This is a genomic window from Kineococcus sp. R86509, assembly GCF_042466365.1.
GTDB lineage: Bacteria > Actinomycetota > Actinomycetes > Actinomycetales > Kineococcaceae > Kineococcus.
The window spans coordinates 2685654-2741680 of sequence record NZ_JAXHCE010000001.1 but is presented as its reverse complement, the minus strand read 5'-3'; the positions used below and the strand labels follow the sequence as shown (position 1 = coordinate 2741680).

General features: G+C 70.1%; 66 protein-coding genes and 1 pseudogene (2 of these 67 cut by a window edge). 30 read left to right on the top strand and 37 right to left on the bottom strand.

Going from position 1 to position 56027, the window contains the following annotated elements:
• Positions 1–123: the beginning of a hypothetical protein gene (locus tag SJY07_RS13520; RefSeq protein ID WP_380159802.1), read on the bottom strand. 786 nt of this gene lie to the left of the window's left edge; only the first 123 of its 909 coding nucleotides appear in the window; the start codon lies at positions 121–123; its stop codon lies off the left edge, out of view.
• 98 nt (positions 124–221) lie between these two features.
• Positions 222–575, bottom strand: a complete 354-nt coding sequence (locus SJY07_RS13515; RefSeq protein WP_328293721.1) for a cell division protein CrgA — start codon at positions 573–575, stop codon at positions 222–224.
• A gap of 69 nt (positions 576–644) precedes the next feature.
• Between SJY07_RS13515 and SJY07_RS13510 the strand changes: the two genes are divergently transcribed.
• The 5 genes from SJY07_RS13510 to SJY07_RS13490 all read left to right on the top strand — a co-directional run bounded on the left by SJY07_RS13510 (position 645) and on the right by SJY07_RS13490 (position 4341).
• The gene (locus SJY07_RS13510; protein WP_380159800.1) at positions 645–1394 is read left to right on the top strand and encodes a DUF881 domain-containing protein; all 750 of its coding nucleotides are present in this window, start codon (positions 645–647) and stop codon (positions 1392–1394) included.
• The gene (locus tag SJY07_RS13505) at positions 1391–2095 is read left to right on the top strand and encodes a class E sortase (RefSeq protein ID WP_380159798.1); all 705 of its coding nucleotides are present in this window, start codon (positions 1391–1393) and stop codon (positions 2093–2095) included. The genes SJY07_RS13510 and SJY07_RS13505 overlap by 4 nt, the downstream gene beginning before the upstream one ends.
• Before the next feature lie 3 nt (positions 2096–2098).
• Positions 2099–2260: a hypothetical protein gene (locus SJY07_RS13500; protein WP_380159796.1), complete on the top strand. Its 162-nt coding sequence runs from the start codon at positions 2099–2101 to the stop codon at positions 2258–2260.
• A 44-nt stretch (positions 2261–2304) separates the two neighbouring features.
• Entirely contained in the window at positions 2305–2715 is a 411-nt protein-coding gene (locus SJY07_RS13495; protein WP_380159794.1) for a DUF4190 domain-containing protein, read from the top strand.
• Between the two features lie 96 nt (positions 2716–2811).
• Positions 2812–4341 carry an LCP family protein gene (locus tag SJY07_RS13490; protein ID WP_380159792.1) on the top strand — a complete coding sequence of 510 codons (1530 nt, stop codon included), beginning with the start codon at positions 2812–2814 and terminating at the stop codon, positions 4339–4341.
• Between the two features lie 61 nt (positions 4342–4402).
• Here the strand turns inward: SJY07_RS13490 and SJY07_RS13485 are convergent, their stop codons facing one another.
• Positions 4403–5398, bottom strand: a complete 996-nt coding sequence (locus SJY07_RS13485; protein WP_380159790.1) for an LD-carboxypeptidase — start codon at positions 5396–5398, stop codon at positions 4403–4405.
• Positions 5399–5497: 99 nt separating this feature from the next.
• On the opposite strand from SJY07_RS13485, the gene SJY07_RS13480 reads away from it, so the two are divergent.
• Both SJY07_RS13480 and SJY07_RS13475 read left to right on the top strand, forming a co-directional pair.
• The gene (locus SJY07_RS13480; RefSeq protein ID WP_380159788.1) at positions 5498–6142 is read left to right on the top strand and encodes a GNAT family N-acetyltransferase; all 645 of its coding nucleotides are present in this window, start codon (positions 5498–5500) and stop codon (positions 6140–6142) included.
• A gap of 241 nt (positions 6143–6383) precedes the next feature.
• Positions 6384–8300, top strand: a complete 1917-nt coding sequence (locus SJY07_RS13475; protein WP_380159786.1) for a SpoIIE family protein phosphatase — start codon at positions 6384–6386, stop codon at positions 8298–8300.
• A gap of 152 nt (positions 8301–8452) precedes the next feature.
• Here the strand turns inward: SJY07_RS13475 and SJY07_RS13470 are convergent, their stop codons facing one another.
• From SJY07_RS13470 to SJY07_RS13455, 4 genes are all read right to left on the bottom strand, one after another.
• Positions 8453–8674: a hypothetical protein gene (locus tag SJY07_RS13470; protein WP_328293730.1), complete on the bottom strand. Its 222-nt coding sequence runs from the start codon at positions 8672–8674 to the stop codon at positions 8453–8455.
• 88 nt (positions 8675–8762) lie between these two features.
• On the bottom strand, positions 8763–9008 hold the full coding sequence (locus tag SJY07_RS13465) for a hypothetical protein (protein ID WP_380159783.1): 246 nt from the start codon (positions 9006–9008) through the stop codon (positions 8763–8765).
• An 86-nt stretch (positions 9009–9094) separates the two neighbouring features.
• Entirely contained in the window at positions 9095–10012 is a 918-nt protein-coding gene (locus SJY07_RS13460) for a carbohydrate ABC transporter permease (protein WP_380162311.1), read from the bottom strand.
• A 17-nt stretch (positions 10013–10029) separates the two neighbouring features.
• The gene (locus SJY07_RS13455) at positions 10030–10266 is read right to left on the bottom strand and encodes a hypothetical protein (RefSeq protein WP_380159782.1); all 237 of its coding nucleotides are present in this window, start codon (positions 10264–10266) and stop codon (positions 10030–10032) included.
• Between the two features lie 93 nt (positions 10267–10359).
• Between SJY07_RS13455 and SJY07_RS13450 the strand changes: the two genes are divergently transcribed.
• Positions 10360–11040, top strand: a complete 681-nt coding sequence (locus tag SJY07_RS13450) for a family 43 glycosylhydrolase (protein ID WP_380159780.1) — start codon at positions 10360–10362, stop codon at positions 11038–11040.
• 165 nt (positions 11041–11205) lie between these two features.
• Here the strand turns inward: SJY07_RS13450 and SJY07_RS13445 are convergent, their stop codons facing one another.
• The 3 genes from SJY07_RS13445 to SJY07_RS13435 are packed head-to-tail and all read right to left on the bottom strand — an operon-like array spanning position 11206 to position 13041.
• On the bottom strand, positions 11206–11571 hold the full coding sequence (locus tag SJY07_RS13445) for a hypothetical protein (RefSeq protein ID WP_328293738.1): 366 nt from the start codon (positions 11569–11571) through the stop codon (positions 11206–11208).
• 53 nt (positions 11572–11624) lie between these two features.
• Positions 11625–11897, bottom strand: a complete 273-nt coding sequence (locus SJY07_RS13440) for a hypothetical protein (RefSeq protein ID WP_328293739.1) — start codon at positions 11895–11897, stop codon at positions 11625–11627.
• Entirely contained in the window at positions 11866–13041 is a 1176-nt protein-coding gene (locus SJY07_RS13435; RefSeq protein WP_380159777.1) for a hypothetical protein, read from the bottom strand. Before SJY07_RS13435 ends, SJY07_RS13440 begins: the two co-directional genes overlap by 32 nt.
• A gap of 69 nt (positions 13042–13110) precedes the next feature.
• On the opposite strand from SJY07_RS13435, the gene SJY07_RS13430 reads away from it, so the two are divergent.
• Positions 13111–13734: a hypothetical protein gene (locus SJY07_RS13430; RefSeq protein WP_328293741.1), complete on the top strand. Its 624-nt coding sequence runs from the start codon at positions 13111–13113 to the stop codon at positions 13732–13734.
• A 74-nt stretch (positions 13735–13808) separates the two neighbouring features.
• Here SJY07_RS13430 and SJY07_RS13425 read toward each other — a convergent pair whose 3' ends face one another.
• Positions 13809–14483: an SDR family NAD(P)-dependent oxidoreductase gene (locus SJY07_RS13425; RefSeq protein WP_328293742.1), complete on the bottom strand. Its 675-nt coding sequence runs from the start codon at positions 14481–14483 to the stop codon at positions 13809–13811.
• 174 nt (positions 14484–14657) lie between these two features.
• On the opposite strand from SJY07_RS13425, the gene SJY07_RS13420 reads away from it, so the two are divergent.
• Both SJY07_RS13420 and SJY07_RS13415 read left to right on the top strand, forming a co-directional pair.
• Positions 14658–15164 (top strand): helix-turn-helix domain-containing protein, encoded by a 507-nt coding sequence (locus SJY07_RS13420; RefSeq protein ID WP_328293743.1) that lies wholly within the window; start codon positions 14658–14660, stop codon positions 15162–15164.
• Between the two features lie 333 nt (positions 15165–15497).
• Positions 15498–15710 carry a hypothetical protein gene (locus SJY07_RS13415; RefSeq protein ID WP_328293744.1) on the top strand — a complete coding sequence of 71 codons (213 nt, stop codon included), beginning with the start codon at positions 15498–15500 and terminating at the stop codon, positions 15708–15710.
• 250 nt (positions 15711–15960) lie between these two features.
• On the opposite strand, the gene SJY07_RS13410 is transcribed toward SJY07_RS13415, so the two are convergent.
• From SJY07_RS13410 to SJY07_RS13395, 4 genes are all read right to left on the bottom strand, one after another.
• A complete protein-coding gene (locus SJY07_RS13410; protein ID WP_380162309.1) occupies positions 15961–17283 on the bottom strand; it encodes an IS110 family transposase in 1323 nt (440 codons plus the stop codon).
• A 345-nt stretch (positions 17284–17628) separates the two neighbouring features.
• Positions 17629–18513, bottom strand: coding sequence for a phosphotransferase family protein (locus tag SJY07_RS13405; protein WP_380162307.1), 885 nt, complete (start codon positions 18511–18513; stop codon positions 17629–17631).
• Positions 18514–18715: 202 nt separating this feature from the next.
• On the bottom strand, positions 18716–19402 hold the full coding sequence (locus SJY07_RS13400) for a hypothetical protein (protein ID WP_380159774.1): 687 nt from the start codon (positions 19400–19402) through the stop codon (positions 18716–18718).
• Positions 19403–19474: 72 nt separating this feature from the next.
• Complete coding sequence (locus tag SJY07_RS13395) at positions 19475–19672, bottom strand: hypothetical protein (RefSeq protein ID WP_380159772.1); 198 nt, start codon at positions 19670–19672, stop codon at positions 19475–19477.
• Between the two features lie 269 nt (positions 19673–19941).
• On the opposite strand from SJY07_RS13395, the gene SJY07_RS13390 reads away from it, so the two are divergent.
• Positions 19942–21186: a multidrug effflux MFS transporter gene (locus SJY07_RS13390; protein WP_328293748.1), complete on the top strand. Its 1245-nt coding sequence runs from the start codon at positions 19942–19944 to the stop codon at positions 21184–21186.
• Between the two features lie 38 nt (positions 21187–21224).
• Positions 21225–21845: a pyridoxamine 5'-phosphate oxidase family protein gene (locus SJY07_RS13385; RefSeq protein WP_380159769.1), complete on the top strand. Its 621-nt coding sequence runs from the start codon at positions 21225–21227 to the stop codon at positions 21843–21845.
• Positions 21846–21864: 19 nt separating this feature from the next.
• Here the strand turns inward: SJY07_RS13385 and SJY07_RS13380 are convergent, their stop codons facing one another.
• Entirely contained in the window at positions 21865–22791 is a 927-nt protein-coding gene (locus SJY07_RS13380) for an NAD(P)H-binding protein (RefSeq protein WP_380159767.1), read from the bottom strand.
• A 71-nt stretch (positions 22792–22862) separates the two neighbouring features.
• Between SJY07_RS13380 and SJY07_RS13375 the strand changes: the two genes are divergently transcribed.
• The 3 genes from SJY07_RS13375 (at position 22863) to SJY07_RS13365 (ending at position 25018) form a co-directional block, all read left to right on the top strand.
• Entirely contained in the window at positions 22863–23297 is a 435-nt protein-coding gene (locus SJY07_RS13375) for a MarR family winged helix-turn-helix transcriptional regulator (protein WP_380159765.1), read from the top strand.
• 72 nt (positions 23298–23369) lie between these two features.
• A complete protein-coding gene (locus SJY07_RS13370) occupies positions 23370–23603 on the top strand; it encodes a hypothetical protein (RefSeq protein ID WP_380159763.1) in 234 nt (77 codons plus the stop codon).
• Between the two features lie 530 nt (positions 23604–24133).
• Positions 24134–25018 carry a MerR family transcriptional regulator gene (locus SJY07_RS13365; RefSeq protein WP_328293753.1) on the top strand — a complete coding sequence of 295 codons (885 nt, stop codon included), beginning with the start codon at positions 24134–24136 and terminating at the stop codon, positions 25016–25018.
• Between the two features lie 26 nt (positions 25019–25044).
• Here the strand turns inward: SJY07_RS13365 and SJY07_RS13360 are convergent, their stop codons facing one another.
• On the bottom strand, positions 25045–26076 hold the full coding sequence (locus SJY07_RS13360) for a GGDEF domain-containing protein (protein ID WP_328293754.1): 1032 nt from the start codon (positions 26074–26076) through the stop codon (positions 25045–25047).
• Positions 26077–26334: 258 nt separating this feature from the next.
• Between SJY07_RS13360 and SJY07_RS13355 the strand changes: the two genes are divergently transcribed.
• Entirely contained in the window at positions 26335–27645 is a 1311-nt protein-coding gene (locus SJY07_RS13355) for an MFS transporter (RefSeq protein WP_380159760.1), read from the top strand.
• 265 nt (positions 27646–27910) lie between these two features.
• A complete protein-coding gene (locus SJY07_RS13350) occupies positions 27911–28330 on the top strand; it encodes a hypothetical protein (protein ID WP_380159758.1) in 420 nt (139 codons plus the stop codon).
• A 127-nt stretch (positions 28331–28457) separates the two neighbouring features.
• Here SJY07_RS13350 and SJY07_RS13345 read toward each other — a convergent pair whose 3' ends face one another.
• Together SJY07_RS13345 and SJY07_RS13340 are read right to left on the bottom strand one after the other, a co-directional pair.
• Complete coding sequence (locus SJY07_RS13345; protein ID WP_380159756.1) at positions 28458–29246, bottom strand: DUF6924 domain-containing protein; 789 nt, start codon at positions 29244–29246, stop codon at positions 28458–28460.
• 233 nt (positions 29247–29479) lie between these two features.
• Complete coding sequence (locus tag SJY07_RS13340) at positions 29480–29854, bottom strand: hypothetical protein (protein WP_380159754.1); 375 nt, start codon at positions 29852–29854, stop codon at positions 29480–29482.
• 317 nt (positions 29855–30171) lie between these two features.
• Between SJY07_RS13340 and SJY07_RS13335 the strand changes: the two genes are divergently transcribed.
• Both SJY07_RS13335 and SJY07_RS13330 read left to right on the top strand, forming a co-directional pair.
• Positions 30172–30714: a hypothetical protein gene (locus tag SJY07_RS13335; RefSeq protein WP_328293759.1), complete on the top strand. Its 543-nt coding sequence runs from the start codon at positions 30172–30174 to the stop codon at positions 30712–30714.
• The gene (locus tag SJY07_RS13330) at positions 30711–31274 is read left to right on the top strand and encodes a hypothetical protein (protein ID WP_328293760.1); all 564 of its coding nucleotides are present in this window, start codon (positions 30711–30713) and stop codon (positions 31272–31274) included. Before SJY07_RS13335 ends, SJY07_RS13330 begins: the two co-directional genes overlap by 4 nt.
• A 511-nt stretch (positions 31275–31785) precedes the next feature.
• Here SJY07_RS13330 and SJY07_RS13325 read toward each other — a convergent pair.
• The 4 genes from SJY07_RS13325 to SJY07_RS13310 all read right to left on the bottom strand — a co-directional run bounded on the left by SJY07_RS13325 (position 31786) and on the right by SJY07_RS13310 (position 36656).
• Positions 31786–33366, bottom strand: a complete 1581-nt coding sequence (locus tag SJY07_RS13325) for a methyl-accepting chemotaxis protein (protein WP_380159751.1) — start codon at positions 33364–33366, stop codon at positions 31786–31788.
• 447 nt (positions 33367–33813) lie between these two features.
• A complete protein-coding gene (locus SJY07_RS13320) occupies positions 33814–34848 on the bottom strand; it encodes a methyl-accepting chemotaxis protein (protein WP_380159749.1) in 1035 nt (344 codons plus the stop codon).
• Between the two features lie 251 nt (positions 34849–35099).
• Complete coding sequence (locus SJY07_RS13315; protein ID WP_380159748.1) at positions 35100–36434, bottom strand: MFS transporter; 1335 nt, start codon at positions 36432–36434, stop codon at positions 35100–35102.
• A gap of 42 nt (positions 36435–36476) precedes the next feature.
• On the bottom strand, positions 36477–36656 hold the full coding sequence (locus SJY07_RS13310; protein WP_380159746.1) for a hypothetical protein: 180 nt from the start codon (positions 36654–36656) through the stop codon (positions 36477–36479).
• 162 nt (positions 36657–36818) lie between these two features.
• Between SJY07_RS13310 and SJY07_RS13305 the strand changes: the two genes are divergently transcribed.
• Entirely contained in the window at positions 36819–37841 is a 1023-nt protein-coding gene (locus tag SJY07_RS13305) for a LacI family DNA-binding transcriptional regulator (protein WP_380159744.1), read from the top strand.
• A gap of 25 nt (positions 37842–37866) precedes the next feature.
• Here SJY07_RS13305 and SJY07_RS13300 read toward each other — a convergent pair whose 3' ends face one another.
• Both SJY07_RS13300 and SJY07_RS13295 read right to left on the bottom strand, forming a co-directional pair.
• Complete coding sequence (locus tag SJY07_RS13300; RefSeq protein ID WP_328293767.1) at positions 37867–39015, bottom strand: flotillin family protein; 1149 nt, start codon at positions 39013–39015, stop codon at positions 37867–37869.
• 3 nt (positions 39016–39018) lie between these two features.
• Positions 39019–39252 carry a hypothetical protein gene (locus tag SJY07_RS13295; protein WP_328293768.1) on the bottom strand — a complete coding sequence of 78 codons (234 nt, stop codon included), beginning with the start codon at positions 39250–39252 and terminating at the stop codon, positions 39019–39021.
• Positions 39253–39592: 340 nt separating this feature from the next.
• Here SJY07_RS13295 and SJY07_RS13290 point away from each other — a divergent pair, with 340 nt between their 5' ends.
• Positions 39593–39751, top strand: a complete 159-nt coding sequence (locus tag SJY07_RS13290; RefSeq protein WP_380159741.1) for a hypothetical protein — start codon at positions 39593–39595, stop codon at positions 39749–39751.
• Between the two features lie 43 nt (positions 39752–39794).
• Here SJY07_RS13290 and SJY07_RS13285 read toward each other — a convergent pair whose 3' ends face one another.
• The 5 genes from SJY07_RS13285 to SJY07_RS13265 form a co-directional block, all read right to left on the bottom strand.
• Positions 39795–39986, bottom strand: coding sequence for a hypothetical protein (locus tag SJY07_RS13285; protein WP_380159739.1), 192 nt, complete (start codon positions 39984–39986; stop codon positions 39795–39797).
• 101 nt (positions 39987–40087) lie between these two features.
• On the bottom strand, positions 40088–40495 hold the full coding sequence (locus SJY07_RS13280) for a hypothetical protein (protein WP_380159737.1): 408 nt from the start codon (positions 40493–40495) through the stop codon (positions 40088–40090).
• 89 nt (positions 40496–40584) lie between these two features.
• Positions 40585–40953: a PIN domain-containing protein gene (locus tag SJY07_RS13275; protein WP_380159735.1), complete on the bottom strand. Its 369-nt coding sequence runs from the start codon at positions 40951–40953 to the stop codon at positions 40585–40587.
• A gap of 8 nt (positions 40954–40961) precedes the next feature.
• Positions 40962–41210 (bottom strand): type II toxin-antitoxin system prevent-host-death family antitoxin, encoded by a 249-nt coding sequence (locus SJY07_RS13270; RefSeq protein ID WP_328293773.1) that lies wholly within the window; start codon positions 41208–41210, stop codon positions 40962–40964.
• 120 nt (positions 41211–41330) lie between these two features.
• Positions 41331–41552 (bottom strand): hypothetical protein, encoded by a 222-nt coding sequence (locus tag SJY07_RS13265; protein ID WP_380159733.1) that lies wholly within the window; start codon positions 41550–41552, stop codon positions 41331–41333.
• A 151-nt stretch (positions 41553–41703) separates the two neighbouring features.
• Between SJY07_RS13265 and SJY07_RS13260 the strand changes: the two genes are divergently transcribed.
• Entirely contained in the window at positions 41704–42924 is a 1221-nt protein-coding gene (locus SJY07_RS13260) for a hypothetical protein (RefSeq protein WP_380159731.1), read from the top strand.
• A 205-nt stretch (positions 42925–43129) separates the two neighbouring features.
• Positions 43130–44056, top strand: coding sequence for an alpha/beta hydrolase (locus SJY07_RS13255; RefSeq protein WP_380159729.1), 927 nt, complete (start codon positions 43130–43132; stop codon positions 44054–44056).
• A gap of 27 nt (positions 44057–44083) precedes the next feature.
• Here SJY07_RS13255 and SJY07_RS13250 read toward each other — a convergent pair whose 3' ends face one another.
• The 3 genes and pseudogenes from SJY07_RS13250 to SJY07_RS13240 all read right to left on the bottom strand — a co-directional run bounded on the left by SJY07_RS13250 (position 44084) and on the right by SJY07_RS13240 (position 46585).
• Entirely contained in the window at positions 44084–44404 is a 321-nt protein-coding gene (locus tag SJY07_RS13250; protein ID WP_380159727.1) for a hypothetical protein, read from the bottom strand.
• 245 nt (positions 44405–44649) lie between these two features.
• Positions 44650–45393, bottom strand: a complete 744-nt coding sequence (locus SJY07_RS13245) for a hypothetical protein (protein ID WP_380159725.1) — start codon at positions 45391–45393, stop codon at positions 44650–44652.
• Positions 45394–45720: 327 nt separating this feature from the next.
• Positions 45721–46585, bottom strand: a pseudogene (locus tag SJY07_RS13240) (transposase family protein).
• A gap of 775 nt (positions 46586–47360) precedes the next feature.
• Here SJY07_RS13240 and SJY07_RS13235 point away from each other — a divergent pair.
• The 3 genes from SJY07_RS13235 (at position 47361) to SJY07_RS13225 (ending at position 50312) form a co-directional block, all read left to right on the top strand.
• Positions 47361–48836 (top strand): deoxyguanosinetriphosphate triphosphohydrolase family protein, encoded by a 1476-nt coding sequence (locus SJY07_RS13235; protein WP_380159724.1) that lies wholly within the window; start codon positions 47361–47363, stop codon positions 48834–48836.
• A gap of 150 nt (positions 48837–48986) precedes the next feature.
• Entirely contained in the window at positions 48987–49310 is a 324-nt protein-coding gene (locus tag SJY07_RS13230) for a transposase family protein (protein WP_380159722.1), read from the top strand.
• 198 nt (positions 49311–49508) lie between these two features.
• Positions 49509–50312 carry a transposase family protein gene (locus SJY07_RS13225; protein ID WP_380162072.1) on the top strand — a complete coding sequence of 268 codons (804 nt, stop codon included), beginning with the start codon at positions 49509–49511 and terminating at the stop codon, positions 50310–50312.
• Between the two features lie 226 nt (positions 50313–50538).
• On the opposite strand, the gene SJY07_RS13220 is transcribed toward SJY07_RS13225, so the two are convergent.
• From SJY07_RS13220 to SJY07_RS13205, 4 genes are all read right to left on the bottom strand, one after another.
• A complete protein-coding gene (locus SJY07_RS13220) occupies positions 50539–50748 on the bottom strand; it encodes a hypothetical protein (RefSeq protein ID WP_380159720.1) in 210 nt (69 codons plus the stop codon).
• Between the two features lie 154 nt (positions 50749–50902).
• Positions 50903–51082: a hypothetical protein gene (locus SJY07_RS13215; protein WP_380159718.1), complete on the bottom strand. Its 180-nt coding sequence runs from the start codon at positions 51080–51082 to the stop codon at positions 50903–50905.
• A gap of 62 nt (positions 51083–51144) precedes the next feature.
• On the bottom strand, positions 51145–51468 hold the full coding sequence (locus SJY07_RS13210) for a DUF6924 domain-containing protein (RefSeq protein WP_380159716.1): 324 nt from the start codon (positions 51466–51468) through the stop codon (positions 51145–51147).
• A gap of 287 nt (positions 51469–51755) precedes the next feature.
• Positions 51756–52571, bottom strand: a complete 816-nt coding sequence (locus SJY07_RS13205; protein ID WP_380159714.1) for a formate/nitrite transporter family protein — start codon at positions 52569–52571, stop codon at positions 51756–51758.
• 405 nt (positions 52572–52976) lie between these two features.
• Between SJY07_RS13205 and SJY07_RS13200 the strand changes: the two genes are divergently transcribed.
• From SJY07_RS13200 to SJY07_RS13190, 3 genes are all read left to right on the top strand, one after another.
• Positions 52977–54473 carry an amidase gene (locus SJY07_RS13200; RefSeq protein WP_380159712.1) on the top strand — a complete coding sequence of 499 codons (1497 nt, stop codon included), beginning with the start codon at positions 52977–52979 and terminating at the stop codon, positions 54471–54473.
• Positions 54474–54607: 134 nt separating this feature from the next.
• Positions 54608–55288, top strand: coding sequence for a TetR/AcrR family transcriptional regulator (locus SJY07_RS13195; RefSeq protein ID WP_328293785.1), 681 nt, complete (start codon positions 54608–54610; stop codon positions 55286–55288).
• Positions 55289–55444: 156 nt separating this feature from the next.
• Positions 55445–56027 carry the 5' portion of a hypothetical protein gene (locus SJY07_RS13190; RefSeq protein WP_380159710.1) on the top strand. It continues 137 nt past the right edge of the window, so only the first 583 of its 720 coding nucleotides appear in the window; the start codon lies at positions 55445–55447; its stop codon lies off the right edge, out of view.

Genomic DNA, 56027 nt, shown 5'->3' with positions numbered 1-56027 from the left:
GTCGGCGTGCTCGGCGCCCCGGGCGGCGCGCAGGAACGACAGCAGGGCGACCTGCTTGGAGTACCAGGCCGGTCGCCCCTTGGCGTTCTCCCCGCCGTGGGATCGGTAGACGACGTGCAGCACTGGTCCCCCTGCTCGGTCACGATCGGACCGCGATCGTAACCGTCACGCGCCGTCAGGGTTCACCGCTCGTGCAGGGGGGTCACCCGATGTGACGAGTGCTATCGCCAGCGTGTCGTCATCGCGAACCCGACGAGCACGAGCCCGAAGCCCATCACCAGGTTCCAGTTGTTCCAGCCCGGCACGGGCAGCAGCGCGCCCGACAGGTAGAAGACGACGATCCAGAGCAGGCCGACGACCATCAGGCCGACCATCGTCCAGATCCACCAGCGCGGCGTGAGCTGGTTCTTGCGCTTCACGGCCCGGTCGGCGTCGGCGACCGCGTCGACCTGGCCCTTCCGGCCCTTGCGACCCTTGGCCGGCGTGTCGTTCACGGCGTCGACACTCGACTCCGTGTCGTCGGACTCCTTGCGGCGGGGCACGTCGACCTCCAGTAGTGGGTGGGGCCGGGACACGTGGTGCGCCCCTCTGGTTAGCGTAGTGCGACGATCGGTGTGCGGTCGGTTCACTGGGGGGTGCACGTGGTGGGTGGTCCACCCTGGCGACGGTCCGCTCGACGACCGACCGCCCGGCGACTGGCCGTCGCCGGCGTCTTCGCGCTGGCCGGGTTGCTCTTCGCCACCAGCGCCCAGACCTCGCGCGGGACGGACCTGCGCTCCGAGAACGCCGACCTCGGCTCCCTCGTCGCCCAGCGCTCCCGCGAGAACGAACAGCGCTCCGCCCAGGTCTCCACGCTGCGCGGCGAGGTCGACACCCTCACCCGCGACGCCGGCAGCAGCGCCGGCACCGGCGGTGACCCGCTGCAGGACACCGGGCTGGGCACCACCTCCGGGGCGCTCGCGGTCACCGGGCCGGGGGTCACGGTCACCCTCGACGACGCCCCGACGAGCGAACCGCGACCGGCCGGCGCGGCCCCCGACGACCTCGTCGTGCACCAGCAGGACGTGGAGGCCGTCGTCAACGCGCTGTGGGCCGGTGGTGCCGAGGCGATGATGATCATGGACCAGCGGATCGTGTCGACCTCGGCCGTGCGCTGCGTCGGCAACGTCCTCGTCCTGCAGGGTCGCACCTACTCCCCGCCGTACCGGATCAGCGCCATCGGCGACGTCGACGCCCTGCGCTCCGGCCTCGCGCGCTCGAGCGCGATCTCGATCTACCGGGAGTACGTCAGCGCCTACGGTCTCGGCTACCAGGTCTCCGCCGGGAAGGACCTGCAGCTGCCCGCCTTCGACGGGACCACGAGCACGACCTACGCGAAGGCCGGTGCCGGGTGATCCGCCGGATCACCTCGGTGGTCGGGGAACTGCTCGTCACGGCCGGGGTGCTCACGCTCCTCTTCGTCGTCTGGCAGCTGTACTGGACCGACCTGACCTCCGGACGCGTGCAGGCCGCGACCGTCACGTCCCTGGAGCAGCAGTGGGACGCGACCCCGGCGCCCAGTGCCTCTGCGTCCGCCCCGAGCGCCGCCCCGACGGTGGACGTCGATCAGACCCCGCCCACGGGCGACGCGTTCGCGATCGTGTACGTCCCCCGCTTCGGCAGCGACTACGCCGTCCCCGTCGTCGAGGGCACCGGCACCGCGGAGCTCCAGGAGGGCATCGGGCACTACGCCGACGCCGCGCTCCCCGGCCAGGTCGGCAACTTCGCCATCGCCGGTCACCGCGTGACCTACGGCAAGCCGTTCAACCTCATCGCCGACCTGCAGGACGGCGACGCCGTCGTCGTGGCGACCGCGACCCAGTGGTTCACCTACCGGGTCCAGTCGCACGAGATCGTCAGCCCGAAGCAGGTGTCCGTCATCGCCCCCGTCCCCGACCAGCCGGGGGCCACGCCGACCCAGGCCTGGCTGACGATGACGGCCTGCCACCCGATGCACTCGGCGAGGCAGCGCTACGTCGTGCACGCGCTGCTGGAGTCGGTGCAGGACCGCAGCGCCGGGCCGCCGGCGTCGCTCGCCGCCGTGGGACAGGGGTAGCTCGTGTACGCGTTCTGGTGGCGCATCCTGCCCGGTCCGTGGTGGCTGCGGCTGCTGATCAGCCTCGTCGTGGCGGCCGGTGTCGTCCTGGTCTGCTTCGTGTGGGTGTTCCCGGCGATCGCCGACCACCTGGCCATCAACGACGGCACGGTGGACGGGCGGTAGCGCCGGGTCTGGGAGGATCGCAGCCCACGACCAGGGAGGACACGATGTCCAGCGAGTACGCACCCGGGAGCTACGGCTCCTACGGCGAGTCCGGCACCGTCGCGAAGAACGGCGCAGGTGTCGCGGGACTCGTCCTCGGCATCGTCGCCCTGCTGCTGTCCTGGATCGTGATCGGGCTGCCCCTCGCGATCATCGGGCTCGTCCTCTCGATCATCGGCTTCCGTCGCATCGGCAAGCGGCGCGCGACCAACCGCGGGGTCGCGATCACCGGGCTGGTGATCAACGTCCTCGCCCTGCTCATCGCGGCCGTCCTGACCACCATCTACGCGGTGGCCTTCGGTGCCATCTGGTCCAACGGCGGTGGTGACGCCGTCAACTGCTTCCTGGACACCAACGGCAGCCAGGCCGCCGTCCAGGCCTGTGCGGACACCTACCGCCTCGACCTCGACCGCTGACCACCGCCGCACCACGTGTGAAGGCCTCGCGCACACGCTGCGGAACTGTGCGGATGGGGCTCAAGGAACGGGTGCGACGCGCCGTACCGTGACGACGTGCCCACCTCCACCGACCCCGGCTCGCAGCACGAGGTCCCCGGCGCCGGTCGCCGCGCGCGCGGTCAGCACTCCAGCCACGCCCACGGTGCGGCGTTCCGGGTGCTGCGCGGCCTCCTCGTCGCCGTCGTCGTCCTCGCCGTGCTCGGCGCCGGTGGCGGGGTGTACGCGTACTACAGGCTCCAGGGCAACATCAACGCCCAGGACGTGACGGGCCTGCTCAGCAACCGTCCGACCGACCAGTCCACCGTGGACCCGACGACCGGGCAGTCCGCCGTCAACATCCTCGTGATGGGCAGCGACACCCGTGATCTCTCCGACGGGACCGGCGACGAGTACGGCGGCGAGTCCGCCGACCCGGGTGCGCGCTCCGACACCACCGTCCTCGTGCACCTGGCCGCGGACCGCCAGAGCGCGACGATGGTCAGCATCCCCCGCGACTCCGTCGTCCAGATCCCGGCCTGCAAGCTCGCCGACGGCTCCACGACGAAGGCCCGGAAGGGCATCTTCAACGCCGCCTTCTCCCTGGGCGGCGCGGCCTGCACGATCAGCACCGTCGAGTCGCTGACCCACGTGAAGGTCGACCACTACGTCGTCGTCGACTTCTCCGGGTTCCAGTCGATGATCGACGCCCTGGGCGGGGTGACGATCTGCACGCCCGACGACATCGACGACAAGGCCTCCAACCTGCACCTGACCGCGGGGACCCACGACGACGTCAACGGTCAGACCGCCCTCGCCTACGCCCGTGTCCGTCACATCGGCGACGGCTCGGACCTCTCCCGCATCTCCCGCCAGCAGGCCCTCATGAGCTCGGTGGTCCAGAAGGTCACGAGCTCGCAGATCCTGCTGTCCCCGACCAAGCTCTTCTCCTTCCTCGACGCGGCGACGAAGTCGGTCACCACCGACACCGGGTTCGCCAGCCTCAGCGAGATCGCCTCGCTCGCGCAGAGCCTGCAGAAGATGCCCGCGAAGGGCGTCCAGTTCGTCACGGTGCCCACCGAGGAGTACCCCGCCGACCACAACCGCGTGCAGTGGACCGCCGCCGCCGCCGGGCTGTGGCAGCAGATCGCCACCGACACCGCCGGACCCACGTCGGCGACCCCGACCGCGACGGCCACCGGGAACCCCTCCGACAGCTCCGAACTGCTCGTCGCGCCGTCCGGCATCTCCGTCCAGGTCCTCAACGTCGGCGCCCCGGCCGGGACGGCCGCCAACGTCGCCGATCAGCTGACCGGGGTCGGGTTCGCGAGCGCCTCCACCAGCGACGGGCCCGCGACCGACCCGGGCGCCGACGTCCTCGTCCGCTACGGCACCGGCCGGGGCGACTCCGCGAACACCGTCGCGGCCGCGCTCGGCGGGGCGAAGACCCAGCTCGACGCGAGCCTCGGCAAGACCATCGTCGTCGAGGTCTCGACGGCGGCGGTGACCGTGACCGACGTCCGGGCCCGCGTCACCGGCACCGTGCCCACCGCGGCCCCGAGCCCCGCCGTCACCGGCCGCGTCGCCTCCGACGACATCTGCGCCTGAGGACCCGTCGCTCAGGCGCCCGCGGGGGAACGGCGCGGCCGGACCGGGGCGGACGCGGAGGTCAGCGGACCGCCGGCTCCAGCAGCGACAGCTCGCGGTCGCCCGCGTCGAGAGCCACCCGGATCCCCACCGGCATCGGCAGGTTGGGGCCGGCGTGGCCGAACTCCACCCCACCCAGGACGGGGACGTCCCGGTCACCGAGGACGTCCAGCACGATCTCGCGCAGGGACGGTGACGGATCGGGTCCCTCGAGCCCGTCGACGAGGTGCGGGACACCCACGACCATCCCCCCGATGCGGTCGAGGATTCCGGCGTGGCGCAGCACGTGCAGGTAGCTCCACACGTGCGAGGCGTGCCCGCCCATCTCCTCCCAGAACAGCACCGCACCGGTGAAGTGATCCACCGGCAGGGCGTACCGCGTGGCCTGGACGAGGGCGATGCGGTTGACGACCCCGCCGAGGAGGGGGCCCTCCGCCCGTCCCGGGCGCCAGCACTCCCAGGACGGGGTGGTGGGCAGGGCACCGATCGCCTCGGTCCCGGTCAGCAGCCTGAGGTAGAGGTCCTCGAGCTCGGTCCGACGTCCTGGCGGGGAGCGTCGCCACGCGCCGCCGAGTCCCGGGGTGGCCAGGTCGGCGTGGAAGCCGACCAGACCCGTCCGCTGGTGCAGGACGAGGTGCAGCAGCGAGACGTCGCTGTAGCCGAGGATCGGTTTCGGGTCGCGGAGGACCGCGTCGACGTCGAGGAGGTCGAGGTAGCCGAAGGCGGTCTGGCCGCCGTCGTGGGCGACGATCGCGCGGACCTCGGGGTCGCGCAGCAGCCCGTTGAGCTCCGCGGCGATCTCCGCCGGTGGGGCCGCGCTCCACCAGTGCTGCAGCCCGACCCGCAGCAACGGGGCACGTCGCACCCGGAACCCCATCCGCTCCAGGACCGCCTCGGCCTCCCGGAGGTCGGGCTCGTACTGCGCGTGCAGCGGTCCCGACAGCGAGGCGATGACGACGAGGTCCCCCCGCGCGAGGGCACGGGGTCGCAGGACCGTGGGCGAGCCGTCGGTGATCACCGAGGCAGTCTGGCGGGCCCCTCCGTCCGCACGCCACGCCTTTGCCGCGTCGGGGTCGGACCGGTCGCCCGACGACGCGCCGTGCCCGAGACTGCGCCCGTGTCCGGCGCTGACCCCTCCACGACCTGCGCGACCTACGAGGGGAGTGCGCCTCCCGAGACGTGGGCCGAGGTCACTGCACTGTTCGTGGCCGCGTTCGCGGCGGCCCCCTACGGGGAGGATCCGCAGGAGCTGGCACACATCCGGACCTGGGGGCCGACCCAGCTGTCCCACCCGGGCGGACGACTGACCGTGGCCCGGCAGGGTGCGCAGTGCGCCGGCTTCGCCCTGGTCCACGGTCTGGTCGAGGACCAGCCGTGGCTGGCGATCCTGGCCACCCTGGCCGCACACCCGGCCGCCGCCGACGCCCTCGACCGGCCCGAGGACGCCCTCGTCGTCCACGAGCTGGCGGTCCACGAGGGGTTCCGCGGCCGGGGAGTCGCACGCACCCTGCTGCGGGGGGTCCTGCGGGACCGCGACGAGGCGCGGGTGCTCATCGGGGTCTACGAGAGTGCCGAGGACGCGGTGGCGATGTACGAGCGGTGGGGTCTGGTCCGGATCGGTTCGTTCCGCGGTCCGGACAGCGACGTGACCCTGCTGGTGCTCACCTCGCTCACGAGCGACCTGTCGCTCCGGCTCTCGACGCCGTCGCAGCGGGTGAGCGTCCCCGGACCCGTGGGGGGTCGTCGTCCGCCGGCGCCGTGACGCGGGCGCCGGCCTCACCCACCGCCGCCCCGCGTTCCCTCACGTGGCACGGAACGTGCGCGCCCTTGTAGCGTCAGTGACGACCGTCGGAGAGACGCAACCTGGTGCGCCCCGTGCCGTGCGACGAGCTCGAGGAGGAGTGGTCCCGCGGCGACCATCCACCCCAGGTCCCGGCTGACCCGGCGCACCCGCGCACGGACCCGGGGGTCGCGGTTCGGGAACGCACGTGCGAGGGAGAGACATGGACACCGGCGGGCTGGGTCACGGTGAACCCCTGCCTGCGGGGACCCCGCTGAACGGTGAACTCCCCCGGGAGCCCGGGCCGGCACGATCGGGACAACGTGACACCCGGGTCGCCGTCGACGCCGTGCTCCTGCCGTCGATGTTCAGCGGCGCCCCGGTGGCGGTCCTCGCCCTGGACCAGGACGGCGCGGTGACCGCCGTCACCCCCACGGCCGAACGTCTCCTGGGCTACGGCGAGGCCGAACTCGTCACCCACCCGTTGCACGAGCACCTGCACCACCAGCACCTCGACGGACGGACGGTCGCGGCCGCGGAGAGCCCCATCCTGCTCGCCCTCCGGGGAGCGCGTCCCGCCGCCGGGGAGGGGGTGTTCCTCCGCCGGGACGGCTCCGCCCTGGTCCTGGCCTGGGCCTTCGCCCCCACCGTCCTGGCCCGGACCCTCGTCGGTGGTGTCCTCACCCTGTCCGACACCACCGCCCAGCACGCCGAGGCCACCCGTCAGCGACAACGGCTCGACGCGCTGGAGGAGGCCAACGTCCGCCTGGCCCTGCTGGCCGAGGCCTCCCGGGTCCTGGGCGGGGCCGACGACGTCGAGGCCGGGTTGACCGCCCTGGCCGAACTGCTCGTCCCGGCGCTCGCCGACTGGGTCAGCGTCGACGTCCTGGCCGAGGACGGGACCAGCCTGCAGCGGGTGGCCCTGGCCCACCGCGACCCCGGTCTCCACGCCACGGCCGCCGCGAACCTGGGTCCCCTGCCGTCGCTGGAACCGGGGATGACCAGCCGCTTGGCGCAGGTCCTGCACGGTGCGGGGATACAGCACCAACGCATGCCGGCGCCGGACCAGGCGTGGACGCTGGCCGTGGACGCCCTCGCCGGCAACCGTCTCGAACTGGCCCGGCAACTCGGCGCGTCGGAGTGGGTCACCGCTCCGCTGCGCGCCCGGGGGCACACCCTGGGCGCGATCACCCTGGTCCGCACCGATCCCTCCCGTCCCTACCGGCAGCAGGACTCCGACTTCGCCGCCGACCTCGCCGTCCGCGCGGGTGCGTTGCTGGACACCACCCGCGTCCTGCAGCGCCAGGCCCGGCGCGCCGAACAGATGCAGCGGGCGTTGCTGCCCGAACTCGCGCCGCGGATCGGAGCACTGGACCTGGCCGGGCTGTACCAGCCCGCCAACGACTTCGTCCAGGTCGGAGGCGACTGGTACGACGCCTTCGCCCTGCCCGACGGCAGCGTCGCCCTGGTCATCGGCGACGTCGCGGGCCACGACCTGCACGCCGCCACCCGCATGGGCGCCATCCGGCACAAGCTCCGCGCCCTGGCCGGGGACCGCATCGCACCGCCGTCCGAGGTCATCGCGCGTCTGGACCGGATCCTGCACCGTTTCGCCCCCGACGACCTCGCGACCCTCGTCTACGCGCGCCTGCACAGCGACGCAGCCGGGACGACGTTGCAGTGGGCCAACGCGGGGCACCCGCCGCCGCTCCTGCTGCGGGCCGGCGAACCCGCGCGACTGCTCGACGAGGTCGTGGACCTCCCGCTCGGCGTCGACGAGAACGAGGAGCGGACCGACGCCCACCACCTGCTCACGACGGGACGACTGCGCTTCACCCCGGAACCGCCGAACCCCGCCGGAGACGGTCCCCCCGCCCCGGGGACCGGCGGGCGCTCGCCGGGATCGAAGGCGCACACGCTGGTCCTGTACAGCGACGGTCTGGTGGAACACCCGGACGAGTCCCTGACCGTCAGCTTCCAGCGGTTGCTGGCGGCCGGCGAGGACCTCTCCGACACCCCGCTGCAGGACCTGCCCCGAGAACTGCTGCGACGGATGGGACCCACCGGCCTGGACGACATCGCCGTCCTCGCCGTGCGGATCGACGTGCCGGAGCAGTCCTTCCGCCACCCCGACGGGTGAGGCGACGTCGGAGCCGTTCCGTCCCCCCGTGCCACGACGCGAACCACCGCACGGTCCGGGTCGAGGAGCGGTCCCGACCCGACGCTGAAGGGCGGTACGCCCTGGTCCTCGCAGGCGGTGACGAGGGCAGCCATGGTCAGGCTGGCCCCGCTTCAGGGCGCGATCGGTTCCTCGCTCGCACGGTCGGTACCCAGGTCGAGGCCCGGAAACTCCGAGGCGGCTGACTTCCCCGATGAGGGGTGCTCGTCCTGCAGAGCACGGAGGCCGGCTCCCAGGACCTCATGCCCGATGCGCTCGGCGTGCTCGATCCCGTCGGCGCCGCCGTTGGTGGAGAAGACCGTCTCCAGCCCGGCCGGGGCGACCTCAGAGATCAACCGTGCGGTCTCGGGCGAGCGGCTTCGGCGTGCGGGGGTGGTGGTGCACAGTTCCTGCGCCCGCTCGACGATCCCGGCCCCCTGCGCTTCACCCCCACCTCCCCCCAGCTCGCTCGGCCTCGTCGAACGGTTGCTCGCCGACGCCGAATCCCGTGTCCTTCGCCGCGGCCAGCACGCCGACGTGATCGACCTCGAATCCGACGTCCGCGAGTGGATCGCGAACTGGAACGAGGATCCCCACCCCGACGTCTGGGGCACGACCGTCGACGAGATCCTCGACCGCCTCGCCGGGTACCTCGCAGCGCCCGACCCACGGACTGCCGACCCAGGACACCGGGGTTCGTCGGGGTGCCCTCCCGCCGGCAGGCCATCCCGACCACATCGTCCACCAGCGGGGTGCCCGGTCCGGAGGCCACGTGCTCACTCTTTGACGCTGCCGCTCGACAGGCCGCTCTGCCAGAACCGCTGCAGCACGACGAACGCCACGACCAGCGGGATGACGCTGACGGCCGAGCCGGTGATGACCGTCGAGAACAGCGCCTGCGAACCACCCCCGGCGGCGCTGGCGGCCTGCTGCTGGGCCAGCCCCACCGTCAGGGGGTAGAGCGAGGACGTGTTCAGCATGATGAGCGGCAGGAAGTAGTTGTTCCAGGAGGCCACGAGGGAGAAGAGGAACACCGTCACCATGCCGGGGGCGAGCAGACGCAGGGACACCTGCACGAAGGTGCGGAACTCACCGGCCCCGTCCACGCGGGCCGCTTCCAGGAGGGAGTCGGGGATCGCGTCGGCGGCGTAGACCCGCATGAGGTAGACGCCGAACGGGCTGACCAGGGACGGCAGGATGACCGCCCACGGGGTGTTGGTCAGTGCCAGTGAGTTGAAGAGCAGGTAGGTCGGCAGTGCGAGTGCCGTCAACGGGATCATCACCGCACCCAGAGAGATGCTGAACAACAACCTGTCCCCGGCGAACCGGTACTTCGCGAAGGCGTACCCGGCGAGGGTCGCGAGCAGGGTGGCGCCGGCTGCGCTCGTCCCGGCGTAGAGCACGGTGTTCACCGACCAGCGGAGGAAGATCCCGTCGCCCGCGCTGAACACGTCGCGCAGGTTGTCCCAGAGCGCGAAGTGGTGCCCGAACGAGAACCCGAAGGTGCTGAACAGGTCGGAGTTGTCCTTGGTCGCGGCGATCAGCAGCCAGAGCAGCGGCAGCACGAAGTAGGCCGCGACGAGCCAGAGCAGGACGCTCAGCAGTCGGTTCCCTGATCGCGTGGAGCTGCGTCGGGACCTCGCGGCTGGATCGGTCGCGGACGGGACGCCTGGGCGGGTCCGCAGGGTCTTCAGGGTGCTCACGGGGCGCCTCAGTTCGCGGTGCCGCCGCGGTTGACCCGCAACTGCACGAGGTAGGAGATGACAGCGATGACCAGACCGAGGAGGAACGCGACCGCAGCCGCGTAGTTCACGTCCTGGTTCACGAAGGCCAGGTTGTAGGCGTAGAAGTTCGGGGTGAAGCCGTTCGAGATCGCGGTGGGCGCGATGCCCTTGAGCAGCGCGGGTTCGTTGAACAGCTGGAACGTCCCGATGATGGAGAAGATCACCGTCAGGACGATCGCCGGTCCGATCGCGGGGATCTTGATGCTCCACGCCTGTCGGACCAACCAGCGGCCTGGACGAAGGCGAATGGTCCGGTCATGAGCACGAACGCCACGGCAGGGGTTTTCGCGCCCGGGCACAACTCGTTCACGACGTCCCCGGACGGCAGTGAGGACTACGTCGTCTACCACGCGAACTCTGCTGCAGGGCAGGGCTGCGGGAACCACCGCACGGCCCGCGTGCAGCGTCTGACGTGGGGAACCGACGGAGCCCCGGTGTTTCCGACCCCGGCCTCCACCGGTCTGCAGACGCCGGCCTGGGACGTCGGGGCCGATGCTCTGGTCCGCAACGCGGGATTCGAGCGCGACCGGGGAGCTCGCTCGCTCCCGAGCGGTTGGACCACGACCGACCGTGACCAGTCTACGTTCTACACCGAGCCTGGTGGGCACACGGGCGCATTCCAGGGAACCCAGTGGGCCGCACGCCCGTACCGCGTCTACACCTACCAGACCATCCCGGACCTGCCTGCCGGAAACTACACGTTGACGGCCTGGGTGAAATCCAGTGGTGGTCAGGCCGAGGCTGGTGTCGAGGTGAAGGACTACGCCGGCAACGGCAGCAAGAACTACCTCCCGATCGGCCCCGCCGGGAAGTGGACCCAGGTCACGATTCCGGGTGTGTCGGTGACGGCCGGTCAGGCGACCGTCGGGTTCTGGTCGAACGCCTCGGCAGGCCAGTGGCTGAACTTCGACGACGTGGAGCTGACGCCCAGCAGCTAGTGTCGTGAGTCGATGTCTCGTGGGCAGTGGTCACCGAGCGGTGAGTGGATCGCTGCAACTTCTTCGTCGTCAGCTCGACGAACCAGTGTTTCGAGGAGGTTCAGCCAGGAGGAGAGTCGGTGCGTCTCGCCACCACGTCGATGGCCGCAGTTGGTGGCTCCAGCGTCAGCGAGACGGCGCCCCGTCGGTCAGCAGGGCAGCGAACTCAGGCACCGCAGCCTCCGGCTCCCAGACGACGAACTCCACGACCTCGCCGTCGGTGAGGACCACACCCAGTCTCCGCTGCCAGGTGGCGATGCGGCGCCGACCCCGGACCAGCTCGGTCCCGCTGAGCTGCGCCCTGTCCCAGGACCTGGCGCGCAGTCCGATCAGCGCCTCCACGGTGTTCGGCTGGAACAGCAGCCGACGGTCGGTGAGGTTCAAGGTTCCACCCCGCGCGATGCCCCGTCGCAGCCAGTTGGCGTGCCAGGTGCGCAGCACCTGCTCACCAGCCGCCAGCTCCGGACGAGGTAGGAAGATCCGCGGACGCACCCCCACACCCTGCCACCCCGACCCGTCGGGTCGCGGTTGCGACGGCCGTGGGGTCAGCTCAGACGTCCCAGGAGTTCCTTCAGCAGGGTGAACTCGCCCGGGGTGAAGCGGTCCTGCACCTCGGGCAGGCCGGCCGCGAGGGCTACCGCCGAGCGCAGCAACGAGGAGCCGGCACTCACCTCCCCGCGGGTCGCGAAGCCCTGTCCCGCCTCCTCGAGCGGCGCCGTGATGGTGGCCACGACCATCTCGCGCACCACCTCGGCGAAGTCGGCCCTCAGCGGGCGCTCTCGCGTCTCAGCCTCCAGCAGTGCCGGTGTCGTGCCCACGTCGGGTCACTGGAACGGATGCCGAACCGGTGGTGAGTTCTGCGGGCTGCGGGCGGGAGCCCGTCGGTGCGGCGGGCGGGAAGTGGCCGAGCTCGATGCCGGCGCCTCCCCTCGGTCGAGTCGCCGCCTCACGTCGGTTCCGCAGGAGCATCGCGGCCAGCGTGAACAGGATGCCCGCCGCTGCCCAGATCCCCAGCCGGATGATGGGAGCCGAGACGGCCGCGCCGTCGAAGTACTGGACGGAGCGGAGGAGGTCCAGAGCCCCACCCTGGGGGAACACCTGGTAGAGAGCCTGGAAGAAGTCGCTGAGGACGTGGATGCCGAGCGGGCCTCCGGAAGAGGTGTTGCCGAGGATCACCAGAGCGAGCGTCATGACCAGCGCCGCGTTCATCCCTCCGAGAGCAGCGACTCCCGTCACGGCTCCTCCGATGGCCACGCTCGTCAGCCACAGGACCGCGAACACCGCCCCGGGCTCGACGGTCACCGCGCCGAGAGCGGAGTCGATCCACACGGTGATCAGTCCGGCGAGGACTCCCGTGTAGAGCACGAGGACGACGCTGCGCTCGACGAAGGTCGCCGCCGTGTCGACCGAGCCGAGGATGCGCCCGAACACCGTCGCGCCGAGCGCTGCGCCCAGGCCCACGAAGAGGATCGCGTAGAACTCCACCGACCCGACCGGGTCCTTCGCCGGCAGGGGGGCGAGGTCGGTGGTCGTGTTGGTGGCGGACAGTTTCGCTGCGATGGAGGTGCCGATGCCGGAGATCGCCTGACCGAGGCCACGACCCCCACCGCTGGCGATGTAGGTGGTCACCACGGCGTTCCCTCCCGGAGCGGGCAGGACGAGCGCGCCGTCCACGTCTCGGTCGAGCACCGCGTCGCGGGCGTTCGCAGCAGAGGCCACGATCGTGAGCTCGAGTGAGCCCTGCTGCTCGAGCGCCACGATCGCGCCGGCGTCACCGGTGACCGCGAGGTGGACGTTGTTGGGTGTCGGGTTGCCGAACGCGCTCGAGTAGCTCGTCAGCATCGCCATCGCGAGGAACAGGATCGCGACCGCGCCGAGGATCAGGTTCCGGTAGCGGTGGGCCGATCCCGGGTGCTGTGCAGACTCTGCCCGCCGAGGTGTCGACTCGATCACGTGTGTCATGATTTCCTTTACGATTGTCCAGTAGATGACAAACGTACATTAGTGGTCGGACTCTGGCAAGATGCGCCCATGTCGCAGGCCACGAACGCACTCCCGCCCGAGGCGCACCGGGTGGACCCACGCGTCACCCGGACCCGCGCCGCCCTCATCCGCGCGTTGGCGGCTCTGGTGTCCGAGTCGCCGAGAGGTGAGGCGATCTCGATGAGCGCGGTCGCGCAGCGGGCAGGCCTGAGCCGGCAGGCGCTGCACAACCACTACGCCAACGTGGGCGACCTCGCGACGGACGTGTGGATCAGTCGCCTGCTGGAGAACTGGCTGCCCCTCGACGAGAGCGCTGCGAACCTCGCTCAGGCCCTCACCGACGCCGTCGCGGAGCGCGGGATCGAACCACTGCTCACCGCAGGGCGAGCCGATCGCGAGTTCTTCGACAAGCTCCGCGCCGTCCCCCGCGGCGAGCGGGTGGGCGAGGTCATCGCAGCCGCCGTCACCACCTGGTTGACGGGGTCGGGTAGTGATCATCGTCGCTCGGACATCGCCCTCACCGGCGATGCGCGGATCTTCGCGATCGGCGGGATGGTGGCGCTCGTGTCCACGTGGCAGATGGCCGACTCCCCGCCGAGCACCGCCGCGCAGGTCGCGACGCTCCGCACGCTCGCGGCCGCGGCTGCTGCTGCCGCTGGTCCTGCCGCCTGAACCCTGCCGGCCGGGATCACGGGGTGCTGCGGCACTGTCCCGTCCGGAACCGGAGGCCCCGGACGGGAAGCGCGTCAGCCGTTGTAGCCGTCGTAGGCGACGTAGTGCAGCTCCGCGTCTTCTCGTTCCTCGTGCAGCTTCACGTACGACTGGGCGATGACCGCGGGCTCGGCGTCTGGGCGACCACCACCGATCAGAGCGGTGATGGCGACGAAGGCGACGTAGACCCCCTGCTCCGCGAGGGCGGCGTGCAGGTTGAGCGTCCAGTTCCGCAGTCCCGCTGCGGCGATGTTGACGTTGCCGCGCACGGGCGTCGGGGCGAGAGACCCGCCACCGGTGGTCACGAGGACCGTTCCGGACTTGGCCGCGATCATGTCCGGCAGGACCGCGCCGATGGCAGCGAGGGCGCCCCCCAGGTAGAAGTCGATCTGCGGCTGCAGGTTCTCCATCGTCACGTCCAGGGCGTCGACGGACTCCAGCGTCCGGTCCGCCGGGGAGAACTCCAGGACGTCGATCCGGCCCAGCGTCTCCCGGATCGACCTGATCGCACTCCGCACCGTGTCGGGCTCGCTGACGTCGGCAGCGAACCCGCGAGCCTGGATCCCCTCGCCGGCGAGGGTCTGGGCGAGGGTGTCGAGCTTGGCCTGGTCGCGAGCCACGAGGGCGACGTCGAAGCCCTTGCGCCCGAAGGCCCGGGCGATCTCCAGGCCCAGACCGGGACCGGCTCCGATGATGGTGATGAGGGGCATGGTGCGTCCTTCCGTGGCCACCGCAGGGCCGGGTGCGTTCGGGTGCGGTAAGTTGAGACCGTTCTCAACTCCGCCGAGCTTAACTTGAGACCGGCCTCACTTTCCACTGGAGTCGCCGTGCCCCCCCCGCCTGGCCTACGTCGAGACGCACAGGCGAACCTCGAGAAGCTTCGCGTGGCGGCCCTGGCGGTGTTCTCGCAGCGGGGACTGTCCGCTCCTCTGGAGGACATCGCCCGCGAAGCCGGGGTGAGCATCGGAACCCTCTACAACCGCGTCGGGTCCCGAGAGGAACTCATCGACGCCGTGGTGGACGACATCGCCGGCGAGAAGCTCCGCACGCTCAGGGAGCGGACGCTGAGCCGGGACTCGCCCCGCGCACGGCTGGAGACGTTCATCCGCGAGATGATCGACCTGCAGCTCAGCGACCCGGCCATGAACGACGCCATGCTGCGGCGCTACCCCGACGCCGTGCTCCTCATCAACGCCTGTGAGCGGTCCATGGCCCTCGGGGCAGAGCTCGTCGAGAACGCCCACTCCGCCGGCGTGCTCGCGCCGGACTTCACTCCCGACGACCTCATGGCCTTGTTGTGGATGGCAGGAATGGCGAGCCACGACCCCGCAGCTCCGGACGGCTGGCGTCGAGTCGTGGATCGCAGCATCTCCGCCGCGTGGACCGGATGACTCAGGCCGGCCGGACCCGGTGTCGCGCTCGGCGGTGGTCGCGCAGCCAGGACCGCCGGTGATGACGACAGACCCGCCGGATCGTGTCGTTCTCCACGCCACGGTGGGGCTGCTCGACACCCCGTGCGCGTCGACCCTGGCGACGGGAAGAGTTGCAGCAGCAGTGGTCGCGGTGTCTTCGCAGGACTTCACGGTCATCCCGGAGTCGTGGGCGTCGTTGTCGCCTCGGACCACCCCTGGACCCCCACCCCTGGCGAGTCGCACGAGACCAGGTCCGGTCAACGGCTGACCGAGCACCCCGCGCGGGGATCCGCCGGCGACTACGATGGAGCCGTGCTCAGCGACCAGACCCGGCAGGCGCTCCGTGTGCTGCGCTGGCGCGGTGCTGACCACCTCGAGGACGCTGCGCGGGGGCTGCTGCGCCGCCCGCGCCCGCTTCCGGCACCTCCGACGGGGCGTCCGCGGTTGGGCGAGGCCCAGCTGGACCAGCTGATCGAGCAGACCGTCCTGGCGCCGCGACGAGTCCAGCCTCAGGGCCGGTCCTGAACGACTGGGTCCCGCTGCACGACGGTTCGACCTCACGGCGAGAGCTGAAGGACTTCATCACCGCCCTCAGCCGCCGTCCACCGCTGTGGGAGCGCCACGTCATCGAAGAGCTGCAGTACCTGGCCAGCACGTTGCCTTCCCCGCCCCGCGAACCGGACTCGCCCGCCACCGCGGCGAAACCCGCTGCCACGCCGACTCCGACCTGGCTCCGGCACCTGACCCGACTTCACTCATCTGGTTCCTCTCTATGTCAAGCGGGCCTCTTGCGGCAGCTGGCCCGGGTAGAGATGCTGGTGCCGGCGGGTCCGGGAAGTGGCTCATCCGAAGAACCGACACCGGGGTCGCAGTCGGTCGCGCTGGAGTCAAGAGCCGCCCCCGCCTGCCCTCCCGGACCCGTCACCACCGCCGCGCTCACCGCCGCACCCATCGGCGGCGCCAGCGCTGGGGCTGCTAGCGGCGACGCCACCAGAGCAGGCTCTGCGGTGGTCTCCGACCTGGCGGGATCGAGCTGCGGATCCGGCTGCATCGAGCTCGCCTGGCCGTCGGCGTCGGCCGCCATCTGGCGATAGACGACGTTGGACAACCGCCGCTTCAACGCCCGCAACGCCTCCATCGACGACTTCCCTTCACTGCGTTTGCGGTCGAAGAACACCCGCCCCGCCGTGCCCGGGCGACGCAACTGGACGATCGCCATCGTGTGCAGAACCCGGTTCAACCGCCGGTTGCCCGCCCGGGAGAGGCGGTGGTGCTCGTTGTCGCCACTGGAGGCGTCGATGGGGGCGGTGCCGTTCCAGGACGCGAAGTGATCTCGGGTGGGGAACCGGGTGATGTCGCCGACGTCCCCGAGCAGGCGGGCAGCGCTCGAGGGGCCGATGCCGTAGAGATCCATCAAGTGTGAACCGGAGTCGACCACCAGTTGCTGCAGCTGCCGGTTCGCCGCCTTGATCTTGGCCTGGATCGCGGCGAACTCCTCCACCAGCTCAGCCGCCAACTGCGCCCGCATCAACGCCGCAGGACCCACCGGGACCAGCTCGTCCAGCAGCTTCTTCGCCTGCGCCGCAGTGAGGAACCGTTTCGCCCCACCCCCGATCAGCTCACCCAGCAGTCGGTGGATCCGGTTGACGATCTCGGTCTTGCGGACCCCCAACTCGTCACGGCGATCGGCCAGCAGCCGCAACGCGACCGTCTCATCGTCGACGGTCACCACTCGCAGACCCGCGCTCTGTCGATCGGTTCCCTCGCGTCGCTTGCGGCGGCGGACAGCGACCGCGGCGATGGAGTGGGCGTCGGTGGCGTCGGTCTTGCGCCCGTGACCGGTCTCGAACGCCCGGACCTGCGCGGACAGTTTCGCCGGGACATCCAGGACCGTCTCCCCGTCGGCGACCAGACGCTGAGCCAGGTGACGGCCGGCGCCGTTGGCGCCTTCGACTGCCCATGTTCGCGTCGGCCAGGCACTCACCGCGGCGAGCATGGCGCGGTAGCCGTCGGTGTCGGTGGTGAAGCGCTGTCCCAGCAGAATGTGTTCAGCCTCGTCGACCACCTCGATCGTGGCCGAGCGCTTGTGCGGGTCCATCCCGATGATCACCGCCGGGACCACTATCCGAGGCGTTGTTGATCTTCGTGTCCTCATCGCTGCTCCCCGCTCGTCCTGGTCTTCGATGGGGCGGGGTGGGCAGCACTACTTCGGGATGACCGAGCAGACCTCTCTTGAGCCACTCCCCGCCAGCGGTGCCCGACGCGACGCAGACCAGATGAGAACCACACCGGTGGAGCTGGTGGGCAGTCGAAAAGAGAACGACGCGTCGGGCACCTCGACACAGCCTGGCCGGGCTGGTGCCGTGAGACCAGTGAACAAGTAGACGATGTCCGCGAGGTGCTGTCGTCGTGATCGAGCTGACCTGCGGAGATGACCCGCGACTCACCAGGTGAGTTCGTCGAGGTGGTTGCGACCTGACAGCAGACCGGTGATGCGGTTCCGCGCCGTCTCACGGACCTCGGACCGAGGGTGATGGGCGTAGAGGGCGAGCTCCACGTACATGTCGTAGAAGTTCAGACGCTCGCGCAGGTGCTCCCGCTCGAACAGTTCCGGATACGCGCCGCGCAGCCACCGCGGGACCTCTGCCAGCGAGGTCTCCTCGAGCCCTCGCTCGTCGGGCGCGGGTGGGAACTCCCGCGACCGCGCACACCAGCGCAGGACGGTGTCGAGCTCGACGTCGACCGGCTGGGCCAACGCCTCAGCGAAGTCGATGAGGCCGGTGACGCGTCCCTGGTCGACGATCACGTTCGACCCGTGCAGATCACCGTGGACGAGGACGGGTGCGTCAGGGGCGAAGAGGGCCAGCCGCTGCTCGATCCAACCGGCGACGTCGACGAGCAGGTGCGGATCGTGACCGGGCAGCCGTCGGGCCGCCTCCACCAACGCCAGCGTGGCACCCACCACGGGCGGGTGGAACGCAGGCCACGGCTGACCATCGAGCGCTCCGACCAACCAGGGCGGCAACAGGCCGGCCGGGACGGGGATGCGGTGAAGGGCCCGCAACGCTGAGCCGAGGCTTTCGATCATCGATCGGCGGGTGGGTGGGTCCGCCGTCGGCCACGCCTCGTGGAGGGTCTGCCCGGGCAGGCGTTCGGAGACGGACCACGGCCCGTCCGGGCCGTCGCCGTGGGCGAGCAGTCGTGCGTGGGGGACGTCGCTACCGGCGAGGAGGCTGACGACTGCGGCTTCGTGGCGGTAGGCGTCGCGGTGCCGTGCGTCGGTGTTCAGACGCACGACGCATCCATCGCCGACCCAGGCGCGACTCACCCAGCCGGACTTCGGGTGGAACCGTCCCGTCGTGGGTAGACCGGCGGCCTCCAGCGTCCTCGACAGCACCGGATCGTGAGTCGGCTCGAGGGGGGTCGTCGGGTGAGTGGTCACGGTGCTCCTCCGACGGGCTGGTGAGGCGACCACCGTAGCCACGTCCGTGCCGCGAACAGGACGCGCGCTCGTGCCGCGGTGCGCACGGTCATCCCGCGTCCCGCGCCAGCTGCACCGCGTCCACCGCTGATCGCCGGGTGAGCATCGTGACGTTCCACCGACGATCCGCCCCCTCCGCGGAGCGGGGGACCGACCACCCCACGCTGACCGCTCCACTGCGGTCGGCCTGGACCCCGACCGCGGTCCCGCCGACCTCGACGACGGTGCAGTCACCCCCCGCCTGTGCAAGGACGAGCGAGCCGTCGACGTCCAGGTGCTGCCGGCGGTGGACCATCGACAGCGGCCAGGGCCGGTCGTCGGCTTCCTGGACGTAGAGCGCCGTGACGTCGGATCGCAGCACGGAGGACCTGCTGGCCTGACGCCAGTCCAGCTGCCGGGGGAGGTAGAAGGCCGCGAACAGCGCGGTGACCTCCCGCCCGTCCTGGTCGACGTCGAGGGTTGGCTCACCGTCTCGCCCCGGCACGGCCAGCACTTCCCGCTGACCGGTGGTCAGGCGGCCGGGCAGGCGCACCGGGGCAGAGCCGGTGAGCAGGCGCAGGCGGTCCGCGGTCACGGGAACCCAGGACCGGTGCAGGTGACCGGGCGCGCTGGTGAACGGCCGCAGCGCGGACGTCAGCTCCTCACCACGCCTCAACCCCTGCAGGGCCTCGACCACCTCGCTCGGCAACTGCTCCGGTCGTTCTCCGTCCGGCATCTCCAGACCTCCCGTCCTCACGGCGACGACCTCCCAGCTGGGCCGGCCCCCGACGGTGTCACCCCGCGAGACCGCAGGGGGACCGCGCCGGGATCACCAGGTCGTGTCCGAGGAGGTGGCCCGCACGACCAGCGCTCCGCGCTGACCGGGGATCGTCTGGAACCGTCCGACGAGGTGACCACCGGGCGCCGTGGCGACCAGGGCGTGCAGGTTGCCCATCTGCTCGTCGCCCCGCTCGTCGTCGTCGTGCAGCGCCGCCAGCACCCCCCGTACCGCCTCGCGGGGGGTCACCCGCCCCGGCGCCGCAGGGACCGGTGGAGCGCCAGAGGACCAGGGCGCTCACCACGACGAGCAGCACCACCAGCCCGCCGACGACGACCGGTGCGGACCGGCGCGGCGGGCGGGTGCCGTGGAGCGGTTGCGTCACGAACTCACCGTGCCGCAGCAGCGAGCGCCACCGTACGGCTTCGCTCCGGTCCGAAGGGCTGCACCTCCCGGCCGTCGGGGCTCGTAGCCGCGCCGGCGGGTGGTGCGGCCGCCGGGGTGTGAAGCTGGTCCGGATGGCTGACACCGCAGGAACCGCCGAGACGTCCTCCCCACCCGCCGGGCGGGACACCGCGGTCGGGCTGCCCCCGCTGCTGCCGCTGGCGGTGGTGGTGGGGATCGCGCCGCTGGCCACGGACATGTACATCCCGGCGCTGCCCGCGATCGCCGCGGACCTGGGCACCAGCACGTCGGCCGTCCAGCTGTCCCTGACCGCCTTCCTGGTGGCCTTCGCCGTCGGGCAGCTGCTCATCGGACCGATCTCCGACGCGGTGGGGCGCCGACCGCTGCTGCTGGCCGGGACGACGACGTTCGCGGTGGCCTCCGTCGTCTGCGCGCTGGCTCCGGACCCGGTGACCCTGGTCGTGGCGCGGTTGCTGCAGGGTCTGGCCGGCGCGGCCGGGTCCGTCGTCGGGCGGGCGGTGGTGACCGACGTCCTGCAGGGCGCGGCCCGCGCCCGGACGATCAGTTCGCTCGCCGCGATCAACGCCCTCGGTCCCGTCCTGGCCCCGCTGCTGGGGGCGGCACTGCTGCTGGTGGGGGAGTGGCGGTTGATGTTCGTCGCGCTGGCGTGCCTCGGGCTCGTCCTGGCCGCGAGCGTGAAGTTCACGTTCCACGAGACGCTCCCCCCGCACCGCCGGGCCTCCGGGGTCGGGTTGCGCGCCTCGGCGGCCCGCATGGGGACCCTGCTGCGGATCCCGCGCTTCAGCGCCTACCTGGTGACCTCGTGCTGCGCCACCGCGGGGTTCTTCGCCTACATCGCCACGAGCTCGTTCGTCTTCCAGAGCCAGTTCGGCTTCTCGGAACCGGCGTACACGCTCGTCTTCGCCACCAACGCGTCGTGCATGATCGCGAGCACGCTGGTCTTCCGTCGTCTCGTGCGCCGCCACGACGAGGACGTCCTGCTCTCGATCGGGCTGGGCGTCGCCGCCGTGGGGTCGCTGGGCGTCCTGACCGCGGCCCTGCTCGGCGCGGGACCCGGACCGGTCTGGGCCTGCCTGGCCGTGGTCACCGGAGCGTGGGGGTTCGTGATCACCGGGTCCGCGACGCGGACCCAGGCCCTCGGGCAGGCCCTCCCCGGGACGGCCGCGGCGTTGCAGGGCGGTCTGGCCTTCGGCGTCGGCGGTCTGGGGACACCGCTGGCCGGGGCCCTGGGCGGGACCGCCGTCGCCATGGGGGCGGTCATGGCGTCGGGGCTGAGCGTCGCCGTCGTCATCCAGCTCGTCGCGACCCGCCTCGCGGCCCGCGCCCACCGGGGCTGAACCACCCGCGGACGGCGGGAGTCGGCAAGACTGCGGGCATGCAGGAGATCACCGACGAAACCGAACTGCGCGAGCTCATCGGCGAACCGCTGCCGCGGGCGTGGGAGAAGGAACGCACGACGCTGCACGAGCTGGACCGGGCCTGGCTGGCGGCGTCCCCGTTCTGCCTGCTGGCCACCGCCGGCGCCGACGGCTCGTGCGACGTCTCGCCCAAGGGCGACCCGGCGGGGTACACCCTCGTCCTCGACGAGGGGACCATCGCCATCCCCGAGCGACCGGGGAACCGTCGCGTGGACAGCCTGCGCAACATCCTGACCAACCCCCACGTGGGGTCGATCCACCTGATCCCCGGGCGGGGGGACACCCTGCGCATCAACGGTCGCGCCCGCCTCGTGCGCGACGCCCCCTTCTTCGACGACATGGTGGTCAAGGGCCACCGCCCGGTCCTGGCGATCGTGGTCGAGGTCGAACAGGTCTTCCACCACTGCTCCAAGGCGTTCCTGCGCTCGCAGCTGTGGCAGCCGGAGACCTGGGCGCCGCAGGCCGTCCCCCCGCGGGCCGTCCTGGCGCAGACCCTGGAGCGACCGGACGCAACGCTGTCGGACCTCGAGGACTACTACGGTCCGAGCTACGCCGACGGGCTGTACCGCGGACAGTGACCCGTGGGCGCCCCGCGGCTCAGGCGGCGCGGAGTTCGGTGCGGTGGGCCGCGGCGAAGTCGGCGACGGTGACGGCGGGGCGTCCCAGCAGGTCGGGGACGTCGGTGGTGCACAGCCGGCCGTCGTCCGCACCGCGGCGCACCACGTCCACGAACTGGTGGACGAGGCCCCTGGCCTGCCACGCGGGGGCACCGGTGGCGCGCAGCACGCCGTAGAAGAGCGGCGCGGGAACCTGGACGTAGCGCACGCGGTGCCCGAGCGCGGCGGTCAGCACGCCGGCGACCTCCGGGTAGGACAGCGGCCGGTCGCCGGTGAGCCGGTAGACCCGTCCGTCGTCCCCGGCGCCACCCTGGACGGTGGGATCGGTGAGGACCCGGGCGCCCACGGCGGCGACGTCGAGCACGTCGATCCAGGCGGTCGCCCCGTGCCCGCTGGTCTGCGGCAGCCACCCGCGTCGGATGGCCGCCGCCTCCACGAGCAGGTTCTTCGTGAACGCACCCGGCTGCAGGCGCGTCCACGCCAGACCGCTGCGCCGCAGGTGCTCGTCGGCCAGGGCGTGGTCGCGGGCCCAGGGGATCGCCGAGCGGGGGTTGGCGTCGGAGGCGGACACCTTGACGACGTGGCGGACCCCCGCGGCGACCGCGGCGTCGATCGCGTCGCGGTTCTGCCGGAACTGCTCCAGACCCGGGGGAGTGTTCAGGAAGACCTGGTCGCACCCCCGCATCGCGGCGCGCAGGCTGCCGGTGTCCTCGAAGCTGCCGAGGACGGCGTCGAGGCCGCGCTCGGTGAAGGCGCGGACCTGTCCCGGCCGTCGGGCCAGGACCCGGAACGGGACGCCCCGGGCGGCGAGGTCGTCCACGAGGTGGGTGCCGACGTCCCCGGTGGCGCCGATGACCAGCGACCGGGCCGGGGTGTCGTCGGAACGGGGCGGGGTGGGGAGAGTCACGTCGACCTCTTCACTAGCAGGAACCTGTTGGTGAGAGACTGCACTCCTCTCGAGGAGGTGGCAAGCCGACCGTGGACGTGACCGAGGACGACATCGACGCGCTCGTGACGTGGTCGCTGATCCGCGCCGCGCACCGCGCCCAGCGCGAACTCACGGCCGTGTTCGCCCACCACGGGTTGTCGCCGGTGCAGTTCGGCGTGCTCTCGCACCTGGGCACCGGAGCCGAGTTCACCCAGGCCCAACTGGCTCGCAAGGTGCTGGTGCGACCGCAGTCGTTGAGCGGGGTCCTGGACGGGATGGTGGCCCGCGACCTCATCACCCGGGACTCCGAGCGGACCAGGGGACGGCGCAACCCGCTGACCCTCACCCCCACCGGCCGCGACCTGCTCGCCGAGGTCTGGCCGTCGGTCCAGGCCGCGAACCGGCCCGAACGGTTGGACATGAGCGCGGCCGAGGTGGCCGCCCTCAACGACGTCCTGCTGCGGATGGTCGACGGGGACGGGTGACGGCGTGGCCCGCCTCGGCCCGGAACCCGCACCCTCTCGACACCGCCGCCCGCACTGGGCACGCTGAGCGACGTGACGTCCTTCGAAGAGCCTCGCAGCGCCGGGCCCCGGACCTCTCTCCGACGCGTCGTCCTGGCGGCCCTGGGTGCCGCGGTCGTCACGTGGCTGCTGTGGCACTTCGGCTTCGGCGACAGCACCGGCGGATCCGCCGTCCAGGCCGTCCTCATCTCCGTCGTCGTGGCCGGCCCCGCAGGTTTCGAGCGGTGGAGCGGGCGGCGCGCAGGATCACCGCGGAAGACCGGCTGACCGGGCGCAGAGCAGCGCGAGAACCACCCCGCTCCGTTCGATGGTCCTCGACCTCGGTCAGCGGTGTCCGCCTCGAGTTCGGATCGGCGGCCGGTACGACTGCTCGATCGACGAGCGGCGGTTCGCGGCCGTCTCGACCATGACCGGGGGAGCGCTGTTCGCCCTGGTGACGGGTCTGTGGCCGACCGTGCGCGGCACGCCAGCGCACGTCCGAGTTCGACACCCACCGCTGATCCGGCCGGGAGCGGGAGGAGCCCCGCAGACCCCGCAGACCCCGATCCGCGACTGCGCCCCGCCCCCGTCCGTGCTCTTCCTGGGAAGCACAGAAGGATCACGAGTGGGGCGTAGGAACACGCACGCATCGACGGCGCCGGGTTCGTGGAACGAGTCGTCGCACTCCAGCGTCTCCACCCGGAGCCCGAACCTGACCGCCCGGCGACCGGACCGAGGCGTGAACTGCGGGAGTTGCACCTCCCGCAGCGTCATGTGGTGCGGTGGGCCCACGTTCCCGCACCGAGGAAGGCCCGCCCATGCTCTCGTCCTTCGTCCGGCGTCAGGTCACGATCGGTGACGCGGCCGCGTTCGTCGGCACCACGCCGCGCGCCATCCGGCACTACCACGACATCGGCCTGCTCCCCGAGCCCGAGCGGGGCAGCGACAACCGCCGCCGCTACGGCTACGACGACGTGCTGCGGCTGTTGTGGATCCGGAAGACGGCCGACGCGGGGATCGCTCTGGACGACGTCCGGGACGCCTTCACCGACGCCCCGGACCGCTCCGACGGCGACCACGCCGTCCAGAGCGTCCTGGAGCGACTGGAAGCGACCCTCGCCGCCCAGGAGGCGGAACTGCGGCGGCAGCGCACCGCCGTGCAGCGCATGCGCCGGCGCGGACCGCGGTCGGGGTTGCTCTCCGACGTCGTCGCCGCCCGCCTCGAGGGCCTGCCCGAGGGTTCCCTGCGCCGGACGGACCTGGACGCGCTGTTGATCACCGAGCGGATCTTCGGGCCGCTCGGTGCGGCCGTCCAGGCGTCCCGCTTCATCGCCCTGGCGACCCGTGACGACCTGCGGGAGCAGGAGGACCGCCTCGACGCCGCCGAGGAGGCGCTCGACGACACCGTCGCGGTCGACGACCCCCGGGTGGCCCGGGTCGCCGGTCAGCGGCACGCCTTCGAACTGGCGCTGCACGCCGTCATCGAGGAGTCCGGCCTGGCCGACGCCGAGGAAGAACTCTTCGACTCCTGGGACGCTCTGCACCCCGCCGGCGTCGACGACGGACCGGACGCGACCGGTGGCTCCCGCGGCAGGCGGAGTTCCCCGAGCGCCACCGACGCCGTCCGGAACCTGCCCCACGACTGGTCGCCGGCCCGCCGCCGCTGCATGGAACTGGTGCTGGAACTCTCCACCCGGGAGTGACGGGCCACCCGGTCCGGGGATCCGGCCTAGGCCTCCGGCCACACCTGGGTGACCACCCGGTTCCTGCCCTGCTGCTTGGCCGCGTAGAGGCAGACGTCCGCCCGTTCGATCGCGGCCTGCAGCCCGGAGCCGACCAGGCCCCGGCGTTCGGGACGCTCGACCGTCACGACACCCACGCTGACCGTCGCCGACCACGGGGCCATCCAGTGCGCCGCACGCGTGCGCAGCGTCTGGGCGAACTCCTCGGCGCGGTCGACCGGGGTCGAGGAGAGGACGAGGAACTCCTCCCCACCCATGCGGACGACCACGTCGTCGTGGCGGGTCTCCCGCGCGAGGCCGGCGCTGAAGCAGCGCAGCACCTCGTCGCCCACGGCGTGACCGTGGGTGTCGTTGATGGCCTTGAAGTGGTCGATGTCCAGCGCGAGGACCGTGCAGGTCCCCGTGCCCGCGGATCCAGCGAGGTGCTCCTGCAGTGCACGGCGGTTCGACAACCCGGTGAGGGGATCGGTGAGCGACTGCCGCCGCAGGGCGGTCGCGGCGCTCTCGAGCTCCCCGCGCAGTCGCAGGACCACCTCGCTGGTGCCGACGAAGGCCAGCAGCGGGAGGGCCACCAAGGTCGTCCACTGCAGCGGTTCCGCGGTCACCGCCCGCATGACGACCGCCAGGCACAGCGTCAGGACGAGCGAGACCACGCGGCACGCACCGCGGGAGAGGTAGACGGCCGCGAACACCGCGTTGGGCAGCAGCAGGACGACGTTGAGCATCCCGCCGGCCCGGCTCTGGTTGGCCAGCACCGACAGGACGACCAGGCCCATGAGGCCCGTGATGAGTACGACGAGCACCCTGTCCGACCAGCGACGCCCGAGGGTGAGCAGGCCCAGCGCGCTGAGTCCGCCGGTGGCCAGCGAGCAGTGGAAGGCCACCGTCCACGGTCCCGGGCGCAGGGTCGTCGAATCCAGTCCGGCCAGCAGTCCGATGAGGACCGAGACGCCCACCAGGGCCGCGAGCACCCGGGCGCGTGAGGGTGCCGGGGCCGGCGGATCGGCGGACGTGGGCACGCAGGCTCCAGGGCTCGGCGGAGGAGGCGGACACCGACGGGGCGTCGTTCCTGCATCGGCCACGAGGCGGCACGGGTTGACCCCGCGTCACGAAGTTCCCCGACGACCACTCACCCGGGGACGATGAGCAGGACGCGGCTCCTGGAGCCGGAATCGACCTGGTCGTGGGCTTCGCCACGGCCCGCTACTCTGCGATGAGGCCACGTCTCCTCTGATGCCGGTTCGCCTGACGGCGAACGATCAGATCGGACGACCTGCGTGCCTCCTCGAATCCTCGACGCCCTGCGTGCCGCGCTCTTCCCGCTCGGGCGCGTCCGGGGCCCGGTCTCGACCCTGAACACCGCCGATCTCAGAGCCTTCCGCGCCACCCTCCTCGGTACGCTCGTCACGTCGGTGGGGCTCGGACTGACGCTGCCGTTCACCTTCGTGTACTTCGACCACGTCCTCGGGCTCGCGCTGCCCATCGTGGGGTTCGTCGTGGCCGGTGCAGCCGTGCTCGCCCTGGGTGCCACCGCCGCGGGGGGCGTGATCGCCGACCGGATCGGGCTGGGACGGGTCGCGGTTCTCGGTCTGGTGCTCCAAGCCGGCGGAACCACGCTCCTGGCCCTGGCGCGTGAACCGGTGGCCGGTGCCGCAGGCCTGGCCGTGCTGTCGATGGGCAACGCGTTCGTGTGGCCCAGCCTGAACGGGCTCGTCACCCACCAGGTCCCGGCCGAGCGCAGGTCGCGCGCCTTCGCCGTGCGGTTCGGCCTCATGAACGTCGGGCTCGGTGCCGGATCCCTCACTGCGGCAACGACGGTGTCGGTCGCGCGTCCGGGCAGCTTCCACGTGGTCTACCTGCTCGATGGCGCATCGACCGCGGTCTTCGCGCTCATCCTCTTCGTCGGACTCCGGAACACGGCGGGCTGGACGGCGCACGCTCACCGCACGAGGGAGGCCGCCCCGACCGGTTACCGGACGGTGCTGCGAGACGGGCACTTCGTCGCCTACCTCGTGGTTCTGCTGGCCTTGGCGATCTTCGGGAGCTCGCAGACCGAGGGCCCGTGGGCGGCGTTCGTCGCCCTGACGCCCGGCGGGTCCACTCGGGTCATCGGTCTCGGCTTCGCGGCCAACACCGCAGCGATCGTCGTGTTCCAACTGCCGGTGGAACGCTGGACCAGGGGACTGCGACGCAGCCGGCTGCTGGCCTCGTGCGCACTCTCGGGGGCTCTGGCGTGGGTGCTGACCGGGATCGCGAGCCTGCCCGGACTTCCGGCGACGGTGGCGGGAACGCTCTTGGTGTCGGCGTTGGGGGTGTTCGGGGTGGGGGAGACCTTCCTCAGCCCGGTCATCAACGCCGTGCCGAACGCTCTGGCGCCAGATCACCTCCGCGGCCGGTACAACGCGCTGAACTCGGCCACCTACCCGGTCTCCAAGTTCATCGGTCCGCCCCTGGCCGGAGTCCTGATCGGGAGTGGAACACCGAACTCCTGGGTCGGCGTGGTCACGATCGGCATGCTCGTCGCGGCCGGTGGCGCCGTCCTGCTGGGTCGTCGTCTTCCGCTCTCCGTCGAGTTGGCAGGACGGTGAGGCTGGCTGTCGACACCGTCTGCGCCGCTCTGGCGCCGGTGGTCGCGGTTCTGGGTATCCGTCTACTCGGTTCGGAGCAGGAGACGTGACGTGGGCCGGTGCCCGCTGCACCACCGCGGACAGTTCGCCTCACACCCATGGCGCACTGCGCATGCGTCCGGTCGTGGCGCGATCCTCGGCGGCCGACGACTTCACGCTTCTGGCGATGGCCGCACGGTCAGGATCCGCAGCTAGCGTCGTCAGCCACCGACAGCGGAGGGCCTCGATGGACCACGACGACCGCACGACGATCAAGTTCCTCGAGCTGCCCGCCAACTGGCGACTGCAGTGGCGCAGCGACGGGCACTGGCGACAGGTCCACGCCCAGCACCACCGCAACGAGATGGCCGGGCTGCTCGTCCCCGGAGAAGCGGCCGACTGGACGCCGTGGAGCGGTCGCGAACCGCTGGAGGGCAGGGGCGGTGGACGCTGGGACGGCACACCCACGTGGTGGTCGCTGGTCGGTGAACTGCTCGACGGCGCAGGAGTCGAGGTGGTGCTGGCCGACAGGCACCATCCCCCGGTGCTGCAGGTGGGCCGGGTGTGGGCCTGCACGTGGGTCAGCCCCCCTCAGCCGGCGACCGTCCGTCGAGGGGCGAGCGAGGTCACCATGCCCTTCTACTGGCCGTCCTACCTCCCAACCTGACCAGGATCCACATGACCCGGCGCCGTTCACGACGTCACGGTCGTGGCGCGCTGCGGGCGCACGGTCATCCCTCGTCCTGCGTGATCGGGTCGCTGCCGCGCCTCACGCGCCCAGCACCATCCGCCGATCAGTCGAAACCGCGGAACACGCCGTCGGGATCAGCAGCACCCGCGAAGTCCTCCCAGTCCATGTTGGCGATGGACAGGTTGTTCTCCACCGACGCCAGAGCCTGCGGAGCCACACGCAACTCCCGGACCGCACCGTCGCGGACCTCAAGCACCAGCAGCGGCATCTCCGGTGAGGAAAGCGTCGTCGCGTCGGCGAGCACGAGCAGCACGTACGGCGGGGCAGCGGCAGCCAGGTCGGCGACGGACGCCCCGGCCCACCGCTGGTGCTCGACCGTGCTCAGGTAGGGCACGAACCCGTCCGGACTCGGCGTGTGCACCGCGTTCAGCAGCGCCTCCCACCGGGGCTGGTGGGTGAAGTCGGTGCGGATCAGCAGCGATCCGCGATCCGCCGGCAGATCCCCGGACGCCGCCAGCGCGTCGTCCTCGGCAGTGAGCTCGGGGTGTTCGGCCTCGTACTCGGCCATCACCTGCCGCAGCCGTTCGTCGTCGGCCCGTTGCGCGCCCTCGTCCGACCACCCTGCTGTCTCCTGCGCCAGGGCCGCAAGGCGCTCTTGCTCGGCTTGCGGGTCGGGCGTGGTCTCCTCCACGCACAACCAGGCGTCGCCCTCCGCGGCGTCCTCCGGCGGTTCGCACGCCGGACCGGGGTCGTCGACCCAGGAGGAGTCCGAGCTCACCGTCGGCGTCTCGGGCTTGCTCTGGCCTGCGGTGGAGGTTCGTACGGGGTCGGTCGGGGAGCTGCAGGCGGTGATCGCCACCAGCAGGGCGGTCAGGAGGAGGACGCGGCGCACGCTTCGAGTCTGCTCGATGACCGGCACCCGGAGGGGGCCAATCCCTGTGCCGACCCCGGTCGGAGCAGTGGGCGCCCGCACCCGGAGCACTCCGATCGAGAGCGTCGACGACTTCACGGTCATCCCGCGGTGAACGCGTTCCTGAGCTGCAGACGACGTCACTCATCTGCCTGAAGGCCGCACGATCGCTGAAAACTCCTCTACCGCGTTCAACCTGACCTGACTCGCTCGCCTCAGGAGTGCACCCACAGTGCGGCGCGATCCGCCCAGCGGGCCGCCCACAACGCCAACCCCACGACCAGCACGTACCCCACCCCGTCGACCACGCCGGCCACCACTTCGGGAGCATCTCCACGCAGCGGCAGAAGGACGACGAGCAGCACAGCCGCGACCGCGACGACGACAGCCACCGGGGCCACCCAGCGCATGACGGGCAACGCGGCCCGGTGACCAGCGATCCAGCATTCGTCGCAGTGCTGCGTCGCGGGGGTACGTAGACCGATCCCGCCCTCGAGGCTCAAGGTGCCGTTCTTCGTCATCGACACGACCACGGCCATCAGGATGGCGACGACCAGCAAGCCCCACCCCGCTGACACCGCAGTGAACATGCGCCCTCTCCTTCGTCCCAGGTCATCGTGCCCCCGCCGACGAAGACGCACTCGAGGGTCCGCTGCCATCCAGGTGCGGCACCCGGCGGTGCTCAGTGACCGCCGCGGGCTCGGGCGGCGAGGAGTTCGGGGAGTTCGAGGGTGGCCAGGTACGAGTCGAAGGCGTCACGGCGGGCCGGAGGGCTCGACGACTTCGCAACCGCACGGTCATCCCGCGGAGTGCGTGCGTCCGGCGAACTGCGCGAGACCGTTGGTCAGCAGCACGATCGTGCCGTGCCGCTGATGACCAGATCCTCGATCTACGGCACTCTGAGCAGGTGACCAGCGACGTGTCCTACCCCTTCACCGAGGGCATGGGAGCCCTCGCCCACGGCCCGTGCGTCCTCAGCGCGGGACCAGGCATCGGCATCGGCCTGCGCTGCGTCTTCGCCTACTACGAAGGCCTGCTGCTCTCCGTCGAGGTCAAGGCCATCGGCCAGGCCGCCCGGGACGCCTACGAATCCGACACCCACCCCCGCAGCGGCCGCGGTGGTCGACGGAACCTCCCCTCACGCCCGCACAGCTCACCCCGCTTGAGCGTGCCCGCCTCGGCCGCCGGAACTCGACCAGACGGCGAGCTCTGGCTGCGCCTGGAGCACCACCACAGCAGCACGTCCCACACTGCCCGCGGTCACTCCGAGCATGACCCGGGCACCCCGGCCTACGTCCACGACCTCGACGTGTGGTGGCCGGACCTACCCGCCGACGGACGTCTACCTCTGGAAGCCGGCTGGCCCGAGGTGGGAGCCCCGATGACCACGACCGTGCTGGTCATGGAGAACCTCGACCAGCTGGCTGGGCACGTGGTGAGGCTGGGATGACGAGCGAGTACCCGCAACCGTGGGAGCAGCCGTGGAAGCCGTGGCAGATCGAGGACTCCGACCAGACCTGGCGCAGCCTGGGAGCCGTCGTCCACGGGCCGGTGGTCCTGGCCCGAGTACCTGGCATCGTCATCGGGCTGCGCTGCGTCTTCGCCCACCCCGACCGCCTCACCGCCTGGTTGGTGGCCCGCGCGGACCTCGCGTTCATCCCCCAGGTCCTTCCCCCGCGCAGCGAGGCGGAGGCCAGGGTGCGAGGGGACCTGGAGGCGGTGTGGCCGGGGCAGCTCAACGACCCCCTCGTCCACGCCTTCCTCGATCACGTGCCGCAGCGACTGGCCCTGGGTGAGCGCATCGACACCTCCGACGACGGTCGCGTGCGGCGCCTGTCCTGCGCGGTCCGCATCTTCGGGTTGCCCACCGACGACGAGCTGGGGTTCGAGGTGTCCTGGGGACCGGCCTTGGCTCCGACCTCCACGACCCTGGATCTGCCCGGCGTGCGCCAGGTCGCGGCGTCGGCGGTCTCGTTCGTGAAGGACGGGCCGGCGTCTTCAGCGACCTGACGCGGGCCGGCACCCACGTCACGGTCGTCCCGCACTGCGCGCGCACGGAGGACTCCTGCGGCTCGTCTCCAGGACGCCGGCGAGCTGCCACACCCGCCGTGGCAGGCCTCGACCGGGGATCGTTCACGGGCAACTCACGTGTCCTCCGTGACAACCGCACCGGTCCGTGATCCGATCGCGAGGAGCGTGCCCCCTCACGGCGAGGGACGCACCTGCCACAACGCCACCGCGGCGGCGCCGACACCCGGCACGAGCGTCTGCACCATCGCCGCCGCCGAGGTCAGCAGGCCCACCACAGCCCCCCCACCAGCGCAGCGATCCCGCGACGTAGCCCGTCAGGAACACGCTGAACGGGTCCTCGGCAACCCTCGGCGCCGCACTCCACCCCGCGCAGCAGACCGAGCCCCACGGTCGCGTTCATCGGCCGCGTGCGGACGACTGCCTCGTGCTCCACCACCGCAGGACGACAGTCGGCACGCCGAGGCGCAGCGGTCCGCGCGTCGGCGGACCGTCAGTAGCGGAAGCGGCCGACCACGGTCTTCAGGCGCTCCGCCATCCCGGCCAGGTCCTCGGAGGCCTCGCGGGTGGAGCGCACCCCGGCGCTGGTCTCCTGCACCGCGGACGCGACCGTCTCGATGGTGACCGCGATCTGCGAGGACCCCGTGGCGGCCTCGGCGACGCTGCGCGACATCTCCCGCGTCGTCGCCGACTGCTCCTCCACCGCGGCGGCGATGGTGGTCTGGAAGGCGTTGATCCGCGAGATGATCTCGCTGATCCCGCCGATCGCCTCCACCGCCCGGTCGGTGTCCTGCTGGATGGTCGCGACGCGCCCGGTGATGTCCCCGGTGGCGCGGGCGGTCTCCTGCGCCAGTTCCTTCACCTCGCTGGCCACGACCGCGAACCCCTTGCCCATCTCACCCGCCCGCGCCGCCTCGATGGTCGCGTTCAGCGCCAGCAGGTTCGTCTGCTCCGCGATCGCGGTGATGACCTTGACGACGTCGCTGATCTGACGCGAGGACTCCCCGAGCGCGGTGACGATGCGGGTGCTCGTGTCCGCCAGGGCCACGGCCTCCCCGGCCACCCCGGCGGCCTGCGTGGTGTTCGAGGCGATCTCCTCGATGGAGACGCCCATCTCCTCCGCGCCGGCCGCCACGGACTGCACGTTCGCCGACGTCTGCCCGGCGGCGGCGGAGACGGAGGAGACCCGGCCCGTCACGACCTCCGACGCCGCCTCGATCCGCGCCGCCGTGGCCTGCAACCCGCCGGTGGCCGCGGTCAGGTCCTCCGCCGCCTGCGCGGTCTCCCGCACGGTGGCCTGCACCTTGGCGACGAAGCGGTTGAAGGCCGTGGCGGTGTCCTGGAACTCGTCGGCGCGGTCCTCGGGCAGACGCTGGGTCAGGTCCCCCTCGCCGTCGGCGATGCCCGCGAGGCGGGTGTTGACCCCCCGCAGCGGCACCACGATGCTGCGCGTCACGACGACGTTGATGACCAGGAAGGCGATGAGGCCCAGGACCGTGCCACCGATGACGGTGCGCTCGATCGTGGCGTGCGCACTGGCCGAGGCCGCGGCCCGCACGGTGAGCAGGCTGTCCTCGTCGTCGCTCATCTGGGTGGTCAGGGCGCGGATCTGGTCCATGACCGTCTTGCCCGCGTTGGTCAGGACGACCGCCTGGGCGGCGGGGAAGCCCTGCGCCCTGCGCAGGTCGATGGTCTGCTGCATCTCGGTGATCTTCGCCTGGATCAGCGGGCGCAGCGTGGCGATCCGCTGCTGCTGCGCCGGGTTGTCCTTCGTCAGCTCGGCGACGGTGTCCAGGTGCCCACCGACCGCCGCGGTGGCGGCGGTGAACGGCTGCAGGTAGTCGTCGACCCCGGTGATGACGAAGCCGCGCTGCCCCGTCTCGGCGTTCTTCAGGTCCTCACCGACCGCGTCGATCCCGGCCAGCACGGCGTAGGTGTGGTTCACCGCCGCCTCGTTCTTCGACAACTGGCCCGAGCTGCGGTAAGACACCCCGCCCACGGCCATGAGGAGGAGGGCGGCGATGACGAAACCTGCTGCCAGTCGCTTGCCGATCGTCCAACGCAGTCGCGGCATGTGCCGACCCTCCTCGCGCCGGGTCGAGCCCGGGCCGTCACGGCCTCCCCGATGCTCGAGGACGTCTGCGTGACTCGTAGGAGATCGGCGGTCGCAGGGGAGAACTGAACGGTTTCCGAGCACGCGTCGGCGGGACACAGCAGCGTTCGCGCCCCACGCCTCGAACTCGTCCTGCACCTCGTCGAAGGACGCGGTCTCGGCACGAGTGTGGTCGCCGTCGTGCGCGGCGGCCGACACCTGGTCCACCCCGAGCGATCGACGCAGTCCTCGGTCGGCAGGCCGGGGACCGACCTCGGCGTGCTCCCCGACCCAGCGCGTCGGCGTCTCGCCGTGGTCCACCGGGACACCGGGGCGCCTCTCGGCTTCTCCGATACACCGTCCGGCCCCCACGACAGCTGTCGCGTCCCGTCCCTCGTCCACGTCTCGTGCGTGACCGTGGCCCCTGGTTCAGTTGAGCAGTTCGTGGGTCAGCGCACTCTGCTGCGTCAGGACGCCGCTGATCAGGCTCTGGGTGTCGTTGATCTGCGCCACCACGGCGTCGATGCCCGACAGGGCGATCACCACTTCGCTGGCGTCCTCCTGGATCGCCCGCACCTGCTGGATCGCTTGCTCGGTGGCGCGGGCAGTCTGCTGGGCCAGCTCCTTGACCTCCCCGGCCACGACGGCGAAGCCCTTCCCCATCTCCCCGGCCCGGGCCGCCTCGATGGTCGCGTTCAGCGCCAGCAGGTTCGTCTGCTCGGCGATGGAGGTGATGGCCTTGACGACGTTGCTGATCTGCACCGACGAGGAGGAGAGCCGGTCGACGCTCCCGTTCGCCTCGGCCGACAGGCGCGCAGCATCCGCGGCGATCGCCGTGGCCTGGACGACGTTGTGCTCCACGTCGTTGATGGAAGCGATCAAGCGTGCACCGGCCGCGCTGAGCTTGCCCGACTCCAGGACGCGCTCCATCGACTTGACGACCAGGAAAGCGGTGTTCCGCAGCGCGTCACGTCGTTCCGGGGTGAGCGTCAGGGTGGAGGTGGAGAAGAAGTCCATCGTGCCCACCACGCGACCGTCCACCAGGAGTGGCAGGCAGACTCCGGACTTGACCCCCGCACGTTGGGCGGCAGGGGCGCGCACGCAGTCCGTCATGGTGCCCAGGTCGGCCACGAAGACGAGGTCACGGGTCTTCCACGCCCGTCCGGACAGTCCCACCCCCTCGGCGAAGGACGCCGCCAGGGTCACCTCGCGGAACTCCTGCCCGGCCGTGCCGGACTCCTGCACGAACCTCAGCACGCCGGCGGTGGGATCGATGGCCCAGTACGAGCCGTACTCCCACCCGAAGGCCTCCCGCACCGAGTCCAGCGCGCGCCCCACGGCCTCACCGGCGGACGAGGTCGTCGACACGGCCTTCAGCACCTGAGCCGTAGCGCTGAGGTCGGCCAGGGCTTCGTCTCGAGCCAGTTCGGCCGATTCTGCGCGAAGCCGCTGGGCAGAGAACATGGAGGGTTCCTCACGCTGGGTGCAGTTGTCCGTCGGCGCTGCATCGACACCCCCGAAGGTGATCTGGAGCTCGCAGGGCACCCTGGAGCCAGTCGTTCCGACGGTCCGGAGCCGCCCGCACCGATTCCGAGCCGTCGCCGGACCGTGGCCGACGTCCCGCGGGCGGAACCGTGACCCAGGGCCGGCCGCGTCCGGCGGCAGAGCGGCGTCCCGGGTGGCGCTCGCGACCCGCAACCCTTCGTGGCGTGGCGTCACGCGGTGCCCGCCACCACGTGCTCGTCGTCGAGTCGGGCACCGCGCAGCGCGGAGGTGGTCATCACCGCAGCCGTGCCGATGACCACCGCAGCCGCGACGACGAGCGCGACCGGGTAGCCGGCCGCGTCGCCGAGCAGACCACCCAACGGCGCCGCGACCACCACCGCGGCCCGGTTGAACGAACGCATCGTGGTGTTCATCCGACCCTGCAACCGGTCCGGGGTCACGACCTGGCGGTAGCTCATCTCGTTCGCGTTCGACGCGCCCATGCACAACCCCAGGAACAGCTGTCCGAGCGCGAACACGCCCCAGGCGATCCCGCCGGCCCACGGTCCGTCGCCGCCACCGGCGGGCGCCACCGAAGGGGCGAGCGCCATGACCGCCCACGCCAGTCCCGTCCCCGCCTGGGTCGCGATGATCACCCGCCCCGCCCCCCAGCGTCGGCCCAGGCGGACCGCGACCGTCGCCCCCGCCAGCGCCCCCAGGCCCGCGGCCGTCGTCGCCAGCCCGAGCGTGGCCGCGCTCAGGCCCAGGTCGCGCAGGGCCATCGGCGCGAGCACCGCCCCGGCCACGGCCGAGCCCGCGAACCACAGGTGCGTCGAGATCGCGAACGGCCGCAGCGTCGGGTGCCGGTAGACCCACCGCAGGCCCTCCGCGACGTCGGTCACGACACCGCGCGCCCCGCCCCGCAGGCCGTCGCCCTGCCGCGGTGTCGCTTCCGGGGCGACGGGTTCGGTGACCTGGACGGTCGCCACCAGGACCGCCGAGCCGAGGTAGCTCACCGCGTCGACGAGGACGGCCGACGCCGACCCGAGCAGGGACACCACGACGCCGGCCACGGCGGGACCGCTCCCTTGCGCGACCGCGTCGGCCTGGTCGATGCGCGCGTGGGCCGCGCCCAGCAGCGGGCGGGGGACGACCCGGGGCAGGAAGGACTGGGACGCGGCGTCGCCGACCAGGGTCGCCGTCCCGAACACGACCATCGCCGCGACGAGGCGGCCCAGGTCGAGGTGCCCGGTCACCGCGAGCACGGGGATCGACGTCAGGACCAGCGCGCAGGCCAGGTCGGTGGCGACCATCAGCGGGCGCCGCCGCACCCGGTCCACCAGGACCCCGACGAGCAGACCGACGACCAGGTAGGGCAACCACCGGGCGGCGTTGACGAGGCCGACCGCGGCGCTGCTGCCGTGGAGGGTCTCCACGACGAGGACCTGGATCGCCAGCGCCGTGATGTAGGAGCCGAACGCCGAGGTCACCCCGGCGGACCACAGCCGCCCGTACCCGCGGCACTCCCGCAACGACCGTGGCTGCGCGTCCGCCGACTCGTTCACGGGCGCCGTCCGGTGGCCTCGCCGATCAGCGCCGGTGAGGGGTCAGGAGCTGGGGAACTGCTCGTGGCGGTAGGTCGCGACCCCCTCGGAGGTGGCGCGGTCGAAGTCACCGCGCTCCGGCTGCCGGCGGGCCGAGCGGTCCCGGCCGCGATCACGCAGGACCAGCAGGACGACGAGAGCCACCAGCACGACACCGACAGCGATGACCGTAGCCAGGACCACGAGTTGCTCCTCTGCGTCGACGAACCTCCACCCTGGCACACCCGACGCCTCCCGGGGCGTGCACCTGGCACCCTGGTGCGCGCCGCCGACCTCGTCGCGTGGTGACCGTCGATCCGCCGACCCCGGCGCTCCCGTCAGCCCGGTCGGGACGATGATCGCGACGTGGACGGCGCCGGCACCTCGAGAGCACGACGACCACGCCCACGCCTGAGCGCCACGACCATCGACGACGTCGCGCGGGCGGCAGGCGTGTCCCGGCAGACGGTCACCCGCGCCGTGAACGACATGACCGGCATCAGCGCCGTCACCAAGGAGCGCGTGCTGCGCGCGGCCGCGGAGCTGGACTACCGCCCGTCCCGGTCGGGACGGGCGATGGCCCGCGGCCGTCACGACGCCCTGGGCGTCGCCGTCAGCGACCTGACCGACCCGTTCTACGCACCCCTGGCCGCGGCGACGATGCGCCGGGCCGGTCAGGCGGGTCACGACGTCGTCCTGGTCGACGTCGCGTCGTCGCAGAACCCCGTCCGGCTGCTGACCGGTCTGACCCGACAGGTCGACGCCGTCATCGCCTACCTCGGCCGCCACGAGAGCTGGACCGACGTCCTCTCCGACGTCCCCACCGTCTGGGTCGGTGCGCCCGGCGACCCTCTGCCCACCACCGGGGCGCGGATCACCCCGGACCCCACGACGGCGCTGGCCGCCGCGGCCGCGCACCTGCGCGCGAGCGGGTCGGGGCACGCGGTGGTCTTGAACGCCTGGGCCGGGCCCGACCGCCGCACCGAGATCGTCCTGGAGGCCCTGGCCCGTGCGGGCCTGCACGCCGTGACGCACCCCGCCGGTGGCCCGGGGTACCGCGACGGACACCGCGCCACCCACGAGGTCCTGCGGCGCGGCGTTCCCGACGTGGTCGTGGGCTGGAACGACCCGATCGCCATCGGCGCCCTCGCCGCCCTCGCCGAGCGGGGGATCGGCGTTCCCGACCAGACCCAGGTGCTCGGCATCGACGGGTTGTCCGTCGCGGAGTTCACCGCCCCCGCCCTGTCGACGGTGGTGCTGGACCCGGAGGTCGTCGCGCAGGTGAGCGTGGACGCGGCCCTGCGGTGGTCGACGGGTGCGGCGCTCGGTGCGGAGGATCGGCAGCAGTTCGTGCACCACACGTTCGCGCCTCGGGGGACGACCCGCTAGGACCCGGCGCGTTCCGCCCGGGTCGTCACGGCTCGAGCTGGGCCCGGGTGCGGGGTTCAGCCTCCTCGCGGGACCCGTCCTTCGCGCGGTCGCTGAACTCGAAACCCTCGAGCACCGACCGCAACACCGCGGAACCCTGGCCGGCCAGTTGCGCGACGACCTCGTTCAGCCCGGTCGCGCCGTTGAGGACGGTGACGTTCGCACCGCCCAGACCGGCGCCGGCCGCGCGGACCATCTCGGGCAGCAACTCGATGAGCCGTTGTTCCAGGGCGATCCGGTCGCTGCTGGCCGCGGCCTCGGCGCGGCGGCGGATCGCGTCGGCGTCCGCCTCCGCGGCGATCCGGACCCGGGCGGCCTCCGCCTCGGCGGGCCGGACGACCTCGGCCGTCAACTGTTCCCGCCGGAGTTCACCGTTGCGGCGGGCGACCTCCTGCTGGGCCTCGATGACCGCCTGCTGGGCCGTGGCGTCGGCGAGCGGGCCGGCGGCGGCGGCCTTGCGCTGCTCGGCGTCGACCTCGGCCTGGTACTGGGCGCGCACGATCGCGGTCTGGCGGGCGTACTCGGCCTGGTTGCGCGCGCTCTCCTGCTCCGCCGCAGCCGCCTGCTGCGCCGCCCGCGCCGCCGCGACGGCCGCGGCCTTGTTGACCTCCGCCTGGTGGGGTTTCGCCAGCGCGGCGATGTACCCGGCGTCCTTGTCGTCGATCTGGCTGATCTGCAGCGAGTCGACGATCAGGCCGATCCGGGCCAGTTCGGGTTTGGAGGCGCTCATGATGTTCTCCGCCAGCGCCTGTTGGTCGCGGATGATGCTCTCCACCGTCATGCTCCCGACGATGGAACGCAGGTGCCCGGAGAAGATCCGACCGACCAGGGCCGGCATCTGTCGCTGGTCGCGGCGGAAACGCCGCGCGGACTTGGTGATGCTCTCCGGGTCGTCGCCGACCTTGAACGCGATCACCGCGCGGACGTGGACGGCCAGACCCTGCGTCGTGTAGCAGTCCTCGTCGACCTCCGCCTCCTGCATCGCCAGGGTCAGCGTGCTGGCGCGACGCAGGACGGGGACCACGAAGACACCGTGGCCGGTGACGATCCGGAAGGGGGTTTCTCCACCGTCGCGGGCGCGGCGGCCGGAGATCAGCAGCGCCTCGTCCGGCTGCGGGATGCGGTACCCGAACATCGTTCAGATCTCCTCGGCCGGCGGGTTGCGCGGCGGCACTCGTAGGTGGTTGACGGGGTAGACCTCGACGGCGCGGTCGCCTCGGCTGGCGGCCACCAGGACGGCCTCACCGAGTTGGACCTCGCCGTCGCAGTAGGCGATGAAACTCTCACTGGCGCCGCGGACCTCGACGGTCACCTCTCCCGGCCGGCCCGCGCCGCGGATGCGGACGGTGACCCGCCCCTGTCGACCCACCACCTCGCGATCCACCGGTTCCCCCACTCCGTTCGTCCAAGCACACACTAGTGATCCGCCGGCGTTCGCGGGGTGTGGTCGGGAGTTTCGCCGCCGGTCCCGTTCGGGGCCCCCACCGGAACCGCACGCGAAGGTTCCAGGGAACCATCGGGTCCTTCCCAGCAAACTCCGGACGGTACCGGTGGTCACGACGTCACGGAGGAGTTCGGCTCCGCGGAAGTTCCCGGAACGCCACTACCACCACGGATTCCCGGACCGTTCACGGCGACGCGGATCCGCACTCGGTCACCCGGCGGCTCGACGAGTGGGCACACTTCCGTCGTGGACGTCGACACCGGTGTGGGTGGTCTACGTCGTGGTGCTGTTCACCGCGGACCTGCAGGACGTGTGGGCCCAGGGAGTCCAGTGCTTCGCGCCGGCGTCCTTCCTGGACACGGTCATCAACGTCTCGATCACCGCGGTGCGCAAGTCCAGGCACCGTCGCGTGAGCCAGGTGCGGTGAGGGCGTCGTCATCGGCGTCTACGACAGCGGCAGACCGAGCGCATCAGTCGGGGCGTGGCTCGCTCTTTCGACGGTTCTCCACAACGAGCCCCAGCGCCAAGGCCGCGAGAGGTAGCGCGGCCCCGATGAGACGTAGCGGCGTGGTGTCGTTGTAGATGCCGACGATCTGCAGGACCAGGCCCGCGAGGAAGCCGACGATCACGAACTTCTTCCACGTCTTCACGGCGTCCAGCATGCCCTGGTGGCGATCGTCGTGGGGTGTCCAGCGGCATCCGCACCTCAGCAGGACCGTCGGGTCGGTGGCCGCGAACTGCCGCGAACTGCCTCCGAGTCACCTCACCGGACGTCCGATCTCGAGGAGGCCGGACGGAGCAGGTGCAGGGCCAGGGCTGCACTGGCCAGGGCCAGGAAGCTGACGACGGCTTGGCCGATCGGTGCCAGCGACCCACCCAGGTCCAGGACGTGGATGGCGTAGCCGTTGGCCGCGACGTCGGTGAGCAGGATGGTCGGGGCCAGCAGGACGCCGGTGCGGAAGCGGAAGGCGAGCAGGACCGCGGCCAGGGGATCCAGCGCGGTCAGCGCGCTCCAGTAGGTGGCCAGCCAGGTCGGGGCGTCGGTGTAGGGGCGCGGGCCGTCGGTGGCGAAGTCGAGGAGGTGCTGCAGGCACCCCCAGGCCAGCAGGAGCACCAGAGTGGTGACGGCGAGGCGTGTCCAACGTGGTTCGTCGGCCCACCTGGACGGCACGGGCTCAGTGTGGCAGGGGTGGGGAGAGCGGTCCACGCCCGCGCACAACGCGGGATGTGCGTGACGTCGCAGCCGCAGTGACGAGCCCGTCAGACGGCGATGACCTCGACGAGTTCGTCTGCCCCTTTGAGGTCTGCTGCGTTGCGGGTGTAGAGGCGAGCGTCGTGCGCGTGGGCGGTGGCGGCGATGAGCAGGTCCATCGTGCGACCGCGTGGTTGCCGTCCTGCGGCGGCGACTGCGGCAGCCAGTTGCCCGTAGCTGGCGGCGACGGCCTCGTCCAGGGGGAGGGCGTCGAACCGTCGCTGCAGGAGGGACAGCCGGCGAAGGCGTTCGGCGCGGACTGCCGGGTCGGTCGTGACCAGGACTCCGAAGTGCAGTTCGGCCAAGGTCGCAGAGCTGATCGCCAGTTCCCCGGGGAGTGGGCCGATGTCCCCGGCGATGACGACGCTGGTGTCCATGACCGCCCTCACCGCGGTTCCCAGGGGTCGCGGACCTCGGAGTCGATGAGGTCGCGGTCCTGCTCCCAGGTCGGGTCGGCGGGGCCGGAGAACAGTTCCTCGACATCGGTCCAGGTGCGCCAGGACCTGTTGCTGGCGGGTACGAGTCGGGCGCTGGCTCGGCCGGCCACGGTGATGGTGACCTCCTCGCCTGCTTCGACGCGGCGGACGAGGTCGGAGGCTTGCTGGCGCAGTTCGCGAAGACCGACGACTGTCATGGACTGAAGGTAGCACTTGTGCTACCGGACAGGCCTCGGTCCGTCGTAGCGCGCAGCCACCGCGGGATGACCGTGAGGTCGTTCCGCTGTCGCCTTGCAGCGACAGCAGCCGGAATACGGCTAGCTCTGCACTACTTCACGACGCCAGTGCCACGCTCCTGCTGCGAAGACCGCCACGAGTACGGCGAGCCCGGCGAGGAGCCAGACCGGGGCATGTGTCCCCGGCCGGAAGAGGGAGGGGATGAGCAGGATCAAGGACGCGCCGGCTAGGGCCACGCCGACGATGCCGAGCAACCAGAAGGTCCTCGCGCTTGGTCCCTTGCGGCGCTGCTGATCAGTCACGTCCACCACGGTAGGTGCTGGGGTGTGTACAGCAACGAGGGCGTCACACCTGATCGGGGATGACCGTGCGCCCGCACCGCGGGATGACCGTGAAGTCGTCTTGGAGCTGCATGGTCTACCGATCGCGTTGCTGCCGCGTCATGATCACTGGATGCGGCGACTGAAGGCGGACCGGATCTTCGAGCTGACGTCGGGGTTGTGGGTGGTGGATGAGGTGCACCCGGTCGCCATCGTCCTGGACCCCCACGACGGGCAGGTCCGCCAGGTGGTGTCCTGGGGGCAGGAGCCGGCCCCACCGCAGCTGGGCGCCTTCCGGCGGATCCTCGCTGCCGATGACGGTCTGTGGGTGCAGGAGAACGGGTTGGGTGGTCCTCTCCTGCGCATCGGGCTGAACGGCGCGCCGGAGGCGACCTGGACCAAGACGTCGTTGCTGGCGGCGGCCGGGCCCGGTGGGGCGTGGTGCGCGCGACCGACCGGACTTCCTCAACGGGTTGGGCCGGGCGATCCCGAACCGTTGACCCCCTACGACTGGGACGAGCTGCTGCACGTAGCCCCCGGTGGCACCGTCACGCAGGTGCAGACCGACGCCAGGGTCGGGGAGGTCTACGCCACTGCGGAGGCGGTGTGGGTGCGGCTGGAACGTGCTCCCTGGACACCGGAACCCACTGATTTCCCGGACGTTTCGTGGGTGCGCTGGAGCAGTCGCTGGCTGCACCTGCCGTGGGGGCAGACCCTGCCCGCCGTGGTGTCCGCGGTCGACGGGGTCGCGGAGGCACCGGGTGTCGTGGAGGCCGCGGTCGACCTCCTCGCCGGGCCCCTCGACCCTGCCGCCGCGTCCGAGGTGGTCGAGGAGCGGGAGAACGTGGCGTTCGACGTGACGCGGGGGTACGCGCCGTTGCGCGCTGGGTTCTGGCCGTGGCGGGTCCACAAGGAGGGCGGTGTCGCCGTCCTGCGCGATCAGCGACCCGGTGGGCGGGAGGTGTCGCTGGCCGCGTTGGAGGACGTGGATGTCAGCTCGGGGTGCTGGCCGAGGGTGTCGCGGCCGGTGGACGTCGACTCCTACCTGCAGCGAGTGCTGGCCGAGTTCGGGAGCATGAGTGCGCATTGGCTGGGTTCGACCGGGGGGCACACCCTGGATGGACGTGACGTCGTGGAGGGCCGCCTGCTCGGGCAGTGGCCTGATGCCCGGCTGGAGTGGACGTTCGGGCACACATCACGCCCTGGTCTGGTGCTGCGTCGGCGGGTGGAACTCTTCGATGAAGTCGGGCGGAAGACTTACCCCGAGTACGTCGACGTGGGGCTGATGGAGGATCTCGATACCGATCGGATCCCGCCTGCGGGTCAGGCGCGTGACGGTGTTCTCGACGTGTGAGGCCACCTCGAGCTTGCTTCGCAGGCTCACCAGGGCGTGGCATGACGTGATCTTTCTGCGGGAGAACGCCTGCTGTCGACGTCTACCGATCGTCTGGTCATCGTCGTGATCGCGACCTCGCCGGCCGCCCGAGACCGCGCACAACGCGGGATGATCGTGCGTTTCGTCCGTCTCCTCCGGGTGGCCGCATCGGTAGCGTTCCCCGGTGCCTCCCTCCGCCCCCTCCGTCGTCGATGCCGTCGTGACCGGGCCACGGGGGCCGGTCACGACGCGTTGCTACGAACCACCCGCAGCCGTCTCTGACGCGCTCCCACCGACGCTGGTGTGGCTGCACGGGGGTGCGTTCTTCGCCGGCCACCTCGACCAGCCGGAATCCGACACCTTTGCCCGAGCCCTGGCCGGACGCGGCGTGCGAGTGATCACCGTCGACTACGCCCTCGCCCCGCTGCTGTCGACGCGGTGGCCGTTCCCGGCCCGCTCGGCCAGTGGTGTGCTGCGGGCTCGCTTCCCCGGGCAGGTCCACGATGTGTCCGCGGTCCTGGCGCACGTGCGGGCCAGCTGCACCAGCCCGTTGCTGCTGGGGGGAGCCAGCGCCGGTGCCTGCTTGGCAGCCGGGAACGCGGTAGCCGCCGCGGCTGCAGCAGCCGAAGACGGGAGTCCGCGCCTGGACGGTGTCGTCTTGGCCTACGGGTTCTTCCACGCCCGCTTGCCTTCGCGACCGCTGGCGCTTCGGTCTTTGGTGCGCGGTCGGCGCCGTTTCACCCACACCCGGTGGCCGATGACGGCGATGAACCTCAACTACACCGGTTCCCTGGCCCGGCTGGGCGACCCGTCGGCCTTCCCTGGCGGGCACCGGCTGGCCGGCTTCCCGTCGGTGCTGTTGCTGGACGCCGAACGTGACGGGATGCGGGCCTCCAGCACCGCGTTCGCCGCCGGCTTGGCGGCGGCGGGGGTGCCGGTAGAGCACCGCGTGCTGTCAGACGCCGTCCACGGCTTCCTGGGCCGCCCCCGGGAGGACGACTTCGCCGCCGGGGTCGAGGCCGTCGCGCGGTGGGCGCTCTCACAAGCCAGGTCGGTAGTCAGGTCGGCGACGGAGGCTCCACCGGTCGACGACGCGGACCGCAGCGCCTGAAGCTCCTCGCGTCGCACGTCCCCTGGCTCAGGTGCTCGATGGCGCGGGAGCGGCGTGGGTGCGGCGGTGGCGCGCGTTGAGGACAAGGGATACGACGCTGAGGGCGAGACTCGCCGCCAACCACCCGACGTGGGAGAAGACGTTCTCGCTGGTCCCGGTCTCGTCCGCGCGGATCCCTCCTTGGATGGTGACCGCGATCCAGACGGTTGTGAGGACGGCACTGGCCAGCGCGGACAAGACCGCCCTCGGCCGTCGAGGTGCTGTCGCCACGGCGAGCACGAAGGCGATCAGGACGACGATGCACCCGGCGGGCAGCGACGTCAGGGCGAGCAGTAGCAGGAAGTCCACGACGTCGAGCCTGCCTGCTGGGAGCCTTACCTGAGGCAGCTACTGATGATCTTCACTGGCTTTGTTCGGCAACGGCACAGGCGCAGAGTTGGAGCCGTGGGGTGGGTGCGAATGCTGCCTGTTCTTCGACGATATGTAGGTGATCGTCGTGCTCAGCGACCGTCCGCTCGTCGGCAGATGAGTGAGGTCACCGGCCGCCCGCGGCAGCGCGCACAACGCGGGATGACCGGATGTTCCGGCGCGGATCAGGTGGGCGCCGGGTAGCCGATCGAGACGATGTCCTCGCCGAGCTGCGCCAGCGTCCGTTGAGGGTTGAGCCGGCTCACCAGCTCCTCGCTCAGTGGCCGCAGCGCGAGGACGTGAGCAATGTCGTCACCCTCGAGTTCGGTCTCGTAGTAGTCCGCGGCGAAGCTGCGGTAGGCGTCGGGGTCGGCGTCGAGCTCGCTCAACAGCCACCCGCTGCCGTCGTTGAGGTCGGCGGGGACGCTGCTGCGCAGCTGCACCGGGTGCCAGCGCTGCTCGGATCCCGGGTGAGGGCCCGTCTCCTCGTCCTGTGCGAGGTGTAGCCACCAGCAGGCCAGGGTGAGCAGCGGTAGGTCCCCGTCGGTGAAGGCCACTTCAGCAGCGGTACCGCGCAGCGGCTGAGGGACGGCGGCGAGCCAGTCGAGGTCGAAGGGTTCGCCGTAAGGGCTCATCGGGCTCTCGTGATCGAAGCCGCGCAGCCACGCCCCGTCGGGGGTGAAGGTGATCGACCAGGAGTTGCCGGAGCCGTCGTCCATCGACGCCAGTTGTTCGGTGGGGCTCCAGAAGGTGTCGAAGGAGTAGTAGCGGTCGGCGGGGTCCTCGGCCTGGATCGCGTCCAGCATTGCTAGGCCCTGGCAGTGCTGGCGCAGCTCCTGCGGGTTCGGTAGCCGGCGGGCGAGGTGGACTACGCCGGCGGGCAGCGTGGTCGTCTCGAGGGGTTGGGTGTGTCGGCGTGGCCACCTCATCGCGCCAGCATGTCGCAGCCGGGCGCGAGGACCTCGCTTCGGGACTGGTTCGAACACGCGGACGGCGGGGTGACCGTGACGTCGCCCAGGGGTCCGGAACAGGGAGCTGACGAGTTGTCGTCAGGCAGAGGGGTGACAGCCGTGGACGGTGGCCCTAGCGGTGGAAGTAGTACGCGATGCTCGTTCGGTGTCCGACTCGACAGAGCGCGCCGGCTGGCGCCACCGGCGGGGACCGCGGCTGCTGCGCGTGGCGTCGGTTGTCGTTGCCCTGGCTCTGGTGGTGGTGGCGCAGAGGCAAGGCGAGCAGGGGCACGTAGTGAGCCTTTGTCAGTAGCGGTTCTCTATCCGGCTGAAGACGAGGGCCGTGGCGATGATCGCGGTGATGCGCCACGGGCAGAGGCTGACGTTGCGTAGGGCCCGCCAGCGGGTCTTGAGGTGGGCGATGCCGTGCTCGACGAAGGCGCGATCGGCGTTGACGTAAGAGTTCCAACCCCGCGTGGAGTCGTTGAGAACCTGTTGTCAACGGCAGTCCACCCCTGGGACGGCGAACAGGTACCCGGATGCCTGCTCCAGCACCGGTGTACGCCTTGTCGGCCAGAGTGGGGACACCATCACGAGCAGCGGGGTAGAGCGCCGGCAGAGCATGGATTCGTGCTGCGGTCAGGTCGTGGGTGCAGCCCGGTTCGACCGGTGAAACCCACAGTGGTCGCCCGTCGGCGTCGGTGACGACCTGGACCAGACCGCCGTGGTGGCGGTGCTTTCCGGAGTACCAGCGATCACGTCGACCCGTCCGGTCGTGGACACGATCAGTGGCGATGAGGGTGCCGTCGAGCAGTAGATGCTCAGTTCCTCGATGAACCGCCTCGGCGACAACCTCGGACACCTCGGGGGCTTGGGCGGCGAGCACATCAAGGGCCTCGTGCAGGTAGCGGTAGGCGGTCTTGAGGCTGACGGCGTTGTCGCGGGCGAGGTCAGCGACCGCGGCGCGTTGGCGCATGAACCGCAGCAACAGGACCGCCTGGGCGAAGTAGCCCAGCGCGCGGCGGCCTCGGCGGGTGCCGATCCGGGCGCGGTGAGCGGACAGCAGAACGGCGATGGTCTGGGCCAGGCTGCGGGAGACATCGAGGCTGGCGTCGCCGACGGCACCCTGTCGGCGGACCTCGACGCCCCGGCCCTGGCCGCCAGAGCACATAGGGTCCTGACGGGCATGACGGTTGAGCTTGGTCGCCACCATCGTGACTGGCCAGGCCCTACGTGCCCCAACGCTTTCGACTCCTGGCCGCGGCATCTGCTCACGAAGGCCTCACTGTAAGAGTGGCCCCGATTAATAATTCGGAAGGGATTGACGCCTAGAGAAACACAGTAGGGCGACGACGACCGGCGATTCGCTTATAACATTATCGCTGGCACTAATTTAGCGCCCTTCAAGCTACTTAGGATTTGAAACAGCGAAATCTCCAATCCATGATACGAAGCCGTTACTCAATTGGGTAAAGAAAGCCACAAATAATGCCCGCGGGCCGACCAAGCAACATAAAGGTCGGGGTGACCTACCAGTATGGACCGTCCCCAGATAAGCCGATCAACTACTGAGCGACTCGCCCACCTGTGGATGGTGCTGCGGTCAGAGCTGCAGTGTGAGATCCTGGAGCGGGACGGTGAACCATATCCAAGACGAAGGAGAAATTCCATGGTGAATTTTCGGGGTGTCTCAAAGGATAGTTTCCTGACCGGAAAGGTAGAACCGTCATTGATCGAGTATACTAAACTTGAAAAGACTCTTAAAGAAATTGTATTGACCAACAAAGAGGAATCGACCATCCCGCTGGTTATTGAAAAGTTAGCTCGCGCTGAGCACGTGAGTCGCAATGAAGCAATCTCCACAATGTGGCGCCTTGTAGATAAAGGAGATTTTCGTTATGGCCGGGGAGTCGTGTCCATAAACGCGAAGTCTGAGGACCTCTAAAATGGGTTTCTTGCGCAAGAATAGGGCAATCCCGTCAATTAAACCGAATGACAGCCAAAATGGTGCCGTTTCGTCAGCTGAGCCGATCGTAAATCCCAACCGATACATCCGGGAACACACACCAAAAAAGAGCCCAGATTCGGAAAGAGATGTCCGGCCTGAGGGTCGACGCGATCGTGACCGAATTGTATACTCTGTTCATTTTCATCGTTTATCAGGCGTTACACAGGTAACCACGCCTGTTTCGGAAGGTTTGTTAACTCACACGCGCCTAACTCATAGTCTTAAAGTTGCGCAAGTGGCTCGAAGCCTAGCTGAATCAATTCTTCAAGAAGACGAAAAAAAAGATATCGTCGCAGAGCTAGGCGGATTAGACCCTGACGTGGTCGAAGCCGCTGCACTAGCGCATGATCTAGGTCATCCGCCTTTTGGACACATTGGCGAGGAGATTCTGGATGCCTATGCGCGAGAAAAATTAGGTATTTGGGATGGATTCGAGGGGAATGCTCAATCCTTTCGTATTGTTACAAAACTAGATCAGCGCAGTTCGCATCACCCGGGAATGGATTTGACCGCCGCCACCCGAGCGGCTATATGCAAGTATCCCTGGAAGAGAAAGCTGCACCTCACAAAAAAAGAGAGCGAGGCAAATCCAGATTCTAAGATTGAGGAATTTCTCCAGTGGAAGAAGTTTAATGCTTACGAAACTGAACATGAGGAAATGCGGTCTGTATTAGAAAATATTCAAGGATCCTATCAACAAAGCCAGACGCTAGAAGCAGCGATCATGGATGTTGCTGATGACATCACCTACGCAATTCATGACCTGGACGACTTTATTAGCGCTGGGATTATAAATGTTCTCGAAATCCTTCGAGAGCTGGCCGACTGGCTCGAATTCTCTAACAAAACCCACTTTCTGTCCAGATTGGCTAGCAGACTCAAACTAGAGTACCCAAATCTTTTCTCGCCGCTAGAATATGATTTAGCTGTTCGGGCTACGTTTAACAGCTTGAACGGCATACCGTTTTCGGGGCAGGATGTCCGTCCCCCTGATCAGGCACATGCACTGCGCATCTTTACCTCTAGGACAATCTCGAGGTTTAGTGAGAATGTGCGTATCAATCGCGCTGGGCGAGCAGGACAAAATGGGCCAGTTGAGTTCGAGCCGGACGTCTGGCACGAGATACAAATCCTGAAGGAATTAACTAGAGTATTTGTCATTTACCGTGCCGACATGGCGGCTGTGCAGCAAGGGCAACGTCGTCTGCTGTGGGACCTACTCGAATGCGTCACTCATTGGGTTGACACTGACAAAAAAAGACTCCCTCCCGGTCTTAGAGTAGTTAATGACCCTGATCGAGTGTCTCGGCGATCTATTATAGATTTTGTTGCCGGATTAACCGACCATCAGGCGATCTCTCTGCACGCGTCTCTTCAAGGAGAAACTTCTACTATCATTGGAAACTTTCTATAATTTCTTAGCCTGGCTTGTCTGGCAGATTGAGCCTTTTCCATCCTGGGTTAGCCAGCGAAGATGAGAGTTTGCACGGCGGCGACGAGTTTGCTGGCGTGCGAGGGACTGGAGCGGATCTTGCGCAGGACCCGCCAGATATTCAGTTGCGCGTTGGCCCGCACCCACCCCGGTCTGCTGCCCGCCCTGGTCGGGTTCGCCGACGCCGGGCACCCGGTCCTGGCCGACCTGGGCTACGAGGGCGAGCGGACCCGTCTCACCTGCCCGCACAAAGTCACCAGGGACCGCGACCTCGACGTCGCTGAGCGCAGTTTCAACCGCGTTCACGCTTATGTCCGGGCCCGCGCCGAGCAGGGCAACGCCTGGTTGAAGAACTACCGCGTCTTGCAGAAGGTCACGCTCTGCCCGTGGCGGATCGGGTCGATCACCGCCGCTGTTCTGGTCGTCCTGCACCTGGAGCACGACCGCACGACGTGACTCGCCGTGATCATCAGGCCGCTACTGAGAAGAGCTCAGTGAGCCCTTGTCAGTAGCACCGGGCCGGTGGCGGAGGGTGACGGCGACGGGTTTGATGGTCGGCAGTAAGGACGGAACCCCGGAGGATGGTCATTCCTCTCACAGTCCGACCGTCCCTACCGGAGTCCCGCCGTGCTCGATCCTGTCACCTACCGCGCCGTGCTGCCCGTCTCCCGCGCCACGGTCACCTACGTCGCCGAGTTGCTGCACCGGGACCAGCAGATGCGTGGAACCCGCCGCGGCCGCCGGCGACTGAGGCCCTTCGACCAGGCGGTGCTGTTCTGCCGCTGGCTGGTCGATGCGATCCGGATGCGCCAGCTCGCCGTCGACAACGTGATCGGGCTCAAGACCGCCTACCGCTACATCCACGAAACCCTCGACGTCCTGGCCGGGCAGGTACCTTCGCTGGTCGGGGCGTTGCTGGCCGCCCGGACCGCCGGCCACAGCCACGTCATGATCGACGGAACCCTCATCGCAACCGACCGAGTCTCGGTGAAAGGACCAACTGCAGGAGTAGACCTCTGGTGGTCGGGCAAGCACCATCACCACGGCGGTAACATCCAAGTCGTCACCGCACCCGACGGCTGGCCGATCTGGGTTTCTCCCGTCCGCCCCGGACGCGAGCACGACACGACCTGCGCCCGAGCCCACCCGGGCCTCCTGGACTCCCTCACCGCATGGCGCGACGAGGAGCACGCCGTTCTGGCCGACCTGGGTTACGAAGGTGAACGCGGCCGCCTCACCTGCCCGACCAAGCACGTCAAGGGCCAGAACTTGACCGAAGACCAGGCCTGTTTCAACGCACTGCACTCCGCCACTCGCGCCGTCGCCGAACGCGGCAACTCCCTGCTGAAGAACACCTTCAAGGCCCTCAAGCACGTCACCCTCTGCCCCTGGCGCATCGGGGCGATCGTCGCTGCTGCCCTCATCGTCCTCCACCGCGAACACGACCGCACGACGTGACGCACCGTCATGATCAAGTCGCTACTGACAAAGGCTCAGTGCGTACTGCTTTGGCCGTCGGCGGGATCCTCGTCGTGATGAGCTGGGCTACGGATTCGATGGCCCGCGGTGTCTCCCGGATTGTTCGCGGTCGGCGTGGCAGCTCGGGATGACCGTGCGTCTGCGTTCCGCGCTCCTCGCCAGCCACATGCGACTGGGCCCTTTGGCCGAGCGCTCAACGGCCGCGTCAGGGCTGAGGAGTTGGACGCTTCCGCTTCTCGATCCACTCGGCATCCTTCTCGCGCTGGCGCACGATCGAAGGCATGGTCAGCCGCAGCAGGACGGCGGCCAGGACGACGATGACGACAGGGATCCAGGACCTCATCGCGATCGCGACGCCGGCCACGATGACTGCCGCGATCACCATGCCTGCGATGCGTTGTCGTCCGGTCAACATGCTGAGCAGTGTCACTGACCACCCGCCCAGATGCATCGCCAACTGCTGACACCGCTGGAGCTGATCAAAGCTGGGCGGTGGAGGCCCGGTGCTGCCCGTACCTCTCCTCAAGACCGCGGGGACATCGATGTGACGGCGGCAGCACCAGCGGCGATCAGATCAGGGGTAGAGCCTGCGACAAGACGACGAGGGACATGGACACGACCCCCAGCTCGTGACCTGTGGTCCACTCCTGCTCCCCGCGTCGTCGCCGCCGCTTGACGTCGACGATGGCGGCGGCGATGAGTGCCAGAGCGGCAACGATGAGGACGACGTTGCCCCACGGCCGAAACATGATCTGCATCCTTGCTGGTGCGCCCCGCAAAGGCACCTCGCGGTGCGCCTGTGAGTGACCGCTCATCGGCGATGTGCGGGTGATCTTCGTGCTCGGCTTGCATCCGGACATCGACATGACCTCGATGTCGCTGCCAGCTCGGGACCGCGCACGACGCGGGGTGACCGTGAACTGTCGCGGACGCTGTCGACCGATGTGGACCCCGTCCGGTCCACCTCATCCAGGTACTCCTCCCCGTCCCGGTTGCCGAGGGTCAGGTTCGTTTCCGTGGCCACCGCCCGGTTCGCCACGACCCGCACCTCCACGGCCACGTCGTCGATGACGTGCAGCACGAGCAGGGGTGGTTCGGGGGCGGACAGCGTTTCGGCATCGGCTGTGACGCGCATCCCCGTGTCGGGAAACGCCTCGAAGAGGTTGGTGTCCGGTGCGTTCTTCCCGCGGGGAAGGGGCGGTCGTCCGGGTGGGACAGCTCCTCGAGGTTCTCCGGCGGGAGTACTCCGGGAACTCGCGGAGACGTCCGACGTCGACCCGTCGAGGGCCGTTGAACCGATCCTCCTCATCGACGCGGATCCTCGGGGACGATCGAACCGGGGCAGATCCCCTGGGCTGTCAGTGCCCCCTCAGGCACGTCGGTCGCCGCTCGACACTGACGCCGTCGCCCAGTGCTCGGCTCTCACTCCGCCTTGTCGCGTTCTTCCGCGACGCGGTGGGGAACACGGAGCAGGCGGACGGCGGTGACGAGGACGAGGCCGCCGACGACGTTGCCCAGCACCGCCCACGCGGCTGTCCTGGCCCAGTCCGCGTAGCCGAACGGCGCACCGACGTGGAGGGCGGCGAACATCAGCAGGGAGTCCAGGACGCTGTGGAGCAGTTGCGTCCCCGCCAGGAGCGCACCGAAGAGGATGGCGGGGACGAGTTTCACGCCGACGGCCTCGGTGGCGTGCTGCATGCGGGTCATGAGGGTGATGACGGCGCCGGCCAGCACGGCCAGGGCGAAGGACTCCTTGCCGACGCCGAGGTCGATGAAGTGGCGGGCGGAGTCCACCGCCGTGCTCGCGAGGTCGGGGAGGGCGGTCATGATGATCCAGGTGATGACCCATCCGGCGAGGAGGTTCGTCAGCAGGGTCGTCCCCCACAGCCGGGTGAGCTGGGCGAGGGTGCCCCGGCGGGCGACGACGGCGATCACCGGTACGAGGAAGTTCTCGGTGAACAGTTCGCTGCGGGCCAGCAGGAGTGCGACGAAGCCCACCGAGAAGGCGAGACCGGCGAGCAGGTCGTTGCCGGTCTCGTGCTTGACGACCAGGTAGGCGAGCAGACCCGTTCCGACGTCGATTCCTCCGAGGAGGCCGACGCTGAGCAGCGGCAGCAGGGGGCGGCGCAGACGGTCCTCGCCTTCTTCGACGAGGCGGTCGAAGGCGTCTTCCACCTCGTGTTCGGGTTCGTCGGGGCGGTCTGCCGCGCCGGGAAGGTCTGATGCCGTCTGGTCCATGTCACGACTGTCGATGTGACGGCGAAGGCCCGCCAGCGGGAGTTCTGGACGACTTCGACCGTGCTGGTCCCGGGACGACGGAACGGCCGGACGTCAGGCGGAGGCAGCCACCACCTGCCCCCGACCGACGCGCTGAGACCAAGAGGCCGGCGACAGGTCGAAACGTGCACGCTCACGGGGTCAGCCCACGATCAGCGCCGGCGGCGGAACCCTCACGTTGCGGTGCAGCCACCGTGCCTGGTTCTCGACGACGACCGGAGCGGTGGTGGTGGTCCGTGTCCGAACCCGCGCGTCGTGCAACGCCGCGACCACCCGTTCGGCTCGGTTTCGACCACCGACCTCACTCGCTAACATTTTTATGTTAGCGTCTAAGTCAAACGTTCATCCCCGACCCCAGGAGCACCCGTGCCGATCCAGAAACCCTCGCCCGCGCAGATCGCCGGCCTCGCCGCCGAGATCGGCTACTCCTCGATCGCCGCAGCACCGGAGGAGTACACCGGGATGATCTCGGGCATGCTCGGGGTGTACGACGCTCTCGACGCGTTCCCGGAGCCACAGGTGCTGGCCGGCCGCGACGCGGTCGAGCACACGGTCCCCTCTGCGGAGGAGGACCCCCACCACGCGTGGGAGGTCCGTGCGTCGATCCGCGGAGCCGCGGGGGGTCTCCTCGCCGGAGTTCGCCTGGGGGTCAAGGACAGCATCCTCGTGGCCGGTCTCCCGATGCGGAACGGTTCGAAGGAACTCGAGGGTTTCGTCCCGAACGCTGATGCCACGGTCGTCACCCGAGCCCTCGCCGCCGGCGCGGAGGTGGTGGGGAAGACCACCAACGAGTACTTCTGCATGTCCGGGGGCAGCCACACCGCAGCGACCGGCGTGGTGCACAACCCGCACCGGAGGGGTTTCTCCTCGGGTGGCTCCTCCAGCGGCAGCGCCGTCGCGCTCGTCACCGGCGACGCCGACATGACCCTCGGCGCCGACCAAGCCGGTTCCATCCGGATGCCGGCGTCCTGGTCCGGTGTCGTCGGCCTGAAACCGACCTACGGACTCGTCCCCTACACCGGCATCGCGACGCTCGACGGCTACTTCGACCACGTCGGCCCCATGACCCGCACGGTCGAGGAGAACGCACGCTTCCTCACCGTCCTGGCCGGCTCCGACGGCATCGACCCGCGCCAACGCGACATCTCCGTCGGCGACTACCTCACCGCCCTCGACGCAGGAGTCCGAGGACTCCGGATCGGCATCCTCACGGAAGGGTTCGGCGGCGACCACGCCGAAGCCGGCGTCGACGAGATCGTCGTCGCAGCGGCGGAAGCGTTGCGCGAGCGCGGTGCGATCGTGGACGAGGTGTCGGTGCCGCTGCACGAGCTGGCTCCCGCGCTCTGGACGGCCATCGCCATCGAGGGCATGGCCGAGACGGTCCTGCGCAACCAGGGTTTCGGGTTCGGTCGTCCCGACCACTACCCCGTCGACATGATGCAGCACCTCTTCGACCACCGTGCGGCCGCCGCGGAGCACCCCGCGAACGTGCAGTTGTTCACCCTCGTCGGTCGCTACGTCGACCAGCAGCAGGGTCGCCTGAACTACGCCAAGGCCGTCAACCGGGCCCGGACCCTCCGTGCGGCCTACGACCAGGCGCTGGAGCGCTTCGACGTCCTGATCACCCCGACCACCCCTCAGACCGCACGCCCGCTGCCGGACCCGGCGCACGGCGCCGGTGCGGCCATCGGGGCGTCGATCGAGATGTCGGCGAACACCACCCCGTTCAACATCACCCACCACCCTGCTCTCAGCGTGCCGTGCGGCACGCTGGACGGACTCCCGGTGGGACTCCAGATCATCGGACGCCACTTCGACGAGGCCGTGCTGTTCCGCGTCGGTCGGGCGATCGAGCAGAACTGAGCCCTTCCGGTGCTCCGGCGCGTTCGCCCGTGATCGAGGAGCGGCTGCGCCGGCTGGACGTCACCGGTGGGATGATGGTGGATGGCCGTCGTCCCACCGGCCGTCATGTCGTCACCGGCGGAAGAGGAAGCGCGTTGACCCGTTCTGACGAGATGCGAGTCCGCATCCTCGACACCGCGTTCGCGCTCCTCACCGACGGCGGTCGTGACGCGGTCACGACGCGCGCCATCACCTCGGCGCTGCACATCCAGGCCCCGACGATCTACCGGATCTTCGGGGACAAGCAGGGTGTGCTCGATGCGGTGGCCCTGCACGGGTTCTCCAACCACCTCGCCAGCTGGACCGGGTGGAAACCGGGTTCCGACCCGGTCGAGTCGATCCGTCAGGGTTGGGACATGCACGTCGAGTGGGGACTGCTGAACCCGCACGTCTACTCGATCGCCTACGGCGAACCGCACCTGGGCACGTCGACGTCGGCCGCGTCCGCGATCGACGAGATCCTGCGGGTGCAGATCCGGGAGGCGGCCAAGGAGGGCCTGCTCGCCGTCCCCGTCGACGACGCGGTGCACGTGGTGCGGGCCGTGGGCGTGGGGGTCGTGTTCACCCTTCTCGCCATGCCGGAGGAACACCGCGACCTGCGTCTGTCGGTGCGCGGTCGCGAGTCGGCCCTCCGCACGATCCTCAGTGCCCCTGACGCGAACGGCGACCGCTCAGGAGCCGCCATGCAGCTCAGGCACCAGATCGCCGAGACGACAGCCCTGACCGCGAACGAGCGCGCACTCCTGGGCGATTGGCTCGACCGCCTCGCAGAGTAGGCAGCGAGCGCAGGGTGCGCCTGCCGCCCCGTCCGAACCGTGGTCGCGCTGCGTCCCACGTCGCGCGAAGGACGTCTCGAGACGCACCCGGCGGCGGTCGTCGCAGTGCCTCGGAGGTTCGCCGCCGGCGCAGTTCGATCCGTGGGAAACCCCTCGGTGCTGTTCGCCTCGATGGATGCACGGAACGACGAACACCCCTGCGGACGCGACGAGATCGATGATCTCCGGCGTCTGCGCCTCGTCGACGAACAGGTGCGCGAGACCGTCGATCCCCGCCTCGAGGGCCGTCCGCGTCGCGCGGACGGTGAGCGTGTGGGTCAGCGTCATCATGCCGAGGCGTCGAGCCCCGGCGACGCCGGCGTTCAGCGTGGCCTGGTCGAGCATCGGAAGCCCGGGAGCGCTCGCTGTGGACCCGTCCTCGATGAGGAACTCGATGTGGTCCGATCCCGACGCGATCAGTTTCGGGATGAAGGACACGGCTTGCTCGGGATCGGTGGAGAGCGGCATCACGATGTCGCCGGACCCTGGTTCCCCCTGGCCGGGGAACGCAGCTTCCGGGACGAGTGCGTGTGGGCATCGATGAGTCCCGGCAGCTGGGTCTTGCCGGTCCCGTCGATCGACGCACCGGTCACGGTGTGCGCCTCGTCGTCCGTGGACGAGGGACGAACCGAGGCGATCCTGGTCTCCTCGATCGTCACCGTCTGGTTCTCGAGCACGTGTTCACCGACGAAGACGCGAA

Excerpts from the sequence above, each read along its gene's own strand:
- SJY07_RS13365 (WP_328293753.1), top strand. The coding sequence starts at position 24,134 with ATGCTCTCGTCCTTCGTCCGGCGTCAGGTCACGATCGGTGACGCGGCC.
- SJY07_RS13285 (WP_380159739.1), bottom strand. The coding sequence starts at position 39,986 with ATGCTGGACGCCGTGAAGACGTGGAAGAAGTTCGTGATCGTCGGCTTC.
- SJY07_RS13275 (WP_380159735.1), bottom strand. The coding sequence starts at position 40,953 with ATGGACACCAGCGTCGTCATCGCCGGGGACATCGGCCCACTCCCCGGG.
- SJY07_RS13245 (WP_380159725.1), bottom strand. The coding sequence starts at position 45,393 with ATGAGGTGGCCACGCCGACACACCCAACCCCTCGAGACGACCACGCTG.
- SJY07_RS13210 (WP_380159716.1), bottom strand. The coding sequence starts at position 51,468 with ATGCGCGTCACAGCCGATGCCGAAACGCTGTCCGCCCCCGAACCACCC.
- SJY07_RS13450 (WP_380159780.1), top strand. The coding sequence starts at position 10,360 with ATGAGCACGAACGCCACGGCAGGGGTTTTCGCGCCCGGGCACAACTCG.
- SJY07_RS13330 (WP_328293760.1), top strand. The coding sequence starts at position 30,711 with ATGACGAGCGAGTACCCGCAACCGTGGGAGCAGCCGTGGAAGCCGTGG.
- SJY07_RS13390 (WP_328293748.1), top strand. The coding sequence starts at position 19,942 with ATGGCTGACACCGCAGGAACCGCCGAGACGTCCTCCCCACCCGCCGGG.
- SJY07_RS13475 (WP_380159786.1), top strand. The coding sequence starts at position 6,384 with ATGGACACCGGCGGGCTGGGTCACGGTGAACCCCTGCCTGCGGGGACC.
- SJY07_RS13325 (WP_380159751.1), bottom strand. The coding sequence starts at position 33,366 with ATGCCGCGACTGCGTTGGACGATCGGCAAGCGACTGGCAGCAGGTTTC.
- SJY07_RS13430 (WP_328293741.1), top strand. The coding sequence starts at position 13,111 with ATGTCGCAGGCCACGAACGCACTCCCGCCCGAGGCGCACCGGGTGGAC.
- SJY07_RS13425 (WP_328293742.1), bottom strand. The coding sequence starts at position 14,483 with ATGCCCCTCATCACCATCATCGGAGCCGGTCCCGGTCTGGGCCTGGAG.
- SJY07_RS13340 (WP_380159754.1), bottom strand. The coding sequence starts at position 29,854 with ATGTTCACTGCGGTGTCAGCGGGGTGGGGCTTGCTGGTCGTCGCCATC.
- SJY07_RS13385 (WP_380159769.1), top strand. The coding sequence starts at position 21,225 with ATGCAGGAGATCACCGACGAAACCGAACTGCGCGAGCTCATCGGCGAA.
- SJY07_RS13410 (WP_380162309.1), bottom strand. The coding sequence starts at position 17,283 with ATGGACCCGCACAAGCGCTCGGCCACGATCGAGGTGGTCGACGAGGCT.
- SJY07_RS13205 (WP_380159714.1), bottom strand. The coding sequence starts at position 52,571 with ATGGACCAGACGGCATCAGACCTTCCCGGCGCGGCAGACCGCCCCGAC.
- SJY07_RS13215 (WP_380159718.1), bottom strand. The coding sequence starts at position 51,082 with ATGTTTCGGCCGTGGGGCAACGTCGTCCTCATCGTTGCCGCTCTGGCA.
- SJY07_RS13350 (WP_380159758.1), top strand. The coding sequence starts at position 27,911 with ATGGACCACGACGACCGCACGACGATCAAGTTCCTCGAGCTGCCCGCC.
- SJY07_RS13300 (WP_328293767.1), bottom strand. The coding sequence starts at position 39,015 with ATGTTCGGGTACCGCATCCCGCAGCCGGACGAGGCGCTGCTGATCTCC.
- SJY07_RS13320 (WP_380159749.1), bottom strand. The coding sequence starts at position 34,848 with ATGTTCTCTGCCCAGCGGCTTCGCGCAGAATCGGCCGAACTGGCTCGA.
- SJY07_RS13260 (WP_380159731.1), top strand. The coding sequence starts at position 41,704 with ATGCGGCGACTGAAGGCGGACCGGATCTTCGAGCTGACGTCGGGGTTG.
- SJY07_RS13495 (WP_380159794.1), top strand. The coding sequence starts at position 2,305 with ATGTCCAGCGAGTACGCACCCGGGAGCTACGGCTCCTACGGCGAGTCC.
- SJY07_RS13220 (WP_380159720.1), bottom strand. The coding sequence starts at position 50,748 with ATGTTGACCGGACGACAACGCATCGCAGGCATGGTGATCGCGGCAGTC.
- SJY07_RS13235 (WP_380159724.1), top strand. The coding sequence starts at position 47,361 with ATGGGTTTCTTGCGCAAGAATAGGGCAATCCCGTCAATTAAACCGAAT.
- SJY07_RS13270 (WP_328293773.1), bottom strand. The coding sequence starts at position 41,210 with ATGACAGTCGTCGGTCTTCGCGAACTGCGCCAGCAAGCCTCCGACCTC.
- SJY07_RS13435 (WP_380159777.1), bottom strand. The coding sequence starts at position 13,041 with ATGACACACGTGATCGAGTCGACACCTCGGCGGGCAGAGTCTGCACAG.